Origin of the sequence: Cupriavidus plantarum (genome assembly GCF_905397285.1) — a bacterium.
Classification (GTDB): Bacteria; Pseudomonadota; Gammaproteobacteria; order Burkholderiales; family Burkholderiaceae; genus Cupriavidus; species Cupriavidus plantarum.
In genome coordinates this window covers 115,344-172,779 of sequence record NZ_CAJPUX010000002.1, presented here as the reverse complement: position 1 = coordinate 172,779, position 57,436 = coordinate 115,344, and the positions used below count along the sequence as shown (strand labels likewise).

Genomic DNA, 57,436 nt, shown 5'->3' with positions numbered 1-57,436 from the left:
AGCGCAGCCATGCGGCCGTTGAGGCCCGACGTCCCGTCATCGCCGACGAAGAACTGCTTCACGCCCTTCGGATTGCTGGCAATCGCGTCGTCGAGCTTCGTCTCGTCTAGCTGGAGCGCGCCGTCCTTGTCGAACGACAGGCCCATATCCGCGAGGGAGCCGCCCGGCAGATTGTCGAAGGCCTTTCGCAGTTGCGACTGCACGTCGCTCAGCGCCTTGTCGCCGAACAGCGCCGCACCCGTCTTCGCATCCTTGTCGTAGGTACCGAGGCCCGTCACGACTTTCTGGGTCGCGTTGTACGAATCGATGAACGACTTCACCGCCGCCTTGATCCCGGCCGCGTCCGGCTTGGCCGTCGCCGGATCGTCGCCGACCGGATCGAACAGGCCGGCCTTGGCGAGGCCCGCAGACGCCGACTTGAGGCCAGTCAGCGCGTTGACCACCTTCCCGTAGCCGGACAGCTTGGCCGTGTATGACTTCTCCTGCTGCGCGAGGTTGTCGAGGCGACCGCTCTGCTGACGCTGAATGTTGGACATCAGCGTGTCGAGATTGAGGCCTGCCAGCGATCCGAGCGAAGAGGAAGTAGCCATGTGCGGACGAGAGGAAGCGTGATTGACACCCGGATAACGGTTACAGGGCCGAACAACTTTAACGCCACTTCACCTGTTTTTGTCATTTCGCCCGGAGTGCTGCTGACGCTCCTCATTTTCGGCTCATTCTCGGTACGTAATCTTGTTCTCAACCAACGCTTGTTCTCAACCAACTTGCAGGGGAAACAAGATGAACACCACCAATGTCACCACCCGCACTGCTACCTCCACCACCCGCCGTGCGGTTCGTACTATGACGCTCATCGGCGCAGTCGTTGCGTCGACCTTCGCCGTCACGGGCTGCGCCAGTCTCAATCCGCAGGAGCCGATCTATTCGGCCTCGCAGGTGCAACGCGCCGACTATGTGCAAACCGCGCGCGTCGAATCCGTCCGCCCGGTGCTGATCGACAACAGCTCGCAGGCGTCGAGCCTGTTCGGCACGCTCGGCGGCGGCCTGCTCGGCGCGGTGGCTGGCAGCGCCATCGGCCATGGCCACGGCTCGCTGCTCGCCGGCGTGGCGGGCGGTCTCGGCGGCGCGCTGGCGGGCAACGCGATCCAGTCGCACGTCGAACGCACGCAGGGGCTGGAAATCACGGTGCGCACGCACGACGGCCGCATGCAGTCCATCACGCAGCCGGCATCGGCGGGCCAGTTCTATCCCGGTCAGCCGGTCCGCCTGATCTCGGGCTACGACGGTACGACGCGCGTTGCGGCGTAAGCTCGTGGCGGGGTCTCGGGTTAGTGGTCTCGGGTTGGGGCTGCCGCTCGAGCCTGACGGGCCGCTAGCGTTCGTCGCGTGTTTCGGCGTCGCTTGCCGTTTCGCCCCGCAGCCATTCGCGGGGCGATAGACCGACCCTGGCCTGAAACGCGCGCGACAACGCCGAGGGGTTCGCGTAGCCGAGCTCGTCGGCCAGGAGCTTGACCGGCGTGCCCTCGCGCAGCCGCGCCTGCGCGAGGCTCACGCGCCAGGCCGCGAGATAGTCGGCCGGCGTCTGGCCGACTATCTCGCGGAACGCCGCGGCAAACGCGCTGCGCGACATCCCCGCGCATTGCGCCATCCGCTCAAGATTCCACGTGTCGCCCGGCGCCTCGTGCATCGCGATCAGCGCGCGCGCCAGGCGCGGGTCGGACAGGCCCGTGATCAGGCCCGGTTTGAGTCCGGCCTTCACGCTGGCTTCCTCGGGATGATCGAGCAGCCAGCGCAACAGTTGAATCAGCACGACTTCGAACAGCCGGTCCGCCAGCAGCCGCTGGCCGCACCGCACCTGCTCGGTCTCCGCGAACAGCAGACTCAGCGCGGGCGATAGGCCCTGCACGCGGGCCAGCGGCAATGCGATCAGCGGCGGCAACGCGCGCGCGATCGGATTCATCGCGCCGCCGGCGAATTCGAGCGTCGCGCAGGTGAACTGGGAACCTTCGGCCGGCGGATTGTGGAAGCGATGCACCGCATGGCGCGGATAGAACAGCAGCGTCGGCTCGGTGACACGCAGGCGGCGCGGCAGGCCCGGCGTGCTGTGCGTGATCTCCATCTCCCCTTCTCGCATCACGTGCAGAAAGCCGCGGCCCTTCTCGTCGAACGTCGTCACGCCGCAAAGGGCGCCGTTGAAGAACAGGTGCGCGCGCACGCGAAATCTCTCGAGCACGGCGGACAGGCGGTCCTGAGCGGTAACGGCGGGCGGGGAGGCGGCCATGTGAATGGGAAATTGGAAATGGGAAGCGGGAGGGCTGGACGAAATGGTACGTTGGTTAGACGGATTGTATCCTAACGTACAATCCGGACACGCATACTGGTTTCCAGGGACGGCGCCGCTGTCCCCCACACCGAATGAGAGGAAACCATCATGACCGCACGCACCCCCTTGCTCGACGCACAGACCGCTCCCGCCGGCAGCATCGAGACCCTCGGCCAGATTCACGGCGCCTTTGGCACCACGCCCAACATGTTCCGCGCCGTGGCCAACTCGCCCGCCGCGCTCAAGTCGATGTGGGGCGCGTTCGGCGCGCTCGGCGGCGGCGTCATCCCGGCGCAGCTCGGCGAGAAGATCGCCGTGGCGATCGCCGATCGCAACCGTTGCGAATACTGCCTGGCCGCGCACACGGCGCTGGGCCGCAAGGCCGGCGCCACGTCCGCCGACATGGCCGCCGCGCAGGGCGGACGCTCGGAGGACCCGAAGACGGCCGCGGCACTGACCTTCGCGCTCAAGATCGTCGAACAGCGTGGACAGATCGGAGAGGCCGACGTCGCGGCAGTCCGCGCCGCGGGCTTCAGCGATGAGGAAGTGGTCGAGATCGTCGCCCACGTCGCACTGAACCTCTTCACCAACTACATCAACGTCGCCTTCGACGTGCCGGTGGATTTCCCCGGCGTCAAGCTGAGCGCGCGCTGACCTGCGGCTTACGATGACCTTCCCGCGCACCGTATGGCAACATGCGGGGCGCCTTCCGTTTTGCATACCGTTCGCATGAAGCCTTCCGACACCGCCCCGCTTGCCGCCACCGACAACCCTCGCCCCGCCGGCGCCGCGATCGCGCCGCGCTTCTCGATGCGGCTCGGTATCGCGGCCATCCTGACGGGCGTTGGCGCAGGGCTGGGTGGCATGGTGCTGGCATTGCTGCTGCACAAGATCCAGCACGTGGCGTATGGCTACAGTCTCGATTTCACGATTGGCACCGAGAGCTTTCTGGTCGGCGTGACGCAGGCATCGGCGCAGCGGCGGCTGGCCGTGCTGATGCTGTGCGGCCTCGTGGCGGGGTTCGGCTGGTGGGCCGTCTATCGGTTCGGCCGCGCGCTCGTGAGCGTCAAGCAGACCGTGGACTCCGATGCCAGGCCGATGCCGCCAGGCACGACCATCGCGCATGCGCTGTTGCAGATCGTCACCGTAGCCATGGGCTCGCCGCTCGGCCGCGAGGTCGCGCCGCGCGAGATCGGCGCGCTGTTCGCGAGCTGGCTGTCCGCCCGCACGGGTCTCACATCAGAGCAGCGGCGGATGATCGTGGCATGCGGCGCGGGCGCAGGTCTCGCGGCCGTCTACAACGTGCCGCTGGGTGGCGCCGTGTTCACGATGGAAGTGCTGCTGGTCACGTTCAACTGGCAGGCCGCATGCCTGGCGATGGCGACCTCCGCGATCGCCGCGGGCGTGGCCTGGCTCGGCCTCGGCGCGGAAATCCAGTACGCCGTGCCGACGTTCCTGCCCACCGCGAGCCTCATCGTCTGGGCGCTCGTCTGCGGACCGCTGTTCGGACTCGCCGGCCATGCGTTCATCCAGTTGACCAACGCGGCCCGCAATCGCGCGGCGCGAGGCTGGCAGTTGCCCGTCTACGCATTCATCAATTTCACGATCCTTGGGGCGCTGGCGATGTATTACCCGCAACTGCTCGGCAACGGCAAGGGCGCCGCACAGCTTGCGTTCGACAGTTCCGTCGCCATCGGCCTGGCCGCGACGCTGCTCGTGCTCAAGGTACTGGTCACGGCCGGCAGCCTTCGCGCGGGCGCCAGCGGCGGCCTGCTGACCCCGGCGCTGGCGAACGGTGCGCTGATGGCAATCATACTGGGCGGACTGTGGTCCATGGCATGGCCCGGCGTGCCGCTCGGCGCGTTCGCGCTCGTCGGTGCCGCGGCCTTCCTCGCCACGTCCCAGCGCATGCCGCTCACCGCTGTGGTCCTCGTGGCGGAGTTCACGCAGGTCAATCACAACTTCCTGCTGCCGATGATCCTTGCCGTGGCCGGGTCCGTGACGGCCAGCCGGCTGTGGGAACAGCGCCTGTCCCCGCGATCGTCATAGCTGCAGGCGCCAGTGGCCCTGCCGCATCGACAGCACGGTCTTCGATGCCGGCGCGATATCGAGATGCCGGAACGCCGTTGACGGGGCGTCCAGCACGTGGAGCACGCAGGCCTTGACCACGTTGGCGGGTACGACCGCCAAGGTCTGGACCTTCCGGCCGCCGCCCTCCCGCCAGTCGCTTTCCATGAGCCATTGCGCGACGCGCGCGCGCAACGCGCTCAGCGACTCGCCGCCGTGTCCGTCGAAGTCCGGATCGGCAAGCCAGCTTGCGAAGGCATCGGGTTCGGTATCGGCGACCGCCTTCAGCGACCGTCCTGCCCAGCGGCCGTAATCCACGTCCCGCAGCGCGGGCTCGTCGCGCCCATCGACCTGTGCATCGATGGCGGAAGGGAAGACGCCCGCGCGCAACGATGCGGCGGCAGGCTGGCATAGCAGGGTCAGTTGAACGGTCATGCTCTACAATGGCATCCGATTTCGATGCGAGGAAGCCGGTGAGATCCCGGCACGGTCGCGCCACTGTATCCCATGCCGGCGGTCATGCCACGGCGCGGGGAGTCAGACCTTCCATCGGAGCCCTGCCATCCATCACGGAACGCGTCATTCCACAAGGAGCCTCCATGCCCGCCAGCGCCACGCTTGCATCGCACACCCTTGCATCGCCCACCCTCGCCCCCGCGTTCGAGCCCGTCTCGATTCCCGTCCGCGAACTGCTGCCCTGGGCGATTTTTGGCAGCATCCTGCTGCTGCTCGCGATCTATTTCGTCGGTGTGGAAGAAGGCGCCGCGGCGATCTTCAACACGATGTACGTACACGAGTTCGTCCACGACGGTCGCCATCTGCTCGGCTTTCCCTGCCACTGAACGGGGCGCCCATATGGTCCGGAGTCTGTTGATACGCGGCATGGCCGCGGGATTTCTGTCGTGCCTGCTGGTCTTCGCGTTCGCGAAGGTCTTCGGCGAACCGCAGGTGGAAGGCGCCATCGCCTATGAAGAGAGCAAAGCGCGGACGGAGTTCGCCATGGGCGTTAGCCACCAGCACGAGATGCCGGAGCTCGTCAGCCGCCAGGTGCAGGCGGGGCTCGGGCTCTTTGTCGGGCTGGCCGTATTCGGTACCGCCGTCGGCGGCCTGTTCTCGCTCGTGTTCGCCTATGCGTACGGACGCCTCGGCGTGAGCGTGCGGATGGGGCCACGCGCGCTGTCGGCGACCATGGCGATGCTCGCCTTCATCGCCATCGTGCTGGTGCCCTTTCTCAAGTACCCGCCAAACCCACCGTCGATCGGCGACCCCTCGACGATCGGCAGCCGTACCGCGCTGTTCTTCACGATGATCGCGCTGTCGCTGGCCGCGCTGGTCGCCGCCGTTCTGCTGGCCCGCCGTCTGGTGCATCGCATGGGGCCATGGAACGCCACGCTGGCCGCCGGAGCGCTATATCTTGTGCTCATCGGTGCGGCCTGCGCGCTGCTGCCGGCGGTCAACGAGGTGCCCGACGCGTTCTCCGCTTCGCTGCTCTGGCACTTCCGGGTTGCGGCGTTCGGCATGCAGGCGGTCTTGTGGGCAGCGCTCGGTCTGCTGTTCGGCGCACTCGTCCAGCCGTTGTTGCTGCCGTTGTTGCAGCCGCGCGCATAACGCGGATCCTTCCTCGAAAATTTTCTGTCGGGCGCTCGACATCGCTGCTACTATATGCAACTTTGTTGCAATAGACAGACAACATGCCCGTGCCTCGAATGTCTTCTTCCCGCTTCAAGCCTCGCTCACTCGCGCTCGCGGCGACGCTGCTCGCCACCCAGGCCGGCGCCGAAGACGCGCGCTTGCCGGAGGTCGTGGTGACCGGCACGGCCGAGGATAGCTACGCCTCCCGCTACGCCACAGGCGCCACGCGGACCGAAACGCCGTTGCGCGAGATTCCGCAGTCCGTGCGCGTGCTGCCGCGCACGCTGGTCGACGATATTGGCGCGACGCGGCTCGACCAGACGTTCGACTATGCCAGCGGCGTATCGCGGCAGAACGGCTTTGGCGGGCTCTGGGACAACTACGCGATTCGGGGCTTCAGCGGTAACGAGAACACGGGTGCGGGCTATCTCGTCAACGGCTTCGCCGCGAATCGCGGCTACACCGCACCGCGCGACACGGCGACGATCGAACGCATCGAAGTCCTGAAGGGCCCGGCGTCGTCGCTATACGGCAGCAGCGATCCCGGCGGCATCCTGAACATCGTCACGCGGCAACCGCAGTTCAAGCCCGCGCAGACGTACGAGCTCGAGACCGGTAACTACGATCACTATCGCGGCGTGGCCGATATCACGGGTCCCCTCGGCGAGAATGTCGCGGGACGCCTGATCGCCGTGGCGAACCATGACGGCAGTTCTCGCGACTTCGTGAACACGCAGCGCTATCTGCTCGCGCCGTCGCTGACATGGGCCGTCGGTCCGAACACCATCATCGAGTACACGGGCGAGATCCAGCGCTATACGGTGCCGCTGGACCGCGGCGTGGTGGCCGTCAACGGCCATCTTGGCGCGGTGCCGCGCTCGCGTTTCCTAGGCGAGCCGAACGATGGCGACATCCGTCTCGACAGCCAGTCCCATCAGCTCTCCGTCGAGCATCAGTTCTCGGACGACTGGAAGGGCCGCGTGGCGATGGCCTATCGCGGCGGCAGTCTGGAAGGGTTCTCGACCGAGGCCACCGCGCTGCAGGCCGATGGCCGCACGCTGACGCGGCAGCGGCGCTATCGCGATTTCCAGTCGGACGATGTCTCGCTGCAGGCCGACGTCACGGGCAAGTTCGCGACCGGCCCGGTGCGGCATGAATTGCTGCTTGGCGTCGACACCTATCGCTTCAGCAACAGCCAGGTGCTGCTGCGGCGCAATCCGAGCGCGGCCGCGCCTTACGCGATCGACATCTATTCGCCGGTCTACGGCCAGACGCCGCCGTCGCTGCTGCCGAACACGAACACGTACGAGCGGCAGACCAACGTCGGGTTCTACACGCAGGATCAGATGCAGTTCGGCGAGCGCTGGCGCGTGCTGGCCGGAGCGCGCTTCGACATCTACAACCAGTCGCTCGACAACCGTCTGCGCGGAACGAACACCAGCCAGCATCAGACGGCGGTATCGCCGCGGATCGGCGTGACGTACCTCGCGAGCCAGAACATCTCGCTGTTTGCCAACGCGAGCCGCTCGTTCCGCCCGAACGCGGGCAGCGACGCCAGCGGCAATGCGTTCTCTCCCGAGCATGGCCGTGCAGTCGAGGCCGGCGTGAAATTCGACAGCACCGATCGCCGGACAAGCGCGACGCTCGCCGTGTTCGATATCCGCAAGCGCAATGTGCTGACGACCGACCCGCTCGATGCGTCGTATCAGATCGCCGCCGGCGAGGCGCGTAGCCGTGGCGTGGAGCTTGACGTGGCCGGGCAGATCACCACGAACTGGCGCGTGACGGGTAACTTCGCCTTCACCGATGCCGAGGTCACCCAGGACGCGCGGCTCGCGTCGGGGACGCCGCTGGCCAATATCCCGCGCACGAGCGCGAGCGTGATGGCCATCTACGAAGATCAGGCGCCTATCGGCCAGCGGTATGGCGTGGGTGGCGGTGTGCGCTACGTCGGCACGCGCGCGGGCGATTCGCAGAACTCGTTCTCGCTGCCCACGTACACGCTGGCCGATGTGCTGGCGTACTGGCAGTACAGCAAGACCGTGCGCGTGTCGATGAACATCGACAACCTGTTCGATCGCACCTACTACACCAGCTCGTACAGCAGCGTCTGGGTGGCGCCGGGGTTGGGACGCACCGTGCGGGTGGGCTTGCGGCTCAGCTATTGATCGACGATCTCCATTCCCATACCGGTCCGATACCGATCCTCGAAACATTCGATACCCGATGCCTGCGCCGCGACTGCCCGCCTTCGCCGAGCCCGCCTCTCTCCCGCGCCGACGTGTGCTGCGCGCGGCCGCGTTGTCGCCGCTCGGCGGCCTGCTGGCGACAGCGAGTCCAGCGGAAGCGCATTCGACCTCGCCGCCCCCCGCCATGCCGCGCAACGCGGTGCGTGTGATCGGCCCATGGGAAATGTCGAGTCTCGACCCGCTGCGCAACGGCTATCTGTTCTCCCGCATGCAGGTCACGGAGACGCTCGTCGACTTCGACCCGGATGGCACACCCGTCCCCGGGCTGGCGGCACGCTGGAACGTGTCCGCGGATCGCCTGACATGGCGCTTTCTGCCCCGCGCCGATGCGCGCTTCCACGACGGCACCCCCGTTCGCGCGGGCGATATCGTCGCGGCACTGAACCGTGCACGGCATCCGGCCGGTGCGCTGGCGCGCGCGCCGATCGCGGAGATGCTCGTAGACGGCGACGCGGCGCGCATCCGCCTGACGCGGCCGTTTTCTCCGTTGCTTGCGTTGCTGTCGCACAGCAGCACGCAAGTGCTTGCCCCGGCATCGTTCGCCCACGATGGCAACGTACGGACCATCGTGGGGTCCGGCCCCTATCGCATCGTCGATCTCGAACCGCCGCAACGATTTTCGATTGCCGCGTTCGACGGCTGGCGCGGCGCACCTCCCGCCATTCGGGAGGCGTCGTATCTGTCGGTGGGCCGTGCGGAGATGCGCGCGCTGATGATCGAAGGCGGTCAGGCGGATCTCGCGTATGGCCTCGATCCCGGCACACTCGCGCGGTTGCGTCGCGCGCCAAACGTGCGCGTGCATGCGGTGACCGTTCCGCGGACCACGTTGCTGAAGGTCAACGCCGGTCATCCCTTCTTTGCCGATACGCGCGTGCGGCAGGCCATGTCGCTGGCGCTCGACCGCCGCGGCATCGCCACCGCGATCCTGCGCGATCCACAGCTGGCCGCGACGCAACTGTTTCCGCCGTCGCTGCCGGGATGGCACGATGCAGCGCTCCCCGCGCTGGCGTTTGACCCCGCGGCATCACAGCGGTTGCTGCGCGAAGCCGGCTGGGCCGCCGGGAGCGATGGCATCCTGCGGCGCGGGGGCGATCGCTTCGCCGTGACGTTGCGCACGTTTCCCGACCGTCCGGAGCTGCCCGTCATCGCCACGGCGATTCAGGAGCAGATGCGGCGCGTCGGCATCGAGGTCCGGGTGGCGGTCGGCAACTCGAGCGACATTCCGTTCTCGCATCGCGACGGATCGCTCGCGCTGGGGCTCTTCGCGCGCAACTATGGTGTGGTGCCGGACGCGTTCGGCGCGGTGGCGCAGGACTTCAACGGCGACGGTGGCGACTGGGGGCCGATGGGCTGGCATTCGTCCACCGTCTCGGCCGCGCTTGCGGAACTGCCTGCAATCGGCGATACGTCCGATACCCAGCAGGCAAGAGCCTTGCGTAGCCAGATCGCCGCGGTGTTGCAGCGCGAGCTGCCGCTGATTCCCGTCGTCTGGTATCGGCAGACGCTTGCGGCCAATCCGCGCCTTGCGCACGTGTCGATCGACCCGTACGAGCGCACCTATCGTCTGACGCAATTGCAGTGGCAATCATGAACGACCGTTCCGCTCCCGGCGCGCTGCCGGCAACCTTGCCCGACGCCGCAACGACGGCACGCCTCCCGCTCGCGAGCGGGCTCGCCCGTACCGCGTCGCGCATCGTGCTGCAGCGCGGGCTCCAGGCCCTGATCGTCGCCACCCTTGTCGGCACGCTGAGCTTCGTCATGATGCGCCTGCTGCCCGGCGATATGGCCTTTCGTATCGCGGCGGGCCGCTATGGCTACGACATGGTGACCGCGCAGGCCGCCGAGGCCGTGCGCGCGGAACTCGGTCTTGGGCTGCCATGGTCGCAGGCACTCATCCAGTGGTGGCACCGGCTGCTGCAAGGCGATCTTGGCCTGTCCGCCGTAACCGGCGCACCGGTGATTGCGGAGATTGGTCATCAGCTCGGGCACACATTGACGCTCGCCATCGCCGCGCTGGCCGTGTCGTGCGCGATCGCCGTGCCGCTGGGCCTTGTCGCCGGCCTGCATGCCGGCGGCACGATGGATCGGGCCACGCTCATGGCCTCGGTACTGCTACGGGCGATGCCGCCCTTTGTACTGGGCATCGTGCTCGTGTCGGTCCTGTCCATCGACTTCGCGCTCATTCCCGCAGCGGGGCCGCACGAGCATGGCGGCCTGATTGCCCCCGCCATTACGCTGGGCCTCGGCCTCGCCGCGACTTCCATGCGCGTAGCACGCGATGCGATGGCGGCGGTGGCGTCGTCGCCGTATTTCCGATTTGCCCAGACCAAGGGGCTTACCGATCGCGACGCGTTGCTGCGCCATGGCATCCGCAACGCGGCGATTCCGCTCGTCGCCTATCTCGGGGTCCAGCTGGTCTTTCTCGTCGAAGGCGTCGTCGTCATCGAGACGCTGTTCGCGTGGCCGGGCATCGGTCATGCGCTCGTGCATGCGATCTTCGGGCGCGATGTGCCGATGATTCAGGGCACGGCCATCGTCATGGGATTGATGTTCGTCGCGCTCAATACGCTCGTCGATCTCGCGTGCGCGGGCATCGATCCCCGGCTGCGCTTGCGACCGTGGTCACGCGGCGCGCGTCATGGAGGTGGCCAATGACGATGTGGCGTTCTCCGCGTCACCGCTGCGGATTCGCGCTACTGCTGATGCTCGCGGCCTTCGCGCTCGTGGGCCCCTGGATCGCTGGCCGCGCGCCGTTCGAGCAGGACCTGTACGGCATCCTGCAACCGCCGAGCCTCCACGAGCCATTCGGCACCGACCATCTCGGCCGCAGCATGCTGGCCCGCCTCTCGAGCGCCAGTCGCCTGTCGCTCGGCCTTGCCGTCCTCAGCGTGATCACGGCGGCGGTTCCCGGCACGTTGCTCGGACTGCTGGCCGCATGGCGCGGCGGCTGGACCGCGCGGGGTATCGGCGCCATCGCCGATGCGGTGCTGGCATTGCCGGGGCTGCTGCTCGTGCTGCTGCTCAGCGCTTTTGCGCCGGGGGCGTTCTGGCCGCTGTATGTCGGACTCTCGCTGGTGCTTTGGGTGGAATATTTCCGCGTCACGCGCGCGTCGGCGGCGGTGGTGCTGGCGAGCGAGCATGTGGAGGCGGCGCGGTTGCTGGGTTTTGGGCCGATGCATGTGCTGCGCCATCACGTGTTGCCGGAATTGCTGCCACTGCTCGGCACGCTCATGAGCTTCGGCGCGAGCGCGGCGGTGCTCGCGCTGGCCGCAATGGGCTTCATCGGGCTCGGCGCGCAACCGCCATCGGCCGAGCTCGGGCTCATGATGACCGAGCTATTACCCTACGCCGCCGAGGCGCCATGGATCATCGCCTGCCCGATCGTCGTGCTGACGCTTGCGACGTTGACGCTGGTGCTGCTTGGCGGCGCCGGACGGAGGCAAGCCGCATGACGCCGATGCAACCGCTGCTCGAAGTCGACACGCTTCGTGTGGAAGGTCCCGAGGGCCATCTGCTCGGCCCCGTCTCGTTCGCGCTGCACGCCGGTCGCGCGCTTACGCTGCTTGGCGAAAGCGGCTCGGGCAAGAGCCTGCTGGCCCACGCCATCATGGGCACGCTGCCGCGCGGACTGCGCGCGCGCGGCCGCATCGTACTGGGCGGCCGCGCGTTCGAAGCCAACGACGTCCGGTCGCGCCGCGCGAGCTGGGGCCGAGACATCGCGCTCCTCCCACAGGAGCCATGGATCGCCCTCGACCCGACGATGCGCGTCGGCGCGCAACTTGCGGAAACGCACGCGCTGGTCGGCGCCAAGTCGCGTACGGAAGCATGGACGCGCACGCTCGACGATCTGAGGACGCTGGGTCTTGGCGGGGCGGCGATGGCATGGCCCATCACCCTCTCGGGCGGCATGGCCCAGCGCGCCGCGTTCGCGATCACGCGCGCGGGCGGCGCGCCCGTGCTGATCGTCGACGAGCCGACGAAAGGGCTGGACCACACCGCCCGCGACGAGATCATGACGCGTCTGCGGCAGGCACTCGAGTCCGGCTGCACGGTGCTGACCATCACTCACGATATCGCCGTCGCCCGCGCGCTTGGCGGCGACGTCGCCGTGATGCTGTCCGGCGACGTCGTCGAACGGGGCGAGCCGCAAACGGTGCTGGCGCAGCCTGCACACACCTACACCCGCGCCCTGCTCGCCGCCGACCCTGCTTCGTGGAAGGCTCACGCGGCAGCCCACACGGCGGCCGCGGGGGAGGAGGTGCTCACCGCCACAGGTCTGCGTAAGGATGTTGGCCACCACAGCGGCCACCGCAGCGGCCACCGCAGCGCGCACCGCACACTGTTCCGCGACCTGACCCTCACGCTGCGCGCGGGCGACCGCGTCGCGGTCACGGGCCCAAGCGGCAGCGGCAAATCCACCCTCGGCAACGTGCTGCTAGGCCTCGTCTCCGCCGACAAAGGCACAGTCCACCGCCACGCGTCCATCGAACGCGTACGCTACCAAAAGCTCTATCAGGAACCGACCTCCGCCTTCGCCCCGCGCCGAGCCATCGGCCACGCGCTGGCGGACCTGTGCAACCGCCACCGTCTGGACAACGCCCGCATCGCCCCGCTGATGCAGCAGATGCGCCTGCCGGAACCCTTGCTCGCGCGCCTGCCCAACGAAATCTCCGGCGGGGAACTGCAACGCTTCGCCCTCCTCCGCACCCTGCTGCTCGACCCCGTCTTCCTCTTCGCCGACGAACCGACGTCCCGCCTGGACCCCATCACGCAACAGGAGGTCTTCGACACCCTGGTCAACATGACCCTCGAGCGCGGTTGCGCGCTGATGGTCGTGACGCACGATCCGTTTATCGCCGGGAGCCTGGGTCCGCGGCGGGTAGCAATTGGTGAGCAGACGTAGCGGGGTAAAATCTGCTCGCGCTGGATCGAAAGATAATTATAGAGCACTTATGAATGCATATATCTGCTCAATTGAGCAGATATTCGGTAAATCGGCTCAAATTGGTTTAATCTGCTCACCCCATTGAGCAGATCCGACCGAGCCTCGTGCACCGACTATCTTCCACGCAAGTCCTCGAGGCCATCGAACGTCTGGCAAAAGCGGGCACAGGCGAGGTGTCGTCGAGCGACATCACTCGCGAAGTGCAAGGGAGTTCCGCGACGGTTCGCCGGCATATCGACGCGCTTCTTGCCGAAGGCAAGCTGACCCGTTCCGGGAAAGCGAGAACCACGCGTTATCGTCTGACACCATCAGGGCAACCGACGAACACCGCGCCAGTTCCCCTGCCCGGCGCCGACAATGCAACCGCAGCCGACCCGTTCGCTCATCCCGACTGGTCAGAGGCATCGCTGGCATTACGCGATCGATTGAGCTTGCCCCTCGGCGCAAGAGACCCGGTCACCTATCACCGTGACTTCGTTGACGCCTACCGTCCAAACGAAAGCTACCTGCTTCCGCAACGCCTCGCGGATGAGCTCTATCAGGCGGGAAGGCTGGCTGGACAGCAGCCGGCGGGTACGTACGCGCGCAAGGTGTTCGAGCAACTGCTCATCGACCTGTCCTGGTCCTCGTCGCGCCTCGAGGGCAACCGATACACGCTGCTGGCAACGAAGGAATTGTTCGAACGCGGCGTCGATGGGGATGACACCGACGCGGTCATGCTGCTCAACCACAAGCGGGCGATCGAGTATCTGGTGGAAGGGGTTCCCACCGAGGGACTGACGACGGCCGTACTTCGCAACTTGCATGCGACGCTGATGGAGGCATTGCTGGCGAACGATAACGCCCTCGGTACGATCCGCGGCACGGTCGTCAATATCAGCGACACGGTGTATGTGCCCGCGCAGGTACCCGCGGTATTGCACGAGATGCTGCAGGCCATCGTTGACAAGGCACGCCTCATCAAGAACCCCGTCGAAGGCGCGTTCTTTCTATGGGTCAACGTTGCCTACCTGCAGCCGTTCGAGGACGGCAACAAGCGCACGAGCCGGCTCGCGGCAAATATACCGTTGATGCTGTATAACTGCGCGCCACTGGCATTCCTCGACGTGGACCCGTCGGACTACGCTCAAGCCATGCTGGGCATCTACGCGTTGCAGAATGCGGCGGCGGCAGTAGATCTCTTCGCATGGACCTACCGTCGGTCCATCAAAAAATACGCCGTCGTAAAGAGTTCCTTCGCCTCCCCGGACCCGCGGCGCCTTCGCTATCGGCCAGCGCTGGAAGAAGCCGTCAGGATGATCGTGCTGGAGCGCCAGTCAGCCGCCGCAGCGGTCGAAGGCGTCGCACACACGGAAGACAAGGCGCCCGGATTCGCCGCACTGCTCGCCGAAACGCTACAGTCATTGGGCGAGTACAACTGCGCCCGGTTCCGCCTCACGTCAACGGCTACAAGAGAATGGGTCGAGGCAGGCCGGCCGATGTAACGGTCGCATCGATCAATGCGCGTACACCGCCTCCCAGCTCTTGAACCCCTTCACTTCGATCGGATTACCGAACGGGTCCGTGAAGAACATGGTCCATTGCTCGCCCGGTTCGCCTTCGAAGCGGACCTGCGGTGCGAGGACGAAGTCGGTGTTGGCGGCGGTCAGGCGGTCGGCCAGAGCGCGCCAGTCGGGGAGCAGCAGGATGATGCCGAAATGCGGCATTGGGACCATGGCGTTGCCGACGCGGCCCGTGCGGGCCGTCTCGAACGGTTTGCCGAGATGGAGCGAGATCTGGTGGCCGAAGAAGTCGAAGTCGACCCACGTGTCGGTGCTGCGGCCTTCCTTGCAGCCGAGTACGTCGCCGTAGAAGCGGCGCGCTTCGTCGAGGTTCGTGATGTTGAAGGCGAAATGAAAAACGGACTGCGGCGATTGCGTCATGGAGCGTTGAAGATCGAAAGTCGGAAGGTTATGCGGAATGGCCGCGCCGGAGCACAGTGCCTGCCCGCGCGCCCGTGGGAGCGCCGTCGCGCCATGCCACCTCGCCGTTGACGAGCACGCAGACGATGCCCGCGGCCTGCGCGACGGGTTGCTCGAACGTCGCGGTGTCGATGATACGCGCCGCGTCGAACACGGTGATATCCGCGTAGTTGCCTTCGGCCAACACGCCACGGCCGGTCAGGCCGAAATGCCGCGCGGTCAGGCCGCTCATCTTGTGGACCGCGGTTTCGAGCGGGAACAGGCCGACATCGCGGCTATAGTGTCCCAGCACGCGCGGGAACGTGCCCCACAGTCGCGGATGAGGAACGGGGTCGTGCGGCAGGCCGTCCGAGCCGATCATCGTCTGCGGGAAGGCGAGGATGCGGCGCACGTCGGCCTCATCCATCAGGAAGTAGATGGCGCCCGCCGGTTGCAGCGCGTCGACCGTATCCTCCGGCGACAGGCCCATTTGCGCGGCGATGGCGTCGAGGTCCTGCCCCGCGAATTCGGGATGTGGCTGCGAGCGCGTCACGATCACGCGGCTCGATACGGCCAGACGATCCTTGCGCAGGATCGTCGAACCCGCCTGATAGGGATAGCAGTCCAGGCCCAAGCAGTGGTGCTGCATCGCCCGCGACAGGTGCCCGAGCGTTTCCACCGATCGCCCGTGATTCTTCGGGCCGATCAGCTTGTGATGCGACACCACCGTCCCCGCCTTGGCAGCCGCGCCGACGATCACGGCCTCGTCGATCGCCTCGCACACGCGGTCGCCCTCGTCGCGGATATGGCTCGCGTGCACGCCGCCGAAGCCCCGCATGGCCGACGCCACGCGCGACATCTCGTCGGTGGTCGCCGGCATGGCTGCCGGATATGCCGCGCCCGTGGACATGCCACACGCGCCCGCCACCATCGCATCGCGCAGCAACGCCTGCATGGCGGCGATCTCCGTCTCGGTCGCCGCGCGGTCAAGCCGGTTCATGACGGCGACACGCAGCGTGGTATGGCCCACGAGACAGGCGGCATTGACGGCGGGCGCCGCGCGCTCGAGCGCATCGAGATAATCCCCGAACACGGTGTAGCGGAACGTGGACGGATCCTCACCGAGCAGGTCGAGCGGCGGCGGCACCGGCTGCCCCGCCGTCGCGCACCACGGCGCGAGGCTGATGCCGCAATTGCCGGTGACGACGGTGGTCACGCCCTGGCTCAGCTTGGCCGGCATCAACGGATGCTGCATCAGATAGCGGTCATCGTGCGTATGCGCATCGATGAATCCCGGCGCAACGATATGCCCGCGCGCATCGAGCTCGACCCCACCGCGCGCTGCCGACAAATCGCCGATGGCCGCGATGCGCTGGCCGTCGATGGCCACGTCCGCATCGAATCGCGGCGCGCTCGTTCCGTCGATGACGGTGCCTCCACGCAGCACTACGTCGAAGTCGGCCATGATCGTCAATCCAGCGTCGCGCCCGACGTGCGGATCACGCCCGCCCAGATCGGACGTTCCTTGTGCGCAAGGTCGAACAACGCGCTGCGCGGACCCGTGGTGACTTCATACGCCATATCCGCGAGGCGCGCCTTGATGGCATCTGAATTGGCCGCCTTGTTGAACGCGCGGTTCAGCATGTCGAGGATCTGCGGATCGGTGCCGGCCGGTGCGACATAACCGGTCCATGCCACGGCCTGGTAGTCCTTGAGGCCGCTCTCGGCCATCGTCGGCAGTTGCGGCAGGCGACTGTCGCGCTGCTTGCCCGTGACGGCCAGCGGCACCACGCTACCGTTCTTCAGATACGGCGAGATCGACGTAATGTTCTCGAAGACGAGATCCACTTCTCCGCGCAGCAGCGCAAGATCCGCCTCCGGACCGCCCTTGTACGGCACGTGCGTGATCTGCACGCCGGCCATCGACTTGAACATCTCGGCGCTCAGATGGCCCGTGGTGCCATTGCCGCCCGAAGCCACGGCTAGTTTGCCGGGCGCGGCCTTCGCCTTCGCCACGAGTTCCGCCACGCTCTTCACGCCGAGGTCCTTGCGCACCGCCAGCACGTTCTGCACATAGCCCGTCAATGCCACCGGCGCGAGCTGCTTGTCCGCGTCGTACGGAAGCTTCTTGTACAGCGACTGGTTGATGGCGAGCGTCGCCACGTTGGCGAACCCGATCGTGTAGCCATCGGCCGGCGCACTGATGACGGCCTGCGTGCCGATGATGCCGGACGCACCCACGCGATTCATGACGACGACGGTCTGGCCGAGGTCGCGGCTCACCGCGTCCGCGAGCAGGCGCGACACGATGTCGGGCGTGGTGCCTGCGTTGAACGGTACGATCAGCGTGATCGGGCGGTCGGGATAGGCGGCGAACGCCTGCGCCGACAGGAGCAGCGATGCGGCGGCAATCGCCATGCGCGCGATGCGGGTCACGGCACGGAGGGGAGTGAAGGTGAGAGACATATGCAGCGATTCCTGGTTCAGCGGGGGTTGGCGGTAATCCGGCGCGCGCGCCGGCATGGGCAAGGGGTTGTCTCAGGCCCCGTGCTGGGCGGCCGCAGTGGACTGCAGCATCATTTGTAGAAGGGGCAGATCGATGTTTCCGCCGGACAGGACGACCACCGCATCGCGGCCCTCCAGATCGATGTAACCGGCGAGCAGCGCCGCCAGCGCGACGGCGCCACCCGGTTCCACGAGCAGCCGCAGTTCCTCGAGCGCAAAGCGAATCGCGGTCGCAACTTCCGCGTCGGTGACCGCATGCGCGGCATCGAGATAGCGGCCATTGATCGCAAAGGGCAACTCGGCCGGCGTGACGGCCTGCAAGGCATCGCAGATTGACGCGGCGCCGGCAGGGTTGGTCTCACGCTGACCGCTCCGCAACGAACGCACGGTGTCGTCGAACGCCGCGGGCTCCGCGGCGACGATGCGTGTGCCGGGGCTGATCGCTTCGATCGCCAGACCGCATCCCGCAAGCATCCCGCCACCGCCACACGGCGCGGCAAAGGTCCCAAGGTTTCGGCGCGCGGCCGATGGCAGATCCTGAAGCGCTTCCAGCGCGAGCGTGCCTTGCGCGGCAAGCACGTCGGGATGATCGCCGGGTGGCACCAGCGTGCCACCGGTCTCCGCGAGCAGGCGCATGCCGATGGTCTCGCGGCTCTCGTGGCGGCGGTCGTAATGCACGACGCGTGCGCCCTGTGCCAGCGCGCGGTCCACCTTGTTGCGCGGCGCATCCACGGGCATCACGATCGTCGCCTCGACGCCAAGCCGCTTTGCCGCCCATGCGATGGCCTGCCCATGATTGCCCGTGGAATACGCGACGACGCCACGCGCGCGCGCGGCCGCGTCCATCGCGAGCAATGCGTTGAGGGCGCCCCGCGCCTTGAACGAACCGGTCACCTGCAGGCATTCGGGCTTGATCCACACCGGTGCGCCGGCCAGCGCATCGAGCCGCGCGCTGCGCAGCAGCGGCGTCCGCACAACATGCGGGGCGAGCGCGCCGGCCGCGCGTTCGACATCGGCGAACACGGGCACGCGCATCTCGCCGAGCATCTCGTGATGAATGGTGGCGGGTAATGAAGGACGTGCGGTGGTGTGCAATGTCGCCTCCATCATTCGGAAGCCGGCGTCCGGGCCGGTGTCCAGGCTGGCGGCGCTTCGCTGCCCGTCTGCGCGGTGATGCGGCCATATGCTTCCACGCGGCGATGCTTCTCGAAGTTGAACACCGTCGAACGGCCCAGCTCGCAGAGGTCCAGATTGCAATCGGCCACGATGAGTTCGTCGTCCCACGTCGTGGCCTGCGCCATGATCTCGCCCTGCGGGTTGACGATGATCGAGTGGCCGAACATTTCGCAGCCATCCTCCGTGCCGGCCTTGGCCACGGCCACGGCGAACGTCGCGTTCTGGTAGGCCCCGGCCTGGATCGACAGCTGCGAGTGGAACACGCGCAGGTGATGGGCCTCGAAACCGCGGTTCTCCTGATTCATGCTCGGTGTGTTGTAGCCGAGCATGACCAGTTCCACCTGCTGCAGACCGAGCACACGCCACGACTCGGGCCAGCGGCGGTCATTGCAGATCATCATGCCGACGTTTACATCGACGTCGCCGATCGGCGCGCGCGTCACGGGGAAACCGAGGTTGCCCGGTTCGAAGTAGCGCTTTTCCAGATGCTGGACCTTGCGATGCGTCGCGAACTCGGCGTGGCCCGGCAGATGGACCTTGCGATATTTCAGGACGATCTCGCCGGACGGCGCGATGACGACCGACGTGTTGAAACGGCGCTTGCGCGCGATGCCCGTCTCGTCGGGCTCGAACGCGATCTCCGCATAACCGAGGTACACGGTCAGGCCATAGCGGCGGATGGCGTCGAACAACGGCTGCGTGGCGGGCGACGGCAACTGCGTCTCGTACCAGCCGTCCGCTTCGTCGAGGTCTTCGTGATACCAGCGTGGGAAGAACGTCGTCAGGGCCAGTTCGGGGAAAACGACCACTTGCGCACCACGCCGGTGCGCGCGCTCGAGCAACCGCACCATGCGGCCGACCGCGACGTCGCGGCCTTCGTGTTTCTGAATCGGGCCGAGTTGGGCGGCCGCTACGGTGATGAGTCGTGTCATGAATCTGGCGTGCGTGGAGCATCGGGCGTTGATGGCAGGGCCAGTGTAGGGACGGGGCCATCGGGCCGGAAGCGCGCGGGCCGCGCGCCGAGTCGGCTTGCCCTATGCGGCTGCGGGAGCCGCCAGGCCCGATGCGGCAAGGGTTCGCGCGCGGCGAAGCGGGGCTTTCCCGCTCCCGCCCCATAACCGGGCGTTATGGCCTGCCGACAAACATTGATGCCGCCGCGCGCGCTGTCGTCGCGACGCCGCCACACTCACTGCGTCCGCTGCGCGAGCAGATGCGTGAGGGTTGCGACGAAACCCTTCGCCAGCGTCGACATGGCCTGCTGTCGCGAGTGGATGAGGTAGATCTTGTGGGCCAGGGCAGGACGAATCGGCTTGAGGACGATATCCCCCGCGCCTTCGGGCGTGTAGCCGAAGGACTCCATCAGCGCGACGCCGACGCCTTCGCGCACGAGCGCCATCGCTTCCGGCGTCGAGCGGATCTCGATATCGGGCACAAGCGTGCCGCGTTCGGAGGTCAGGAACTGGGCGGAGAGCCGGCCGAACGGTGTATCGCCGCCGTAGCCGATGAACGTCGAGCCACGCAGATCATCGACGGTGAGTTCCTCGTACTCCGCCAGGGGGTGCCCACGCGGGACGGCGCACATGATGTTGCCCTCGCCGATCTCGCGCGCCCGCAGTTGCGAGCCGTCGGGGGGCGCCATCGATGCAATGCAGAGGTCCGCCTGGCCCTGGGCGACGAAGGGCAACAGCGCGTCGAACGGCAGCGGGCGGTAGTGCACGCGCACCGACGGATGCCGATGCCGGAAACGCTGGATCGCGCGCGGCATCAGCCATTCGCTATAGCTCGGGCTCGACACGATCGATAGCCTGCCATCGCCATGCTCGGCGAGACTGGCCGCCACCTCGTTGAAGCGGCGCACGCCATCGAGAATCGGCCGCACTTCCGCAAAGAGCCGGTGCGCTTCGGGCGTGGGATGCAACCGCCCGCGCTCACGATCGAACAGCGCGAAGCGAATGCGCGATTCGATGGTGGCCAGCACGCGGCTGATCGCGGGTTGCGACACGCACAGCATGCGGCCCGCCTCGCTCAGCGAGCCCGCGACCATGATGGCGTGGAACACTTCGATCTGGCGCAGGTTGAGCGGCGTGCTCGCGGGCGTGCCCCGGGAAGTTCGGGGCGTATGTGGATCGGGAGGCATACCCGAGTGGGACGCAAGATCCAGGCCAAAGCGGTGGCCTGAATGCCGCTACAACTTCCTGCCCGATATGCCGGATATTCCCGATACGAAGACGTCGTCGTAATGGATCAAAACGGAATCACAGCGCGGTATCAGAGGAGAATCACAGCGGCACCATCGCAAAGTCTTCCTTGCCGACATCGCACAGCGGACAACGCCAGTCGTCGGGGACATCCGCCCACTTGGTGCCGGGCGGAATCCCCTCTTCGGGCAACCCCTCGGCCTCGTCATACACCCAGCCGCAAAGCAGACACACCCACTGCTGAAATTCAGCCTCAGCCACGCGCGGCGTTTCCGCCTTGGTCTGAACCGGCGCCTCGGCAATGACATCCAGCGCCACCACCAACGGCGCCGCGGTGTCTGCCAGATCCGCCTCCAACCGCCGCTGCAACGCCTCATACAACTGCCGCGCTTCCTCGCGCGAAAGATCGATCCAATAAGGCTCCCCGGCAGTGTCGTTGAGGCGTTGCGCGGAAAACTGAAGTTCGAGGAATGTGCCTTTGGTGTACATGCGGTTAAAGCGTTGGGGACGACCCCAGACGATAAGCGAGTACGCACCGCAGCGTCGTACGCTCAGCCGTACGAGTCATACAAAAACGTTGAAGGCAGGGTCACGCCAATGGCAACCCCACCCCCATCTCTTCGAACACCTCCTTCACCACCGCCAACCCATTCAACGCCGCCGGAAACCCAGCGTAGACCGCCATCTGCATCACCACCTCCACCACCTCTCCCGGCGTGCATCCCACATGCAAGGCTGCATGAACGTGTACACGCAGTTGCGGACGGGCATTGCCCAGTGCGCACAGGGCTGCGACGGTTGCCAGTTCTCGTTCGCGCAGGCCCAGTCCCGATCTCGCATAGATATCGCCGAATGGAAACTCGACGATATAGCGGGCGAAATCCGGAAACGACTTCCTCAGCGACTCGATGACCTCGATGCCAGCCGTGCCATCCACTGCGGACAGCATGCGCAAACCTTGTTCGTAACGATCGACGCTCATGTTCCACCTCCTTGTTGAATGCAGCCACTGTACGAGCCACCGATCGATGTGCGAATGACCAATGTTGTGATACCTTTTTGATATGGTCCAACGCCTCGATTCCCGATCCCTTTCGCTGTTCCTGGCCGTCGCCGAGACGCTGAGTTTTCGGCAAGCGGCCGAGCGGCTGCATCTCTCCCAGCCGCCGCTCAGCAGAGCGGTGCGGGAGCTCGAGGAGCGGTTAGGGGTGCGGTTGTTCGAGCGGAACACCAAAGGCGTAACGCTCACCGCCGCGGGGGAGAAGCTGCTGCCCTATGCCCGCGGCGTAGCGAAATTGCTTCGCGAGGCCGAGGCGGCCGTCGTAACGCAGGCCTTACCACCGAATCTGCGGCTTGGGCTCACCAGCGCCGTCGAGCCGGCGTGGTTCCGAGGATTGGCGCAGCGGGTGCAGGCCGCGCACCCCGGCACCGTCGTCACGACGTTCTCGGATACCTCGCCGCGGCTCGTGCGGCAGATGCGGGCGGGCAAGCTGGATGCCGCCTTCATCGCCTTGCCGACGGACGCTGACGGGCTCCATCTGCGCGAGCTCGATCGGTTGCCCATGGTCGTGGCGATACCGTCGGTGCATCGGCTGGCAAAGCGCAGGGCAGTGCGTCTCGCGGACCTGCAAGGCGAGCGCGTCTTCTGGTTCGAGCGCGCACGCCAGCCCGCCTTCTACGACCACTGCCAGACGGTTTTCTCCCGCCATGGGTTCGCACCGCCAAAGCTCAGGGAGCCCACGGACCACCATGTCCTGCTCAGCGAGGTCGCCAACGGCCGCGGTATCGCGCTGCTGCCGAAGTCGTTCACTGCCCTGCGGCGCGCGGGTATCGTCTACCGGCGGTTGGTCGAGGGCGAGGAACTATCGGTGGGCATCGGCCTCGCTTCGCCGTCGGATCGTGCGGACGTGGCCCACATCCTCACAGCCGCAGCCGGATTCCCGCAAGACATCGGATAGACCAAACGGGACTTACAACGAACGGGTGTTGCGCGCCGGAATGTGTACTCAGCCCGGCAGCTTTGCCGCCAGCACGTCTACCTTCTCGATCGACGGAGGCTTCGCGAATAGCGTATCGGCCTTCTCCATGAGCGCGGCCGCAACTTTGCCAGAAAGGTGAGCCTCCCGCCCGGCCTCGTCCGGAAACGCATCGAAGATGCCAAAGGTAGACGGTCCAAGGCGGATGCCGAACCACGCTGTGGTCGCGGGCTCCGCCTCCACTAGCGGTAGACCGCTCAAAAGAAAGTTCTCAACCTCCTTCTCCTTGCCCGGCTTGGCTTCCAGACGAACGAACAATGCGAGCTTTACCATGACATATCTCCCGATGATGAACGAATACTGCCTCGCCCTCATCCCACTCTAGTGCATGCGCCCGTGCGTTTCGCTCGAACCGCAGAATTCAGACAAAGCGAAACAGAATCGCAGAAGACGCACGCGGTATCGCGCACCTATGGTGTTGACTGTCGCCGGCCACCGGCGCGGACGACGCATCTGGAGCCACTGTCATGGTCAAGATCTATGGAAGACGTCGCTCCGCCAACGGCTATGCGATTCGCGACTTCCTTCATCGCAGCGACATTCCTTACGAGTGGATAGAGCTCACAGGCGATGCGGACGCGGCATCGCTTGCTGGCGTGCGGAACCTGACCGATGCCCGCTTGCCCCTGTGCGTCTTCCATGACGGCACATGGCTCGAATGTCCGACCATCCGCCAGATCACGGAGAAGCTCGGATGGTTCGCCAACCCTTCACGTTCGGAGTACGACCTGGCCATTTACGGCGCCGGTCCCGCCGGACTCAGCGCGGCGGTGTACGGGGCATCGGAAGGGCTGCGCACCGTACTGGTGGAACGATGGGCAGTGGGCGGGCAGGCCGGTAGCAGTTCGAAGATCGAGAATTACCTCGGCTTTCCAGATGGCATCGGCGGCTGGGAACTCGCCGAACGCGCTCGCACCCAGGCAATGAAGTTCGGTGCCGAAATACTGCTTGCACGCGCCGGCGTACGCGCGGAGTTTCCGCCCGGAAAGGGCATCGTCTATCTGGAGGATGGAACCCGCATCACCGCTAGAACGTCCATCTGCGCGACTGGGGTGGCGTATCGCAAGCTAGGCCTGGCCGACGAGGATCGCTTCTTCGGTTCCGGCCTCTACTATGGCGCGGGCGCGAGTGAAGCGGCACTGACGCACGGTGAAGACGTCTATATCGTTGGAGGCGGAAACTCGGCGGGTCAGGCGGCCATGTACTTCGCGCTGTCGGCCAATCGCGTCTGCATGATCGTGCGCGACGCCTCGCTGAAGAGCTCGCTCTCGCAATACCTGGTGGACCGTGTGACCTCCGCACCGAATGTCGAGGTCGTAACCTGCACGCAGGTCACGGCGCTCCGCGGCGACGAGACGCTGCGTGGCGTCACGCTGACCGATGTGCGCACTGGCCAGCGCCGCGACGTCGACGCGCACTGGCTCTTCGTCTGCATCGGTGGCGTGCCGCAAACCGAATGGGCGACGGAGGTGGGTATAGTGCGTGACGAGTCCGGCTACCTCGTCACGGGTCCGGACCTCCGAGAGTTCGCGCCCGATCTGCAATGGCCGCTCGAGCGCGCTCCGCTTTATCTGGAGACCAGCACACCGGGCGTGTTTGCCGCGGGCGACGTACGCCATGCGTCTATCAAGCGCGTGGCATCGGCCGTGGGGGAAGGCGCTATGTGCGTGGCGCTGGTGCATCGCTATCTAAACGACGGCTGACCCGCCGCGCGTGGCGAACAGCGCGGGGCCGTCTTGCGATATCGGGGCCGGATGTCAGCTCTTGGCGTACTCGAACTGCGGCAGCTTCTTCAGCGCGTCCTTGCTTGCACCGGGGAGGATCGCTTTCAGCGCGATCTGCCTGGAATGCTGGACGGGGATCGCGACACGATGCGACGCCACCCCAAGGAAACCGCCCACATCGACGATCGCGGCGGAGAGCGTACCGTCCGGCGCCCGCAAGGCGCGCGGCGTCACAGACATTGTCGGGGCACTACCCAGCCACCCGGCGCCAGCCCGGCGACGCGTTGCTTCAGGCCGGGACCGCAAACCAGACGCGCCTTGCGGGGGCACCGGTCAGAGGACCGCTGTTCGACTTCGCTCCGGCCATCGCCATCCAGTTGACGTTTTTTCCGTCCAGCATGCGGGTCACGGCAAGATGCGTCATCGCGCTATCGGGTGCGGCGCCGTGCCAGTGCTTGACACCCGGCGGGCACCAGACAACATCGCCTGGGTGAAGGATCTGGACCGGCTTGCCCCATTCCTGAGTCAGCCCCGTACCGGACAGCACAACGAGACGCTGCCCTGCGGGATGGGTATGCCACGCCGAACGCGCGCCGGGCTCGAAGGTCACGTTGCTCCCGGAGGCGGGGATGTCCTTGCTGGCTGGCCAGACCGGCTCCACGCGCACACGCCCGGTGAAGAACTCGGCCGGACCAGCGCTTGCCGCCTGCGTGCCGGCACGCGCGATCTGCTGGACGTCATTGGCAGTGCCGGCCGCGGAAGGCGAGGCCTGCACGGTCCCCATCGGCAAGATGCCAGCGGCACAGCAAAGTCCGCAGAAGAGTTTCATGACATGCGTCCTTGAATAGCGTTGTGGGTTCACACTGTACGACCGCTATCATTGGGTGAGAAGATTGTCTAATCCGCATACACTGGTGCATATCATTCACCAATGGCTATCGACAACCTGAACGATCTGCAGCTGTTCGTCATTGTGGCGAGGGAGCGCAGCTTTACGCGGGCAGCCGCGCAGGCCGGCTTGTCGCGCTCCGCGCTAAGTCATGCGATATCGGCACTGGAAGCGCGACTCGGCGTTCGGCTGCTGACGCGCACCACGCGTAGCGTGTCGCTCACCGATGCTGGCGCGCGCCTGTTGAACGTGCTTGCGCCGCGGCTCGGCGAGATCGAAACCGAACTCGCGTCGCTCGCGTCCCTCCGCGATGCGCCTGCCGGCACCGTCCGCATCACGGCCCACGACCACGCCATTGCCAAGGTCCTATGGCCGAAGCTTTTGCCTCTCCTGCGGCAGTACCCCGACATCCACATCGAATTCAGCGTGGACTATGCGATGACCGATATCGTGGCGCAGCGTTTCGACGCAGGCGTACGCAGCGGTGACCGTGTGGACAAGGACATGATCGCGGTTCGCATCGCGCCCGACCTCCGCATGGCCGTGACCGCATCCCCCTCCTATCTTGAAGGTAAGCGGCCCCCCTCCGCGCCGCAGGATCTGACGGCACACCGTTGCATCAACCTGAGGCTGCCCACGCATGGCGGGCTTTATGCGTGGGAACTGGAGAAGGGTCGCAAGTCGGTCAGCGTGCGCGTGGACGGTCAAACGACCTTCAACAATACGTTGCTGATGCTACAGGCGGCACTCGATGGCATGGGGCTCGCCTACCTCCCTTTCGACCTCGTGCAGCCCTACGTGGCGCAAGGCCTGCTATCGCCCGTGCTCGAAGACTGGTGGCCGACGTTTCCCGGCTACCACATCTACTATGCCACGCGGCGCCAGATGTCCCCTGCCCTGAAGCTGGTCATCGACGCGCTCCGCATCTGAGCCGATGCGTTCGGCGGGCGCAGGAACGAGACATAGCTGAGCAGAAATCGATAAGAAGCGCGGAGAGGTCGTGGGTAGACTGCACTTGCAGCTCGCTACAGAGCGAAAGCCGGAGCCAGGAAGAACCCATGAGAATCGCACAGATCGCGCCCCTGGCGGAACGCTGCCCGCCTATCCTCTATGGCGGAACCGAACGCATCGTGTCATATCTCACGGAGGAACTCGTATCGCAAGGTCACGACGTCACGTTGTTTGCGAGCGGCGACTCCGTAACCAGGGCCGCGCTCGTATCCAGTTGTAGCGGAGCAATGCGCCTCGATACAGAGATACGCGACCCCTCGCCGTATTACCTGATGATGCTGGATGAAGTCGTCGCGCGAGCACACGAGTTCGACGTCATCCACTTCCATATCGACATGCTGCACTACCCGTTGCTGCGGCAAATGGCTTCGCCTGTCGTGACGACGCTCCACGGACGGCTCGATCTGGCGGACCTTCAACCGTTCTACCGACGATTTCCCCAGTACCCCGTCGTGTCCGTATCCGCCGCACAGCGCCTTCCCATGCCCGCGGTCAACTGGGCGGGCACAGTACTGCATGGCCTGCCGCCCGACCTGTTGCGCTACCGGGCGGAGCCGTCGGGCGGCTATCTCGCGTTTCTTGGACGCATCTCGCCGGAAAAACGCCCCGACCATGCCATCGAGATTGCCGCACGGGCGGGGTTTCCCCTCAAGATCGCGGCAAAGATCGACGAAGTCGACCGGGCCTACTGGGAAGGAACGATCGAGCCAATGCTGAAGGCAAACCCCCTTTGCGAATACATCGGGGAGATCGACGAACAGGAGAAGGCCAGGTTCCTGGGTAACGCTGCCGCCTTGCTATTTCCCATCGCATGGCCCGAACCATTCGGCGTCGTCATGATCGAGGCAATGGCCTGCGGCACGCCGGTCATTGCGTTTCGCTGCGGGTCCGTCTGCGAAGTCATCGAAACGGGCGTCAGCGGCTTTATCGTCGAAACGGTCGATGACGCGGTGGCGTCAGTGCATCGCCTCGGGGAGTTGTCACGCGCCGGGGTGCGCGCCGCGTTCGAGGAACGCTTCACTGTGAAGCGCATGGCAAACGATTACCTGCGCATCTACCGCGGCCTGCAATCGTCGCCAAGCGTCGTGCGGCGGGACGAGCCCGATGAACTCGAGCTCGCTTGAAAGGAGACGCCATGCAATCCGATTCGCCAGTCCATGACGGGGATACGACAACGGTGGCTGGGGCGCTGCGTGTGGCGCAGTTTTACATTCCTACCACGGCGTCGCTTCAGGAGCGCAGGCCACGGACGCTCAAGCACGGCGATGCCTTTGCGCTGTTCGACCACAACGGCGACGCAGTGGGAGGAATCGGCAGTCCGGAGGGTCTATACCATCTCGATACCCGGCATCTCTCGTTCCTGCGGCTGTCCATCGATGGCGCCCGCCCCATGTTGCTGTCTTCCACGCTGAATGACGACAATTCCGCATTGACCTGCGACTTGACGAATCCCGACCTCCCCGATGAGAACGGGAACCTGAGGCTGGAGCGAGATCTGATCCACCTGCGCCGCACGCGGTTTCTTTGGAACGGCACCTGCTACGAGCGGCTCGCCGTGAGCAACTTTGACGAATGCGCGCGCCGCGTTCGCATCGAGATCGATTTCGCCGCCGACTTCGCGGATGTTTTCGAGGTTCGCGGCACGGCGCGCGCCCGGCGGGGATCCCTTCACGAAGCCACGCTGACGCCGGAGTCCGTCACGCTGAGTTATACGGGCCTGGATAACGTCGTGCGTAAAACGGTACTCGGCTTCCATCCGACACCGGATAGCCTGACGGCAACCCGTGCCAGCTTCGCGTTGACGCTCGATCCGTTGTCGTCGAAGCAATTGAGCATGGAGGTCCGCTGCGCTTCGTTTTCCGAGGCGCCTGCCGGACCCCTGACCTTTCTATCCGCGCTGCGCAAGTCTCGTAGAGAGTTGCTGCGGATGTCGGAGCGGGAAACCTCGATTGAAACGTCGAATGAATCGTTCAACGAGCTATCCCGCCGCAGTGTCTCGGACCTGCACATGCTGAGAACAGACACACCGCACGGCCCCTACCCCTACGCTGGCATTCCATGGTTCAGCACGCCGTTCGGCCGAGACGCCATCATCACAGCCCTGGAGGTGCTATGGCTCGATCCACAACTCGCGCACGGGGTTCTGCAGTATCTCGCGGCTCGGCAGGCGAACGCGATCGATGCAAAGGCCGACGCCGAGCCCGGCAAGATCCTTCATGAAACCCGCCACGGCGAGATGGCGCAGCTGGGAGAGGTGCCGTTCGGACTGTATTACGGAAGCGTCGATGCCACACCGCTGTATGTCGTGCTCGCCGGCGCCTACCTTCAGCGCACCGGTGACATCCACGCCATCCGCGCGCTCTGGCCGAACATCCGCGCGGCCCTGAACTGGATCAGTGATTTTGGAGACCGTGATGGCGATTTGTTCGTCGAGTACGGACGGCAGTCGCCAGAGGGGCTGATCAACCAGGGATGGAAGGACAGCCGCGATTCCGTTTTTCACGCGGATGGACAACTTGCACCGGGGCCCATCGCGTTGGCCGAGGTGCAGGCGTACACCTACGGTGCATGGAATGCAGCCGCACTCATCTGTTCGGCGCTTCATGATGTGGCCGGCGCGGCGACCTACGCCGCCAAGGCGGCCGCGATACGCGATGCATTTGACGCCCGCTTTTATGATGCGGCCCTCGGAACCTATGTGCTGGCCCTCGACGGCGACAAGAGACCTTGCAGAGTCCGCGCTTCGAATGCCGGGCACACATTGTTCACCGGCATTGCAAGACCGGAACGCGCGCGCTCGGTCATCGCGGCGTTAATGGATAGCCGTACATTTTGCGGGTGGGGCATTCGCACGGTGTCGTCCGATGCCGCACGCTTCAATCCGATGAGTTATCACAATGGCTCCGTCTGGCCTCACGACAATGCGCTGATCGCGCGGGGCATGGCGCGCTATGGTCATCGCGCGGAGGTGCTTCGCATATTCGAGGGTCTATTCGCTGCGTCGAACTACATCGATCAACGCCGGCTGCCCGAATTATTCTGTGGCTTCCGTCGCCGACGCAGCCAGGGCCCTACCTTCTATCCCGTTGCCTGTTCCCCGCAGGCGTGGGCGGCCGCTGCCCCACTGCTGCTCCTGCAAGCTTGTCTCGGCCTCGACTTTCATCCTGACGAGCCGGCCATCACTTTCCACACACCGGCATTGCCGTCGTTCCTTGACGAGGTTCGGCTGCTCAATCTCACCGTGGGCGCGCATAGCGTGAGCGTGGCGCTCCGACGCCTCGCGGGCGGTGTGGTCGTGGACGTGCTGGAGCGACAGGGCGGTATCCAGGTGCGGACGCTGGCATAGGGTTATCCCGTATTTGCAGTCGCGGCGCCGCGTCGTCACAATCGATTCATATATTCGAATGAAGTTCACATATATGAACGACTCTGTACGGTCCGCTGCACGGGTACTGGACCTGCTTGAATTCTTTGCGGCAACGGGAGAAGGGGTACCGTTGACTTCGGTGTCCACCACTTTCGGCATGCCCAAGAGCAGTACCCTGGGGCTGCTTCGCACGTTGCTGTCGCGTGGATACATCGAACGCGACGATCACAGCCTCTACCGATTGAACCCGGTTTTCCGCCGCGCCGGCTTTGGGTGGAATGGCGATGTCGAAGCACGACTGATTGCGCTGACCAAGCCCCTGATGGATGACCTGTGCGAGGAAGTCGGTGAGACGGTGATCCTCAGCGTCCTGACCGATGACGGCCAGGTGAAGACGGTTTCCAAATGCCTGGCGAAGGCGGTGGTGCGCTACGACCTCGAGCTCGGCAAGCCGTATCCCGGTTACTGCTCGGCGATGGGTCGAACGATGCTCGCATGCCTGCCGCGCGCGCGCCGCGATGCGATCCTCGCGGCCAACCCACTGACGCCGCGCACGCCCTTTACGGTCTATGACCTGGACGGCGTCAACGCGAAAATCGATCAGGCGGCGGAAGACGGCTATGCCATTTCCGACGAGGAATTCGTGCTGGATGGCGTGGGTATCGCCATGGCCATTTGCGACGCCACGGGCGCGCCGGTGGCCGCGCTGGACGTCGGCTGCGTCGCCAGCCGCTTTCCCGCCAAACGGGAATCCATCGTGAATGCGCTTGGCGCGGCTATCGCGCAATTGCCTCCGCCCTTCCGCTCCCGCTTGCTGCGCTAACTTCAGCGCTAACTTCAGCGCTAACTTCCGCGCCCCCTCGGCACGGTAAGTCGCTGTCATCAGGAATCGGGCCATTCATGAAGCCCGATCCATATCTCCGCCCTCAGCAGGTTTTTTACCAACCGGAGTGAAGCATGAAGGCGAGAAAGCTGCGCATTGCCGCAGTGATTGCAGGGTTGTTTACGGGCGCTGTACACGCCCAGTCGTCCGTGACGTTGTACGGGGTCGTCGATGCCGGGGTGGAGTTCGTCAATCACCTTGGCGCCGGCGATAACACGTCGGTCCGCATGCAGTCGGGCAACCTGTCCGGTTCGCGCTGGGGCCTGCGTGGGTCGGAGGATCTGGGCGGCGGTCTGAGCGCGGTGTTCGCGCTGGAAAGCGGCTTCAACATCGATGACGGGAGGAGCGGCCAGAACCGCCTCTTCGGCCGTCAGGCATGGGTCGGTCTGCGCAGCGCGTATGGCCTGGTGACATTGGGCCGCCACAACACGCCGATGTATGAGTACGGCGTGCAATACGACCCGATGGCGATCTCGACGCGCTATTCGATCGGCGTGCAGGACCCGACGTTCCAGTCGCGCGCGGACAATGCGATTCGATACGAGGGCAAGTTCGGTCCGATCACCGGCAAGCTGTTCTACAGCACCGGCGTGGACGGCACCTCGGGGGTCAACGGGGAAGTCCCGGGCAACTACAAGGTGGGCCGGGAATACAGCGGCAGCCTGGCGTATGAAAGTGGACCGCTGGCGATCGCCGCCATCTACGACGAGGTAAACGGGAGCACCGTCGCCACCGCCGACAACAAGACGCGCAAGGCGGCCATCGCGGCCAACTACAAGATCGGCCCGGTGCGGCCATACCTCGGATATCGTTACGGCCGCATCATGACGCCGCCCACGTCGCAAACGACCAATCTGTATTGGGCCGGTGCCCTTTGGGAAGTCACGCCGGCACTGTCGCTCACCGGCGCGGCCTATTATCAGGACTTCCGCAAGACCGGCGCCGACCCCTGGCTATTCATCCTCTCGGCGGATTACGCCTTCTCCAAGCGCACCGATGCTTATCTGACCGTGGCCTACACGCGCAACAAGGATGGCTCGGACCTGGGCACCGGCGGCTTCGGCACGACCCTGGCCGGCAAGAACCAGACGGGCGTCCTCGCGGGCATTCGTCACAAGTTCTGATTCGTATAGACGCGCAACTGCATGGATAAAGTGGGAATCGGGACAACCGGTTCCCTTTTTTTCAACCGTTTCCGCCCGGGCCGGGTCGCCCGCTGCCCCGGGTGACAAACCGCCGCACCCCTGTACAAACCCTATGTCTTCGTTCTAAACTTTCAGAAATTACTAAAAATTGAAAACGAACCGCCCCCACGCCATGTCCCCTGCCACCCCGATGCAACTATCCCCGCTGGTCCAACGATTCGTGCTGCATTTCGGCGAAATGGGCAGCCGGTGGGGCATCAACCGGACGGTTGGGCAGATTTATGCGCTGCTGTTCACCGCGCCGCGTCCGCTCAATGCGGACGAGATTGCCGAGGCGCTGTCGTTTTCGCGGTCCAACGTGAGTATCGGGCTCAAGGAGCTCGAGTCGTGGAATCTCGTGCGGCTGTCGCATCAGCCTGGAGACCGGCGGGAGTACTACTCCGCGCCCGATGACGTCTGGGCGATTTTCCGGACGCTGGCCGAAGAGCGGCGCCGGCGGGAGATCGATCCCACGCTGTCGATGCTGCGCGAAGTCCAGCTGGAATCGCCCTCCTCGCCCGACGATCGCCATGCGCAGGCGCGCATGAAGGAAATGTACGGCCTCATCGTGCTCGTCACCGGATGGATGGGTGACATGCAGAAGCTCGATGTCGCCACGCTGGAAAAACTGATGCGGCTGGGTTCGCGCGTGACCAAGCTGCTGGAGGTGAAGGACCGGATTGCGTCCGTCACCAAGTCCACGCGCGCCAAGAAGGAATAGAGGCCATGTTTGCCGACGTAGATCCGGTGATACTGGCGCGAATCCAGTTCGCCGCCAATATCACCTTCCATATCCTGTTTCCCACGATCAGTATTTCCCTCGCGTGGGTACTGCTGTTCTTCAAGCTCCGCTACGGCAAAACCGGCGACGAGAGCTGGATGGACGCCTACCGCCTCTGGGTCAAGGTGTTCGCGCTGACGTTCGCGCTCGGGGTCGTCAGCGGCATCACGATGAGTTTCCAGTTCGGTACCAACTGGCCTGGCTATATGGAAACCGTCGGCAACATCGCGGGGCCGCTGCTCGCCTACGAGGTGCTGACCGCGTTCTTCCTGGAAGCCACGTTCCTCGGCATCATGCTGTTCGGCATGCGTCGCGTGAGCAACCGCATGCATACCATCGCCACGCTGCTCGTCGCGGGCGGCACCACGCTCTCCGCGTTCTGGATTCTCGCGCTGAACTCGTGGATGCAAACTCCCGCCGGCTTCGAGATGATCGATGGCCGCGCGCATGCCACGAGCTGGTTCGAGATCATCTTCAACCCCTCGTTCCCGTATCGTCTGGTGCATATGCTGCTCGCTTCCGGGCTGACGGTGGCGTTCCTGCTGGCCGGTCTCTCGGCCTATCGCTGGCTTCGCGGCGATCGCGGCCGCGATACGCTCGCCGCGATGCGTACCGGCGTGGTGCTCGGCGCGATCCTGATTCCGCTGCAGATCGTGGCGGGCGACCTTCACGGCCTGAACACGCTGCATCATCAGCCGGCCAAGATCGCCGCGATGGAAGGCATCTGGAAAACCGAGAAGGGAGCGCCGGCCGTGCTGTTCGGCATTCCCAACGCGACCACGCGCAGCAATGACTACGAGATCTCGATCCCCAAGCTGGCGTCGATCTACCTCGCGCACGATCCCGAAGGCGAGATCAAGGGCATCGATGCATTCGGCGACAAGCATCCACCCGTGGCGCCAATGTTCTACGCGTTCCGCATCATGGTCGGCATCGGCCTGCTGATGCTCGCCGTGTCCTGGGTGGCCGCCTGGCAGTTCCGCAAGCGCGGCGCGCCCGCGCCCTGGATGGCCCGCGCGCTCGTGGCGATGACGTTCTCCGGCTGGATCGGCCTGATCGCGGGCTGGTACGTGACCGAGATCGGCCGCCAGCCGTACCTCGTCTACGGCGTGCTCACCACCGCGCAGGCGGCATCGAAGGTGCCCGCGACGATGATCGGCTCGACGCTTGCCATGTACCTCGCGCTCTATGTGGCGCTGCTGATCGCCTATATCAGCGTGGTGTTCCACCTTGCACGCAAAGCCGGCAAGACCGATCAGCACGCGGATCCCGACTCGCTCATCATGACGCCGCAGCCCGTAATCCTGACGCCCGCAAGGAGCGCTCAATGAGTTATGCCATGACCCCAGCCACCCCTGATCTCTCGCAACCCGCGGGCTGGCTCCCGCTCGTGTTCCTTGGCCTGATGGCCCTGTCGATGCTGATCTACGTGATCCTCGACGGCTACGACCTCGGCGTCGGCGTGTTGCTGCGCCGTGCCGACGATGCGGACAAGGACACGATGATCGCGTCGATCGGCCCATTCTGGGATGCCAACGAAACCTGGCTCGTCCTCGGCGTGGGCCTGTTGCTGACCGCGTTCCCGATCGCGCACGGCGCCATCCTCACGCATTTGTACCTGCCCGTGGCACTGATGCTCGCCGGACTGATCCTGCGCGGCGTGGCCTTCGACTTCCGCGTCAAGGCACGCGACCCCCACAAGCCGTGGTGGAACCGCGCGTTCTACGCGGGCTCCCTGCTCGCCAGCTTCTCGCAGGGCCTGATGCTCGGGCTCTACATCACCGGCTTCCGCTACGACTGGCCCAACCTGCTGTTCGCGATCGCCGTGGGGCTCTGCCTCGTGGCCGGCTACTGCGCACTCGGCGCGGGCTGGCTCGTCATGAAGACCACGGGCAGCCTGCAGAAGCGCGCCACCTACTGGGCCCGCCGTAGCCTGTGGCTGACCGGCGTGGGCGTGACCGCGATCTCGGTCGTGACACCGCTCGTGAGCACGCGCATCTTCGAAAAGTGGTTCTCGCTGCCGAACATCATCCTGCTGGCGCCGATTCCGCTGGCGACGGTCGCAATCTTCGTGGTACTCGACCGATTGCTGCGGAAGCTGCCGGCGATGCAGGCAGCCGGCAATGACCGCTGGTGCTGGGTGCCGTTCGCGGGCACCGCGGCGATCTTCCTGATGGCGTTCAATGGCCTGGCCTACAGCCTCTTTCCGTACCTCGTCGTCGATCAGATCGATATCTGGCAGGCGGCGAGCGCACCGGAATCGCTGGCGGTGATCCTGATTGGCGCGGTGATCGTGCTACCGACGATCCTTGGCTACACCGCGTATGCCTATCGCGTGTTCTGGGGCAAGGCCACGGATTTGCGGTACTACTGATCCACCTCCCCATCGCATTAGTTTTTGCCTATCTTCGCGATAGGCAAAATTTTATTGTAGTATCTGATGCATCAGCTATTGTTGCATCAACCAAGTCGGGAGTGCTGCGAGATGGACCATTACACGAAGGACAACTTCCAGATGACGAAGAGCGTAGGCTTCCAGCTGAACCGGGCCCGCAATTCGTTGGTGATGGAGCTGGATGGCGCGTTGCAAAGCCTGGACATCACGGCCCAGCAAATCGGCATCTTGCTGTCGCTCACTCACGGTGTGGCGAGTACGCCCTACGAGCTTTGCAAAATCCTGGCCATCGACACCGGCCTGATGACCCGCATGCTGGACAAGCTCGAAAAGCGCGGCCTGCTATGCCGGAGCCGCAGTCTGGAAGATCGGCGCGTAGTCAATCTCGCTATCACCGAGAAGGGCCTCGAAGTGGCCGCTCGCATTCCTGACATCGTTTTACCGGTGCTGAACCACCGCTTGCGCGACTTCACGCCGTCGGAGTTTGACGAGTTTCTTCGTCTGCTCAACAAGTTCAACAACGCCTGAGGGCGATTCCAGAGATCCGCCCCCATTTTTTTTGCTCATATACCTGATAGGTCAGAAAATGATGAATCAGCATACGCCGCAGCGACTGCGCGCCACGCGCCTGCTGGCACCGGTCCTGACGATGGTCGCCGCGGCCGTGCTGGCCGGCTGCGCCAACTACGCCGGCATTCACAGCGACAAGCAGATGGTCGAGCCCGCCCAGCTCACCGCCACCGAGAGCCTGCCAGCCCAGCAGGGCCGCTGGCCCGCCGCCGACTGGGCCGACCAGTTCGGCGACACGCAGCTCAAGTCGCTGATCGACGAAGCGCTGCAAGGCAGCCCGACGCTCGATATCGCACGTGCCCGCGTGGATGCGGCGCGCGCCATGAGCGAAAGCGCGAACGCCAACACGCTGCCGCGCGTCGGCGCCGGTTATTCCTGGACACGCCAGCGGCTCAGCGAGAACGCACTGGTGCCGCAGGGTTTCGGCGGATCGTGGATCTCCGAGAACAAGGCGGTGCTCGATGCCTCCTACGAACTCGACCTCTGGGGCAAGAACCGGGAGGCGCTGAAGGCCGCGGTCTCGTCCGTCCGGGCCAGCGAAGCCGATGCGGAGCAGGTACGCCTGACGCTGACCAACGCGATCGCGCGTGCCTATAACGAACTCGCCCGGCTCTATACGTTGCGCGATATCGCCAACGATGAAGTCGTGCAACGCCGCGACGTGCTGCGGGTGACCAACGGCCGCGTAACGATGGGCCTCGATACCGAAGTCGAGAAGCGCACCGCCGAGGCGGACCTTGCCACGGCCGAAGCCGCGCTGTCCGCGCTCGACGGGTCGATCCGCCGCACGCGCTATCAGCTCGGCGCGCTGCTGGGCAAGGGTCCCGATCGCGGCCTTGCAATCGAAAAGCCCGCGCTCGGCGCCGGCGCCGAAGTTCGTCTGCCCGACAACCTGCCCGCCGACCTGCTGTCGCGCCGCCCGGACATCGTTGCGGCGCGCTGGCGTGTCGATGCCACGTTGCACGACATCAAGGTGGCCAAGGCCGAGTTCTATCCGGACATCAACCTGTCGGCGGCGATCGGTCTCGACGCGATCGGCTGGGGCCGCTTCCTGCGCGCGGCCAGCCGTACGGCCTCCGCGGGTCCGGCCATCCATCTGCCGATCTTCGATGGCGGCGCCCTGCGCGCGCAGCTCAAGGGCCGCTACGCGGACTTCGACTACGCGGTGGCGAACTACAACGAGACGCTGATCAACGCGCTCACGGATGTGGCCACGCAACTGTCGGACATCCAGTCCATCGACGCGCAGATCGTCAACGCCGAGCGTAGCGACACCGCGGCGCAGCGCGCGCAGAAGCTGGCCATGGCGCAGTACAAGGCCGGCCTGACGACGCAGCTCACGGTGCTCAATGCCACGACCAACGCGCTCGCGAGCAGCCAGAACGTCGCGAACCTGCGGATGACGCGCCGCGATCGGCAGATCGCGCTGGCCTCCGCGCTTGGTGGCGGATTTACCGATGCGTCCGATTCCATCCGGCAGGCGGCCGTGATGTCGAACGTCACGTCGAACGTCACGCACTGACTGCCGCACGCCATAAGCCATAAGCCATACGCGACACGCCATACGCCATACGCAGAAAACTTCCGAATACAGGTGCCACCATGAACGCAGAGAACAAATCCGAAACCGCCGCGATCCAATCCCCCGACACGAGGACCGCCACCGTCAATCCTTCCTCCGGCAAGCGCAAGAAACTGCTCGCCGCGCTGGGCCTCGTCAGCGCGCTGGCCGCGATCGGCTACGGGACGTATTACTACACCGTCGCCCGGTTCCATGAGGAAACCGACGATGCCTACGTCAACGGCAACCTCGTGCAAATCACGCCGCAGGTCACGGGAACCGTGGTGACCGTGAACGCGGACGACACGCAGATCGTGAAAGCCGGCGAGCCGCTCGTCACGCTCGATCCTGCCGATGCGCGCATCGCGCTCGCCAATGCGGAAGCCGCGCTCGGCCAGACCGTGCGCCAGGTCAGCGCGCTCTACGTCAACAACAACGTGCTCGCCGCCACCGTCCGCCAGCGCGAAGCGGACCTGTCGCGCGCGCAATCCGATCTGCGCCGCCGCACGGAAGTCACCGAGACCGGCGCCGTGTCGGCGGAAGACGTCGCGCATGCACGGGATGCGGTGAAGATTGCCGCGGCCGCGCTTGATACCGCGCGCCAGCAGCTTACGGCCAACCACGCGCTGACGGACCGCAGCAATGTCGCCGACCATCCGAATGTGCAGGCCGCGGCCGCCAAGGTACGCGATGCCTGGCTCGCCAACGCGCGCAACACGCTGCCGGCGCCCGTCACGGGGTACGTCGCGCGCCGATCGGTACAGGTGGGCCAGCGCGTGGCACCGGGGAATCCCATGATGGCCGTCGTGCCGCTCGATGGCGTGTGGGTCGACGCCAACTTCAAGGAAGTGCAGCTGCGCCGGCTGCGCATCGGCCAGCCCGTGGAATTGCGGGCCGATGTCTATGGAGGCACCGTGACCTATCACGGCAAGGTGGTGGGCTTTGCCGCCGGCACCGGCAGCGCGTTCTCGGCGCTGCCCGCGCAGAACGCGACCGGCAACTGGATCAAGGTCGTGCAACGCCTGCCCGTGCGCATCGAGCTCGATCCCGCCGAACTGCGCGCGCATCCGCTGCAGATCGGCCTGTCGATGCTCGTCGACGTGAACACCAAGGGGACCGGGGCGGAGCTCGGCACGGCCGACGCGTCCAACGCAACATATCGCACCCGCTACGCCACCGACGTGTTCCAGCGCCAGGGCGACGAAGCGGATCGCGAGATCGCGCGGATCATCGCGCAGAACGGTCCGCAAGCCTGAGGCCGCAGACATCCATCGGAGCGCATCATGTCTACGCAGACACCGGCAAACCCGCCACCGCTGACTGGCACGAAACTGCTGCTCGGCAGCTTCGCGGTCGCGCTGGCCACCTTCATGAACGTGCTGGATTCGTCGATCGCGAACGTCGCGATTCCGACGATCTCCGGCAACCTCGGCGTGTCGGTCGACGAGGGGACATGGGTCATCACGCTGTTCGCCGCGGCCAATGCCGTGTCGATTCCTCTTACCGGTTGGCTCACGCAACGCATCGGGCAGGTACGGCTGTTCGTCGGCGCGCTGCTGATGTTCGTGCTGTCTTCGTGGCTGTGCGGCATCGCGCCTAACCTCACGATTCTGCTCGCCGCGCGTATTCTCCAGGGCGCAGTCGCGGGGCCGCTGATTCCCTTGTCGCAGGCGCTGCTGCTCGGCTCGTTCCCGAAGGACAAGAGTTCGTCCGCGCTTGCGCTCTGGGCCATGACCGCGACGGTGGGTCCGATTGCCGGCCCGGCGCTCGGCGGCTGGATCACCGACAGCTACTCGTGGTCGTGGATCTTCTATATCAACGTGCCGGTCGGTATCTTTGCGGCGGCTGTCACGTGGGCGGTCTATCGCGAACGGGAGTCGAAGACGCGCAAGCTGCCGATTGACCTCGTCGGCCTCGCATCGCTGGTCACTTGGGTCGGCGCGCTCCAGATCATGCTCGACAAGGGCAAGGACCTCGACTGGTTCAACTCGCCCGTTATCGTCACGCTCGGCGTGGTGGCGCTGCTCGGCTTCGTGTTCTTTGTGATCTGGGAGCTGACCGAGCCCAATCCGATCGTCGATCTGCGCCTGTTCAAAGGGCGCAACTTCCTCGCGGGGACGGTGGCGATCTCCGTCGGCTACGCGGTGTTTTTTGCGAACCTCGTGGTGTTGCCGCAATGGATGCAGCAGTATCTGGCCTATCCGGCCGTCAATGCGGGGCTGGTGACCGCACCGCTTGGCATTTTCGCGGTGATCCTCGCGCCCGTGGTCGGCAAGTTCCTGCCGAAGGCGGAACTGCGCGTGCTGGCCACGCTGTCTTTCCTTGGTTTCGCGGCGGTGTTCTTCATGCGCTCCAACTACACGACCGGCGTGGATACGTACACGCTGGTGCTGCCGACCCTGCTGCAGGGGATTCCGATGGCGCTGTTCTTCGTACCGCTCACGGCGATCCTCCTGTCGGGACTGTCGCCCGACAAGATCCCCGCGGCGGCGGGCTTGTCAAACTTCGCGCGCGTGTTCTGCGGCGCGGTGGGGACGTCGCTGGCCACCACGGGATGGAACAACCGCTCGATCCTGCATCACGCGCAGCTCGCCGAGCAGGCAAACCCGAACAATCCGACCTATGTAGCCGCCATCGAGGGCATCCAGCGCACGCTGAACTTCTCGCCGGATCAGGCCGTGGCGTTTTTCGAGCGCAACCTCAACACGCAGGCCGTCATGCTTGGGCTCAACGATATCTTCTGGATCTCGAGCGTGACGTTCGTGGTGATCATTCCGCTGATCTGGTTCACGCGGCCCGCGCGGAATGGCGGGGCGGCGGCGGCCGCTTCGGGCGCGCACTGAGGACAAGCCGGCGGCTTGCGTAGTAAGCTGCCGGCATGGATGTCAACACGCGGCCCAATCGTTTGATCTCGCGCCTGCGCAACCACGCGGGCGCGCAGGTTCGCGCGATTACGCGCAGCAATTCCGGCCTCACGCTCGACTACGACAATCCGCCTGGCGACCCCGGGCTCTTCGGTCCCGATGCGGTTTGCTGGCGCGTGCATGCGGACTTTCCCGCAATGCTTGCCGGTGGCGTCAGCGCGCTGCTGTTGCAGGCGCTGCATCCTCTGGCGCTCTCGGGCGTGTGGGACCACTCGACGTTTCGGGTCGATATGCAGGGGCGGCTCGGACGCACCGCGCAGTTCATCGCCGGCACCACGTACGGCAACCGCGCCGATGCGATGCAGTTGATCGAGCGCGTGCGGCGCATTCATGCGAGCGTTCGCGGCACGGCGCCCGATGGCCGGTCGTATGCCGCCGACGATCCCGCTTTGCTGACGTGGGTCCATGTGGCCGAGGTATCCAGCTTCATGGCGGGATATCTGCGCTATGTGGGGCCGTTATCGGCTGACGATCAGGATCGCTACTTCGCGGAGGAGGCGCGCATCGCGGCGTTGCTCGGCGCACCGGATGTGCCGGACTCACGCGCGGCCATCGATGCCTATCTTGCCGCCCAGCGTCCGCATCTCGTGGCGAGCGAGCGCACGCATGAGGTCGTGCGGCTCGTGATGTCGATGCCCGTGGCGCGGCGTCAGTTGCTGCCCGCGGTGCGGGTGATGACCGATGCGGGCGTGGCGTTGCTGCCCCCGTGGGCGCGGGAGATGCTGCGGCTCGACGGGGCGTCGCTGCGGCGGCCGTTTTCGCTGGCGGCCATGCAGCTGTTGGCGCCCGCGATGCGATGGACGCTGGGTCCGGGACTAGCGGCGCGGGCGCGCCGGCGCGCGCTACGGCACGATACCCCGTCAGACACTGCTTGATTGCGATATGGCGCTCACCTAGTCTCTACAGCGTAATCCACGCGTGGAGTCGTCTTGACCGCATGCCTTCGCCTGCGATTGAGCGCACTGCTAGCCGTTGCCGGTCCGTTCGCGCATCCTGCCGCCAGCGACGCGGCGTGCGACGATCCAGCGCCGGGTAGCGGCACCACCGTGACATGCACCGGCACGGTTTCCGTACCGGTGCTCGCCATCGCTGGCAGCGATCACGTGACGGTCAGTATCGGTGCCGACAGCCGCGCCGCATTCAGCAATCTCACGGCGCCCACCGCCTTTCGCGTCGATACGGGCAGCCGCATCGTGAATGACGGTCGGCTATCGCTCAGCGGCGGCGCGGCCACCGGCAGTAATCGCGGCGCCGTGCTCGTCGGTATTGGCGATGGCAACAACCTCATCGTCACCGCGCGCGGCGTCATCGATACGACGGGCGCCTTCAACGACGCCATCGCCGCCAATGGCAGCGGCAATATGCTCGTCAATCATGGAACCATCCGCACCGCGGGGCCCAACGCCTATGGCATGACTGCGGCATGGGGCCAGACAAATTCGGGGCAGACCGGCAACACGCTGCTCAACACAGGCACGGTCACTACCACCGGCAGCAACGCGCGCGCGATGTCGATCCTCGGCGGAAGCGGAACGGTCACCAATCGCGGCATGCTGCTGACGTACGGTAACGCGAGCTTTGCCGCCTATATGCAAGGCAACCACAACAGCTTCGTCAATACCGGTAGCATCGAGACGCGCGGAAGCGGCGCGGACGCCGTGTTCTCCAACACGGCAAGCGCGGCCTTCACAGCCACCATCGAGAACCAGACGGGCGGGCAAATCGTCGCGCGGCAGGCCGCCGCGGTACGTACGCTCAACGGCGCGACCACCGTCATCAATGCTGGCCTGTTGCAGGGCGACGCCGGCCTTGCGGTCTCGATGGGCTCGGGGGCCAATACACTGGTGCTGCAATCGGGCTCCGTCATCCGCGGAACGGCCGATGGCGGCGGCAACGCGGCAACGGCACTCGTGTTGCAAGGCAGCGGCACTGCCGACAACGGCTTCACGCGCTTTGCCACGCTGCGCATGCAGGGCGACGACTGGCGATGGCGCGGCAACGGCGCCTTCCGAAACATCGAACTGCAGACGGGGACATTCCATCTGGATAGCGCGATCGGCGGCAACACGGCAGTGCGCGCGGGCGCTGTCCTCGCGGGCGGCGGCACACTCACGGGCGGTGTGGTCAACAGCGGAGTGGTACGCCCGGGGGATGGAACCGCCGGCGGGCAGTTGACCATCGCCGGGGACTATACGGGCAACCACGGGACGCTGCGCGCCACCGGCGTGCTGGGCAACGATGACTCACCGGTCTCGCGGCTCGTGGTTTCGGGCGGTGCCATCCGCGGCGTCACCACGATCATGCTGACCAATGCAGGCGGGACGGGCGGGCTGACGGCGAGCGACGGCATAGCGATGGTACGGGCCATCGGCGGCGCGACATCCGCCCCCGATGCGTTTGTGCTGTCGGGCGGGTCCGTCAGCGCGGGCGCCTACACCTATTACCTGTATCGAGGCGGCGTCACCGCCGGCACGGCGGACAGTTGGTATCTACGTTCCACGGTGCCGCCTGCGCCGCCGGGGCCACCCTCGACGACCACACCCAACACACCCAACACACCCAACACACCGAATACGCCCGACACGCCCAACGCACCGCCCCCACCGGACGCGCCGGGCGCGCCAATCGCGGCGCCCGGCACGCCGCCGTTGCCGGTCGTCCCGGCCGGAAGCGGCCCCGTGCCCCTGTATCGCGCGGAGGTGCCCGTCTATGCGGAGGTGCCCGCCGTCGCGCGCGAACTGGGCATACAGCAGATCGGCACGTTCCATGATCGGCAAGGACAGCAGTCACTGCTCGACGTCCGCGCATCCGGAATGCCGGATGCACCGTCCCCGTCCGTATCGCGAAACTTGCCCGCCAGTTGGGCGCGCATCTGGGGTGGCCGCGCACAACAGGGCCAGCGCGGCGATGTCACGCCCGCCTTCGACGGCACGATGACGGGCTTTCAGCTAGGCCAGGATGTCTATGCCGATGCCGACTCGTCGGGACACCGCAACCACTATGGCGCGATGGCCGCCTTCGCTCATGCCACCGGCGACGTCAGCGGCTTCGCGCTAGGGTTTCCGGGGTCGACGGTCGGTACGCTGGACATCGATGCCTACACGCTCGGCCTGTACTGGACCCACATCGGGCCGTCTGGCTGGTACACCGATACGGTCGTGCAAGGCAGCGCGCTGACCGTATCGCCGCGTTCTATACCAGGGGTCGGTGGGGGCGGCGGGCTCGGCGCGCGCACCGACGGTACCTCGATAGCGACTTCGGTCGAGGCCGGCGTACCGCTGACGGCCGGCTCTGGCATGACGATCGAGCCTCAGGTACAGGTCATCTGGCAGCGCGTGAATGTGGACGATATCGCGGACGACGGCGTGTCCCGCGTAGCGTTTCGTACGGCCGACGGCTGGCTCGTCCGCGCGGGCGTCAGGGTGGAGAACCGCGTCATGTATCGCGGAATCGTCTGGATGCCCTATCTGCGCGCGAACGTCGTCCGGCGCTTCGGCGGAACCGACCAGACGGTGTTTGCGGGGATCGATGCGATTGGCACCAGCGTCAACGCGAGTTCCGCCCAGTTCGGCGCGGGCGTCGTCGCCCAACTGAGCGCGCACGGCAGCGCATACGCGACGGTGAGCTACGCGACAAACATCGACGGGTCGCGGGAGAACAGTCTGTTCGGCCGCCTCGGCGTGCGCTGGTGCTGGTAATGAGTTGGCCGCCAATTACTCGGCTGCCGCCGCGGCTGCCTTCGCCGCTTCCGCCGGGCTTCCCCGCAGCGCCACTTCCTTGAGCCGCATCACCAAGAACGGCGAAATCAGCGACACCGCGGCGCTCAGCAGGAACAGCGTGCGAAACGCATGTTCGGCCGCGGCGCGTACCGCCATCGCATCCGCCTGATCCGCCCCGCTCAGTGCCCGACGGAACATGCTCATCAGCACGTCCTCCCCCGCGTGTCCCGCCGACATCGCCACGCCGCTATGGCGCAGCAGGGCAATCAACACCGTGGTCAGGACGGCCACGCCGACTGCGCCGCCGAGCAAACGCGAGAAGGCCGTGAGCGCCGTGGCAATGCCCATTTGCTGTTGCGGCACCGCGTTCTGCGTGGCCACGAGACCGCTGGGGAATTGCAGACCGAGCGACACACCGAGCACCACCATCACCAGCAGGCTCGGCAGTACGTCATGGACCGGCACAAACGCCAGCCCCACGATAGCGATGGGCGCGATGACCGATCCCGTCATCTGCAGCGGCTTGTAGCGCCCCGTCCACGACATCATGCGTCCGGAGATAAACGCGCCTAACGGAATCGCCAGCGTCAGCGGCACGAGGCGCAGCGCCGCGATATCGGCGGGCGCGCCGCCCACTACCTGAAACCGGAGGGGTAGCAGCACCGACATTGCGATCAGCTGGAAGAAACACAGGAATAGCGTCGTGCAGCAGATCGCCACGGTGGGTACCGTAAGCAGATCGAGCGGGATCACCGGATCGGTCGCGCGGCGCTCCTGCCAGACGAAGATCGCCAGCCCCAGCAACCCCGCGAGCAGCAGGCCAATGGATGCGGCCTCCAGCGGCGAATGTCCCTGCCCAAGCCGTGTGAGGAACACGAGCACGCCCGTCAGACCGCCGCCGAAGAGCAGTGCGCCCGGATAATCGATACGATGACGCCGCCCGCTGACGGGCAAATGCCGCAGCGCGCGCCGCACGACGATCAGCGCAATCAGCGCGAGCGGCAGATTGATCCAGAAGATCCAGCGCCACGACAGCCAGTGCGCGAGATACCCGCCAATAACGGGGCCCGCCATACTGGCCACCGCCCACACGCCACTGACGTAGCCCTGATAACGGCCGCGTTCGCGCAGCGGCACGACATCGCCGATGGTCGCCTGCGACACCGAGATCAGACCGCCACCGCCGAGACCCTGGAGGATACGTGCAAGGATCAGCATGGGCATCGACGTGGCCATCGCGCAGAACACCGATGCGAGCGTGAACAGCACGATCGAAAAGCTGAGCACCGCGCGGCGGCCAAGCACGTCGGAGAGCTTGCCGTAGATCGGCGTCACGACGGTGGACGCCACGAGGTAGGCGGAGATCACCCACGCCATGTCGTCGAAGCCGTTGAGCTGCAACGCGATGTCGGGCAGCACGACCGCGACGATCGATTGCTCCAGCGCGCCAAGCAGGATCGCGAGCATGAGGCCGAACAGCACCTGCGTGACGGGGACCTGCGGCAATGGCGCCTGCGTGGAAGCCGAAGGGGTGGGGGCGGCAGCGGAGACCATCGGGTCTCGGGCGGGGGGAGAGGAAGGCATGGAGCGCGGCAGACGGCGGCGCTCGGGGCTCATCGTTGTGCCTGAAGACGGCACGGGCCCGCGTTGGCCTTGTCTGCTCTTGTGATCAAGGAGAACCGCCATTGTAGGCGGTTTCTCCTCTGACGCGCATGTCCGCTTTCTTTCAGAAAGTTTCCCACTCGCTGGCGCCAGCCGTCGCGAGCGCGGGGCTTGCGGCGGGACGGGCATGGCCCGGACGGCGCGCCGGCTGCAGCACCGGCTCGCGACGCTGACGCTCCACCGGACCACGCGCTTTGGCCGGTGTCGCGGGCGTGCGCGTGGGCAGCACGGACGACTGCGGCTTGCGAACGACCGGCGGACGCACCGCCGCGGGCACGGCGGGTTCGCGCTCCGCGCGGGGGGCCGGGGCGGCGGTTGGGACCGTGCGCGGGGCCGACTTTGCCGCGGCCGATGCGGTAGCCGATGCGTTCGCCGATACGCTGGCCGATACGCTCACGCGTGCGCCAGCCGGCGCGGCGGCGGATGCGATGACCGGGCGGGAGATCGCCCGCACGCGCGCGGTGTGTGCCGCGGTGTGTGCCGCGGTGTGTGCCGCGGTGTGTGCCGCGATGGGCGCCGCGAGGGCCGTTGGCCTGCGCGATGGCAACGCTGGCGCGGACGGCGCCGCGAGTGCGGGGACCGCGGCATGGGCAATCGCATGGGCACCGCTTGAATGGGCCGGCGCCGCGGCCTGCATGCCGCCGAGGTCGAACTTGGCCACTTCCGTCACCAGGCCCTGCGCCTGCTGCAACAGGCTTTCGGCAGCGGCTGCCGCTTCTTCGACGAGCGCCGCATTCTGCTGGGTCACGCCTTCCATCTGCGTGATGGCAAGGCTGACCTGCTCGATGCCCGCCGATTGCTCCTGGCTCGCGGCCGTGATCTCGCCCATGATGTCCGTCACGCGTCGCACCGCGCCCACGATGTCGTCCATGGTCCGGCCCGCTTGCTCGACCTGCTTCGCGCCGTCCTGCACCTGCCGGACCGACCCGTTGATCAGTTCGCCGATTTCCTTCGCCGCCGCGGAAGACCGCTGCGCCAGCGTGCGCACTTCCGCCGCCACCACCGAGAATCCACGTCCCTGCTCGCCCGCGCGCGCCGCTTCCACGGCGGCGTTGAGCGCGAGAATATTGGTCTGGAACGCAATGCCCTCGATCACGCCGATGATCTCGCTCACGCGTTGCGAAGACTTGGAAATGCCCTCCATGGTCTCCACTACGCCGCGCACGGCGCGGCCACCTTCGCTGGCGACATCCGACGCGTTGACCGCCAGCTGATTGGCCTGACGCGCGTTCTCGGCGTTCTGGCGCACCGTGGAGGTCAACTGTTCCATCGACGCGGCGGTCTGTTCGAGCGAAGCGGCCTGCTCCTCCGTGCGCTGGGACAGATCCGTGTTGCCGGTGCTGATCTCGCGCGCGGCGGTGTCGATCGAGCCGGCGGCCTGCTGGATCCCGAACACGAGGCCACGCAACTGACCGAAAGCGCCCTCGAGCGCGCCGAGCATGCGGCCCATTTCGTCCTGGCTACGCACTTCGATCGCATGGCCGAGACGGCCCGCCGACAGGGCCTCGGCCGCATCCAGCGCATGTCGCGCAGGCCGCGTGATAGAACGCGTCATCGCGATACCCAGCAGGACGGCCACTACAGCGGCCACCACGGCCAGCCCGATCAGCACGTCCCGCGTGAGTTCGTAACGCTCGCTCGCGGCACCGACGGCGGTGATCGCCATCTTGCGGCCGGAAGCCGACAGTTCGTCGAGCTTGCTGAAATATGGCACCTGCGCCTGGGCCACGCCATTGGCGAGCGCGCTACGCGCACCGTCGAAGTCGCCGGCGCGGAGCTGCTGGACCACCGCATCGAGCTGCTTGTTATAGCCGTCTCGCGCCTCGGTCAGGGACTCCAGCATCGCCTTGCGGTCGGGATGTCCAGATTGTTCGAGCAGCCTTCCAAACTCGCTGAGCGTACGTGCCACGTCCTCGCGTACCGCGACGATGCGCTCGGCGTTCCGCGTGACGAGCGCGGGATCCTGTGACAACGCCGCGTCGCGGACCAGCATGCCGATCTGCTGCGCGTCGCCCTTGACGCGGTTGAGGTCTAGCACGCGCAGCAGCCGCTGCTCGACCGCCGTATGCATGGCGTCGTTCATGCCGTGCAGCGACGACACGCCCACGGCCGCGACAGCAGCCAGCAGGACGACCACCAGCAGAAATGCCAGGGACAGCCTCGTCCCGATGCCTGTATTTCGCAAGCCCATCACCGTTCCCCTTCTCTCTTGTTCGCTTTGGTTTGGCAGGAGCGGCGTTTCACCCCCGGGGCATGTCAGGCCATTGCAGGCCGGGCCATCCGGGGGGGACGCACGGGGGCCCTAACGGCGGGGCGCAAGCCGACTTGAGGCAGAAATTGAAATGACGGGAAAAACACTGGCAGTTCGGCAAATTGACCCGCCGCCAGGTGGCGTTTAATAGCTTCCGTGCACTCTGATGGACGCCGGAAAACGGTCCCGCGACGAAGGTCGCGGTGCAGAGCGACGCGGGCTCGCCAAAAAAAGAAGCCCACGCGCGGGGTGCTCGTAGGCTTTCAGGACTGCTGTAGAAGAACCGGAAATTTGGCTCAGGCCACGAATATAAACCCGCTTACATGAGGTGTAAATCGACCTTCTATCAGGGAAACCCCTGATGGTAGGTGTAAGCGGGAAGCAAATTTCTTCACGAAAAAACGTTCGGAAGAATCACTTTTGCTGCCACCGAAGTCTATCGGCAGCCTCTTTGCAAACCTTGAGTTGATGATTTGTGACGAGGGCGATTCTTTCCGCAGCGTCATAACTTCCACTCGGGGGAGTTATCTCAACTTCACAATTTTCTCAACGACAATCTTAGAGCAAAGGCTCTAGTGGCGGTTAGCACTCGCTCTCGTCAAGGTTTGTAAAACTTTGTTACTCTTTGGCCTGAAGTATTCCCCTTCTCTTCTGGCAGCGCCGCAAATCCAGGGCGGCTGCGGGATATCCCGCACCGGTGCCGAGAGCGAATGTTTCATCCCTCGTACCGTCGTCAGCCGCCAGAACCCTCGCGGGCTCTTCCGGAGAAGTTGTGAAGCAGGAAAAAAAGGCCTCCCGACCCAGTCGCAAATTACAGCACCTGCAATTTGCGGCCCACAGCGCCAGCCGCGTTCCGGTCATCGTTCATCTGTCGAATGGCACACGCCTCACGGGCGTGGTCATTGCGTCGGACAATTACATGCTGCTGCTCGGGCAGGATCTCGACGATCCGACGCCCGTGCTGGTGTACAAACGCGCCGTCACGGTGGTGACGCCGGCCGGCCCCGAGGGCGAGGCCGTCGTGCCGGTCGCCGAGACGTCGCCGGACTTCGTGCGGCTGTTCGTGCCGCGCACGCGCAAGCGCCGCTAATAAGAAGCACGCCGCCCATGGTTCGGCGCGGGTCGGCAACACTAGCAAAAGTCACTCTAAAGCTTCCCCACCGCTGGTCGATAACCCTTGCAACGGAGGCACTCTACCCCTGCTCCAGCAGGCAGCCAACGTTACGGCACCCGCCGGAATGCCTAAAACATTGCAAATAGGAGTCGTACCATGGCGCAAGTCATTAACACCAACATCCTGTCGCTCTCGACCCAGAGCAACCTGAACACGTCGCAAGCGTCGCTGAACACCGCAATCCAACGTCTGTCGTCGGGTCTGCGTATCAACAGCGCAAAGGACGACGCCGCTGGCCAGGCCATCGCCAACCGCTTCACCGCCAACATCCGCGGCCTGACGCAAGCTTCGCGTAACGCCAACGACGGTATCTCGATCGCTCAGACGACCGAAGGCGCGCTGACCGAAGTCAACAACAACCTGCAACGTGTCCGTGAACTGTCGGTGCAAGCCGCCAACGGCACGAACTCGGGTTCGGACCTGAAGTCGATCCAGGACGAAATCAAGCAACGTCTGTCGGAAATCGACCGCGTGTCGGCCCAGACCCAGTTCAACGGCGTGAAGGTTCTGGCCAAGACCCAGAACATGTCGATCCAGGTTGGCGCCAACGACGCAGAAACGATCACGATCGGCCTGCAACAAATCACCTCGAAGACCCTGGGTATCTCGGGCTTCAGCGTTGCCGGCCCGCAAGGCACCACCGGCACGATCGCCAACGGTTCCGCCACGACGGCAGTGTTCGGCAACGGCGCCACCGGCACCAGCGCCACGGGCGTGTCGGCTGCTGACATCCAGCGCGCTCTGGGCCTGAACGCTTCGGCTGCAGTCGCTTCGCAAGATCTGGTGCAAGACTCGAAGGGCAACCTGTTCGTGCGCGTGAGCATGACGGGCCTGACCGCCGCCGACGACGCAGCGCTGTCGTCGAAGGGCTTCGCTGGCAACGGCACGAGCACCTCGACCACGATGTACATCGCTGTCAAGGCAAGCGACGCCGTGAACAACGGTACGACCGCTGGCTTCACGATCACCGGTGGCTCGCTGACCTCGTCGGACTTCCAACAGACCGCCACGACCAACCCGCTGGCAACGATGGACGCCGCGCTGGCTACGGTGGACAACCTGCGTTCGGCTCTGGGTGCTGTGCAGAACCGCTTCGAATCGACGATCAACAACCTGAGCACGACGGTGAACAACCTGTCCGCTTCGCGTTCGCGTATCGAAGATGCTGACTACGCAACGGAAGTGTCGAACATGACCCGCGCGCAGATCCTGCAACAAGCTGGTACGTCGGTGCTGTCGCAAGCGAACCAGACCACGCAAGGCGTGCTGTCGCTGCTGCGTTAATCGCCGTAGAAAAGGCCGGGCCGCAAGGCCCGGCTTTTTTGCCGGAATGTTTTGCAGGCAGACCGCTGCCTGCAAAGCGTTTCAACAGGACCCTGACCCGAGCCTCGCCGGACGGAGAAAGACCATGGCACTTCCTACTACCGTTTCGATCGCCGCTGCGCAACATGTGGCGCAGTCCTCTGCCGCCGGCATTGTGCCGGCAACAGCCGGCGCGATCAAGGCACCTGGCGAGGCCATCCCCGCCGCGGATTCCGCGAACGGGTCGTCCACCCGCGATTCGCACGCCGACCCCGATACCGCGGGCGCCGTGCAGGAGCTCGTCGATGTGCTCAAGACCACGTCGATCGGCCTGCGGTTCGAGATCGACGACAAGACCCATCGCGTCATCACCAAGGTGATCGACAAGGACACGGGCGAACTCATCCGGCAGATGCCCACCGAAGAAGTCCTGCGCGTCGCGCGCGCGATCGACAAGCTGCAAGGCTTGTTCGTCAGCCACGCCGTGTAACAACAGCGTCGGCACAAGCACAGCATTCAGTTGAAGAGAAAAATACGAGGTCAATAACATGGCAGGAATCTCCAACATCGGCGTAGGTTCGGGTCTCAACCTCTCGGATCTGCTCACTTCGCTGCAAACCAACGAGAACCTGGCGCTGCAGCCAATCTCTGACCAGGCGACCGCCTATCAGGCGAAGCTGTCGGCCTTCGGCAAGATCAAGAACGCGCTGGATGCCTATCAGGCCGCCGCCAAGAATCTCTCGAACCCGAAGACCTTTAGCGTGGTGAAGGCCGCTGTCAGCAACGGCATCCTGACCGCCACGACGAGCGCCGATTCGATTCCGGGCAGCTTCGCCATCAAGGTCAACAAGCTGGCGCAAGCCCAGACGCTGGCCTCTGCCGGCCAAGCCAGCCAGACCACCGCGATCGGCGGCGGCACCATCACGTTCGACTTCGGCAAGGACCTCGCCACGGGCGGCGCGCCGACCAGCACCAAGACGGTCACCATCGGCAGCGACACGTCGCTGCAAGGCATCCGCGACTCGATCAACAAGGCCGATATCGGCGTGAAGGCGAGCATCGTCAACGACGGCTCGGGCACGCCCTATCGCCTGGTGCTGACCTCGACCACGACCGGCGAAGACATGTCGATGCGCGTCACCGCCAGCGACGGCGCCGTCGGCAACGTCATCAACTTCGATCCGACGCAGGCTACCCAGCCGAACGGCGTGCAGGAGAAGGTCAAGGCAGCCAACGCCTCGCTGTCGGTGAACGGCATCGACATCATCAGCCAGACCAACACCGTCAAGGACGCCGTTCCGGGCACCACGCTGACGCTGACCGCGACCGGCGATACGACGCTGACGGCGACGCAGGACAACGACGCCATCAAGAAGGCCGTGACCGACTTCGTCAGCGCGTACAACGCCGTGCTGACCGAGGCCGCGACGCAGACCGCGTTCGACACCAGCGCCAACAAGCCAGGGGATCCGTCCACGTCGTCGCCGCTGACGGGCGACGGCACGCTGCGCAACATCACGACGCGCCTGCGGTCGATGCTCAACGCGGGCCTGCCCGACGGCAAGGGCGGTACGCTCACGCTGTCGCAGATGGGCATCTCTTTCGACATGGATACGTCGAACAAGGGCCAAAACTACGGCAAGCTCAAGGTCAACGACGACAAGCTCGACGCTACCATTCGGGATAACGCGCAAGGCATGGCGGCGTTCTTCGGTGGCGTGAGTGGCAGCAAGGGCCTGGGCAACACGATCGACGACTACGTGACCGGCCTGAATGCCGATGGCGGCGCGCTGGAGTCGGTCACGAGCGGCCTGACGGAATCGCTCAAGGACCTGAACGACAAATACACGGCGACGCAGGACCGCATCCAGACGACGATGGACCGCTACAAGGCGCAATTCACGCAGCTCGATACGCTGATTTCCCAGCTGAATCAGACCAAGTCGTACCTGACGCAGCAGTTCGCTTCGCTGACCAACAGCAGCAGCAAGTAAGACATACGGAGATCGCCATGTTCGCGCGCCAAGGTATCAATGCTTACGCCCAGGTCGGCGTCCAGACCGGAGTCATGAGCGCCAGTCCGCACAAGCTGATCGTCATGCTGTACGACGGCGCGCGTTCCGCCATCGCCCGGGCGAAGTTCCACCTGGAGAATGGCGAACTGGAAGCGCGCGGCAACGCGATCTCCAAGGCGATCAACATCATCGACAACGGCCTCCGCGCCGTGCTGGATCATGAGGCGGGCGGGGAAATCTCCGCCAACCTCGAGTCTCTCTACGAATACATGACCCGCCGGCTGCTGCTGGCAAACCTGCGCAACGACGCCTCCCTGCTGGATGAAGTCGATGCACTGCTCGAGAATCTGGCCTCGGCATGGGCCGCCATCGGCGACCCCGCGGCATCCGAATCCCAGCAGCCTTCCCTGGCAACCGAGGCTCAGGTCGCGCTGCAAGAATCCTGAAATGCTTTCTATGTCCCCTATCGTTCGTAGCTACGAAGAGCTGCTGGTGCTCTCGGAGCAGATGCTCGACGCCGCGCGTGCCGGAAACTGGGACGCGATGAGCGAACTGCAGCAGGTCTATCTGGCCGAAGTGGAGCGCCTGCGCCTGCTCGACCATACCGCACCGTTCTCCGACAACGAGCGCCTGCGCCGTTTCCAGTTGATCGAGCGTATTCTCGCGTTCGACGCACGCATTCGGGATCTGACGATGCCGCGTCTGGCGCAGCTGGGCACGCTCCTCAACAGCTCTCGCACGCAAATGAGCCTTCACCGGGCTTACGGCGCCGCCGTCTGACCCGTCTGCCTCCGCCTGACAGTTAAGGAGGCGCGGCGGGGGCGATGGTCACGCCACCGTTCCCTCTGACATGTGCCTATGACCGGCGTCCACCTGCCTCCCGCCCTGTTACCGGGGCACGCTCCCGATCCGCAACTCGCGCGGCCGTCGCTGACGATCGATCGGCTTGCCGCGCTGATGCCGGCACCGGAAGTGACGCAGGGCGACGTGCAATCGTCGACCGGCGGCGCGATTCCCGCGCGGCAGCCAAACGGTGTCGGCGCCGATGCCGCCAACGCGGCGAACGCCGCGCAGACGACCTCCACGCGCGAGACCCTCAGCTTTGCCGCGCGCGCGATTCTCGATGTCATGGGCAATGCGGAGTCCGCGCCGATGCGCGCGGCCGCGCCGTTGTTGCCCGCGGCGCCGGCCGGTGCCCCGAACGCGCAGGCGACCACCGCATTGGCGAACGGACTCGCGACGCTGGTGGGCCAGAGCGGTCTGTTTTATGAGTCGCACCTCGAGCAATGGGTCAGCGGCATGCGGCCGCTGGCGTCCCTGCTCGCGGAGCCTCAGGGCCCATTGCGCCCGCCCGCCGCACCCGGTGCGCAGCCGCCGGCGGCGGGCGCTCAGCCGCAGGGTCAGGGCCAGGGCCCGGTCGCGATGCTGCCGTTCAGTGGCCCGCAGTCCCCGGTGCCGCCCCAGACAAATCCTGCCGCCACGCTGGCCGAACTGACCCGCCCGGTGGTGTTCCCGCCGGCCGGCACGTCCGGCGCGCCTATTCCCGTCAACGCAGCGCGTCATGACGCCGTGGCCGCCGAAGTGCTGCGCGCCAGCAACCGCATCGGACAGCCCACGCAAGCGGGCGGCAACCCGGCGTCGCCGGTGGCCGAAGAACGCCGCGCCGCGCATGCCAGCGCGGCGGCGCAGGCCTATCAGACCACGGCCGAAGTTTCGCAAGACGGTTATCACATCGCCCGCGCGCAGCGCGAAGCCGCGATCGCCAACTGGAACACGCCGGAACCGACGCCACGTACGCCCGACGCGGGTCCGCCCGTGCATCCCGCCACCGAGGGCGTCGTGCGCCAGCAGCTCGAACTGCTCGCCACGCAGCAATTCCGCTTTGCGGTGGATGCGTGGCCGGGCATGCCCGTCGACTGGGAAGTGACACGGCACGAAGGCAGCCACCATCAGGATGGCGCCGCCGAGGGCGCGGGCCAGTGGAGCACGCGCCTGCGGTTGTCTCTGCCGCAACTCGGTAATGTCGAGGCCGTGCTGACACTGGGCGCGCGCGGACTGGAAGCGCGTCTGGTCACGCATGACAAGCAGTCCGCCGCTCGCCTGACGGAAACGCGAGATGCGTTTCGTCAGCAGCTCGATGCGCGCGGTATCGCGTTGCTCAACCTGCAGGTCAACACCGCCGATGCCGTGGCGGCCGAGGTGACCCCATGAGCGAGAACAAGAGCGCCGATCCGCCCGATCGCAACGTCGCCGTGGCGCTGGCGTATGAGGCCAAAGACAACGCCCCCCGCGTCGTCGCCAAGGGGTATGGCCTGTCCGCCGAGGCGATCATCGCCCGCGCGCGGGACGCCGGGGTCTATGTGCATGGCTCGCCGGCCCTCGTGAACCTGCTGATGCAGGTGGATATGGACAGCCAGATCCCGCCGCAGCTCTACGTGGCCGTCGCCGAATTGCTGGCGTGGCTGCATCAGGTCGAAACGGCCCAGAGCCTTCCCGCCACGCCAAAGCTCGCCTAGGCGAAAACCCGCAGAGCGTTGCCTGGCGCGCGCTGCGCGGCAGGCGGCGCTCACGGCACCTGCCGCGAATTAGCGCCAATTTTGTCTCGTGTTCCGGCCAATGGCGCGCATTCCCCTTTGTTAAGGTTTTAAGGTCGGCCAGCCCATGAATTCTGGGGTGGCACCGTGCCTATACAAAGCAGAATGCCATGAAAAAAAACGTCTCGATGGGTCCCGGGCAACGCTTGATCCAGCAAGCTTGGACCGCCCATCATGCAGGCCGTTTCGCCGAAGCGATCAAGCTGGTGGCCACCGCCAAGCGCAGCGGCGCCAGCATGGCGGACGCATGCTATATCGAAGCGCTCGCCACGTCCGGCCTGGGCCGCAATGCGGAAGCCAAGGCCTTGGCGGAAGCGAGCCTCCGGCGCTTTCCGAACCATGCCGGGTTCATGGGCATCGTCGGTACCCTGGAGGCCCAGCTCGAGAACTTCGAGGTCGCCGCCCGGCTGCTGAAGCAAAGCGTGGCGTTGCAGCCCGAGGCGGGCAATCTCTGGCAAGCCTATGGCGCCGCGATGTTCGCCCTCGGCGATTACAACGAGGCGAAGATGGCCGGCGAGAAAGCCATGGCACTGCTGCCGAACGACCCCGCGGTCGTGGGCAACTACGCGAGCGCCTTGCGTGAGTCCGGCAACACGATGGAAGCGATTCCGGTGATGCGTCGTGCCTGCGCGCTGAATCCGCTGCAGCGAATCAATCGCGCCAACCTGCTGTTCACGATCCTCTACGACGAGACCATCGGTGCGGAGCAGTTGCGTCGCGAAGCCACCGACTGGGCGGAAACGCTGGCGCGCATGCCCGTCGACGCCAAGATTCCGGCGCCGCAGCCTAGCGAAGGGGACAAGCTTCGCATCGGCATCCTGTCAAACGACCTGCGCCGCCACGCCGTTGCCTACTTCCTGATTCCGCTGATCGCGAATATCGACCGTACGCGCTTCGAGGTGCATCTGTTCTCGCTGACGAGCGTCACGGACAACGTCACGCAGAAGATCCGTCAGTATGCGGAGAGTTTCCAGGACGTATCCAAGCTGCCCGAGGCCGAGGTGGTGCGGCGCATTCGAGAAACCCGTTGCGACGTCATGGTCGACCTCGGCGGCTACACCGGCGCTTCCCCGCTGCAATACATGGTGCATCGACTTGCGCCGAAGCAGCTGACGTGGCTCGGCTATCCCGGTACCACGGGCATGAAGGAGATCGAATACCGCGTCACCGACTGGACCGCGGATCCGGCCGGCTACGAACACAACTATTCGGAGAAGCTGCTGCGCGCGCCGATCTTCAGCGCATTTCATCCGATGGTCACGAATCCGCTGTTCATCTACGAGCCGAAATATCGGGTGCACCCCACGCCGGCTCTGGAGAACGGCTACATCACGTTCGGCTCGTGCAACCACATTGCCAAGCTCGGTCCCAAGACCATGCGCCTGTGGAGCAAGGTGCTGGCACGCTGCCCCAATGCGCGCCTGCTGGTGGAAGCCGCGGGCTGCGACCGCGAAAGCGTGCGCGAGATGCTGCGAACCCGCATGGAACAGCACGGCATCGACACCAGCCGTGTGGACATGATTCCGCGTGACGGCGCCAACCAGTACCTGACTTACCACCGCATCGACATCGTCCTGGACACGGCCCCCGTCACGGGCGGCACCACGACCTGCGATGCCATCTGGATGGGCGTGCCGATCGTCACGTTTGCCGGCGACACGTTCCATCAACGCGTGTCCGCGCCCTTCCTGCACGCAGCCGGTCTGGACGAGCTCATCTGCGAAACCGAAGACCGCTACGTCGAAATGGCCTGCGCGCTGGCCTCCGACGTGACCCAACTGAACGAGATCCGTCAATCGATCCGTCCGCGCGCGGAGCAGAGCGAGATGTTCGATGCGCCGCGCTTCGCCAGCTGGTTCGAGGATCAGGTGACGGAGATGGTCAAGGACATCAAGCCGGAAACCCGCGATCGCGGGGAACGCCAGGAGGGCGTGTTCTTCGGCGGCACGTGGTATCCGGCGCAGGACCTCGTGCTGTCCGTCGCCGCACATCTGCATATGCGCGAATACACGCCGCTGCGCAACGTGCTGGAAAACCTCACTTCGACCTGGTATCGCCACTGGATGGTGGCTTACGGTCTCGCCGAGATCAAGTACGCCGGCGGCATGCACGAAGAGGCGATCGACCTGCTGGTGGAAGCTATCGGGATGCGGCCCTATGCGCTGCCGCTGTACCGCAAGCTGGGTATCTGGATGGACGAACGGGGCTTCGACAAGTCCGCCCTCGCGCAACTGCTCGACGACCAGTTCGGTCTGGCGCTGGAGACCCTGGAAGCATCGCCGGCGCCAACCGTGTTCGAGATTCTCGGCATCACGGTGGAGTACACGGACAACAACGTGGCGGAGGAGGTCACCGCATG

The 57,436-nt window shown here is 65.4% G+C and carries 53 protein-coding genes (3 of these 53 cut by a window edge); 37 read left to right on the top strand and 16 right to left on the bottom strand.

All coding sequences use genetic code 11. The features are described from left to right. Positions 1 to 590, bottom strand: the 5' portion of a protein-coding gene (gene fliD, locus KHP16_RS09555) for a flagellar filament capping protein FliD (RefSeq protein ID WP_109583557.1). The gene continues 223 nt to the left of window position 1, outside the view; only the first 590 of its 813 coding nucleotides appear in the window; it begins with the start codon at positions 588 to 590; the stop codon falls past the left edge of the window. A 190-nt stretch (positions 591 to 780) separates the two neighbouring features. Here fliD (KHP16_RS09555) and KHP16_RS09550 point away from each other — a divergent pair, with 190 nt between their 5' ends. Further along, entirely contained in the window at positions 781 to 1,308 is a 528-nt protein-coding gene (locus tag KHP16_RS09550; RefSeq protein WP_244835737.1) for an outer membrane lipoprotein, read from the top strand. 64 nt (positions 1,309 to 1,372) lie between these two features. On the opposite strand, the gene KHP16_RS09545 is transcribed toward KHP16_RS09550, so the two are convergent. Beyond that, positions 1,373 to 2,281 carry an AraC family transcriptional regulator gene (locus KHP16_RS09545; protein WP_211960070.1) on the bottom strand — a complete coding sequence of 303 codons (909 nt, stop codon included), beginning with the start codon at positions 2,279 to 2,281 and terminating at the stop codon, positions 1,373 to 1,375. 150 nt (positions 2,282 to 2,431) lie between these two features. Here KHP16_RS09545 and KHP16_RS09540 point away from each other — a divergent pair, with 150 nt between their 5' ends. Both KHP16_RS09540 and KHP16_RS09535 read left to right on the top strand, forming a co-directional pair. Next, positions 2,432 to 2,977: a carboxymuconolactone decarboxylase family protein gene (locus KHP16_RS09540; protein ID WP_211960069.1), complete on the top strand. Its 546-nt coding sequence runs from the start codon at positions 2,432 to 2,434 to the stop codon at positions 2,975 to 2,977. Between the two features lie 75 nt (positions 2,978 to 3,052). After that, on the top strand, positions 3,053 to 4,372 hold the full coding sequence (locus KHP16_RS09535; protein ID WP_415831135.1) for a chloride channel protein: 1,320 nt from the start codon (positions 3,053 to 3,055) through the stop codon (positions 4,370 to 4,372). Here KHP16_RS09535 and KHP16_RS09530 read toward each other — a convergent pair. Further along, on the bottom strand, positions 4,367 to 4,825 hold the full coding sequence (locus tag KHP16_RS09530) for a histidine phosphatase family protein (protein WP_121491699.1): 459 nt from the start codon (positions 4,823 to 4,825) through the stop codon (positions 4,367 to 4,369). The two genes, KHP16_RS09535 and KHP16_RS09530, sit on opposite strands and share 6 nt — an antisense overlap. Positions 4,826 to 4,989: 164 nt before the next feature. On the opposite strand from KHP16_RS09530, the gene KHP16_RS09525 reads away from it, so the two are divergent. The 8 genes from KHP16_RS09525 to KHP16_RS09490 all read left to right on the top strand — a co-directional run bounded on the left by KHP16_RS09525 (position 4,990) and on the right by KHP16_RS09490 (position 14,700). Beyond that, the gene (locus KHP16_RS09525; protein WP_109583562.1) at positions 4,990 to 5,232 is read left to right on the top strand and encodes a CbtB domain-containing protein; all 243 of its coding nucleotides are present in this window, start codon (positions 4,990 to 4,992) and stop codon (positions 5,230 to 5,232) included. Positions 5,233 to 5,245: 13 nt separating this feature from the next. Beyond that, positions 5,246 to 5,998 (top strand): CbtA family protein, encoded by a 753-nt coding sequence (locus KHP16_RS09520; protein ID WP_121491700.1) that lies wholly within the window; start codon positions 5,246 to 5,248, stop codon positions 5,996 to 5,998. 98 nt (positions 5,999 to 6,096) lie between these two features. Further along, positions 6,097 to 8,190 carry a TonB-dependent siderophore receptor gene (locus KHP16_RS09515; protein ID WP_244835736.1) on the top strand — a complete coding sequence of 698 codons (2,094 nt, stop codon included), beginning with the start codon at positions 6,097 to 6,099 and terminating at the stop codon, positions 8,188 to 8,190. Between the two features lie 58 nt (positions 8,191 to 8,248). Beyond that, positions 8,249 to 9,862: an ABC transporter substrate-binding protein gene (locus KHP16_RS09510; protein WP_211960068.1), complete on the top strand. Its 1,614-nt coding sequence runs from the start codon at positions 8,249 to 8,251 to the stop codon at positions 9,860 to 9,862. After that, complete coding sequence (locus KHP16_RS09505; RefSeq protein ID WP_415831134.1) at positions 9,859 to 10,926, top strand: ABC transporter permease; 1,068 nt, start codon at positions 9,859 to 9,861, stop codon at positions 10,924 to 10,926. The genes KHP16_RS09510 and KHP16_RS09505 overlap by 4 nt, the downstream gene beginning before the upstream one ends. After that, positions 10,923 to 11,723, top strand: coding sequence for an ABC transporter permease (locus tag KHP16_RS09500; protein ID WP_211960067.1), 801 nt, complete (start codon positions 10,923 to 10,925; stop codon positions 11,721 to 11,723). Before KHP16_RS09505 ends, KHP16_RS09500 begins: the two co-directional genes overlap by 4 nt. After that, on the top strand, positions 11,720 to 13,174 hold the full coding sequence (locus KHP16_RS09495; RefSeq protein ID WP_244835735.1) for an ABC transporter ATP-binding protein: 1,455 nt from the start codon (positions 11,720 to 11,722) through the stop codon (positions 13,172 to 13,174). Before KHP16_RS09500 ends, KHP16_RS09495 begins: the two co-directional genes overlap by 4 nt. Positions 13,175 to 13,320: 146 nt before the next feature. Further along, positions 13,321 to 14,700: a Fic family protein gene (locus KHP16_RS09490; protein WP_244835734.1), complete on the top strand. Its 1,380-nt coding sequence runs from the start codon at positions 13,321 to 13,323 to the stop codon at positions 14,698 to 14,700. A 12-nt stretch (positions 14,701 to 14,712) separates the two neighbouring features. On the opposite strand, the gene KHP16_RS09485 is transcribed toward KHP16_RS09490, so the two are convergent. From KHP16_RS09485 to KHP16_RS09450, 8 genes are all read right to left on the bottom strand, one after another. After that, positions 14,713 to 15,138, bottom strand: a complete 426-nt coding sequence (locus KHP16_RS09485) for a VOC family protein (protein WP_121491704.1) — start codon at positions 15,136 to 15,138, stop codon at positions 14,713 to 14,715. 28 nt (positions 15,139 to 15,166) lie between these two features. Further along, on the bottom strand, positions 15,167 to 16,621 hold the full coding sequence (locus tag KHP16_RS09480; protein WP_211960066.1) for an N-acyl-D-amino-acid deacylase family protein: 1,455 nt from the start codon (positions 16,619 to 16,621) through the stop codon (positions 15,167 to 15,169). Between the two features lie 5 nt (positions 16,622 to 16,626). Beyond that, complete coding sequence (locus KHP16_RS09475; protein ID WP_244214611.1) at positions 16,627 to 17,622, bottom strand: Bug family tripartite tricarboxylate transporter substrate binding protein; 996 nt, start codon at positions 17,620 to 17,622, stop codon at positions 16,627 to 16,629. A gap of 72 nt (positions 17,623 to 17,694) precedes the next feature. After that, positions 17,695 to 18,756 carry a threonine ammonia-lyase gene (locus KHP16_RS09470; protein WP_244835733.1) on the bottom strand — a complete coding sequence of 354 codons (1,062 nt, stop codon included), beginning with the start codon at positions 18,754 to 18,756 and terminating at the stop codon, positions 17,695 to 17,697. A gap of 11 nt (positions 18,757 to 18,767) precedes the next feature. After that, positions 18,768 to 19,769 (bottom strand): N-carbamoyl-D-amino-acid hydrolase, encoded by a 1,002-nt coding sequence (locus KHP16_RS09465; protein ID WP_211960065.1) that lies wholly within the window; start codon positions 19,767 to 19,769, stop codon positions 18,768 to 18,770. A gap of 254 nt (positions 19,770 to 20,023) precedes the next feature. Then, entirely contained in the window at positions 20,024 to 20,974 is a 951-nt protein-coding gene (locus KHP16_RS09460) for a LysR substrate-binding domain-containing protein (RefSeq protein WP_211960064.1), read from the bottom strand. Between the two features lie 142 nt (positions 20,975 to 21,116). Beyond that, the gene (locus KHP16_RS09455) at positions 21,117 to 21,524 is read right to left on the bottom strand and encodes a rubredoxin (RefSeq protein WP_109583570.1); all 408 of its coding nucleotides are present in this window, start codon (positions 21,522 to 21,524) and stop codon (positions 21,117 to 21,119) included. Between the two features lie 100 nt (positions 21,525 to 21,624). Beyond that, a complete protein-coding gene (locus KHP16_RS09450) occupies positions 21,625 to 22,017 on the bottom strand; it encodes a carboxymuconolactone decarboxylase family protein (RefSeq protein ID WP_211960063.1) in 393 nt (130 codons plus the stop codon). An 82-nt stretch (positions 22,018 to 22,099) separates the two neighbouring features. On the opposite strand from KHP16_RS09450, the gene KHP16_RS09445 reads away from it, so the two are divergent. After that, a complete protein-coding gene (locus KHP16_RS09445; RefSeq protein WP_211960062.1) occupies positions 22,100 to 22,993 on the top strand; it encodes a LysR family transcriptional regulator in 894 nt (297 codons plus the stop codon). A 48-nt stretch (positions 22,994 to 23,041) separates the two neighbouring features. Here the strand turns inward: KHP16_RS09445 and KHP16_RS09440 are convergent, their stop codons facing one another. Continuing rightward, positions 23,042 to 23,344, bottom strand: coding sequence for a putative quinol monooxygenase (locus KHP16_RS09440; RefSeq protein ID WP_211960061.1), 303 nt, complete (start codon positions 23,342 to 23,344; stop codon positions 23,042 to 23,044). Positions 23,345 to 23,538: 194 nt separating this feature from the next. On the opposite strand from KHP16_RS09440, the gene KHP16_RS09435 reads away from it, so the two are divergent. Next, positions 23,539 to 24,774: an NAD(P)/FAD-dependent oxidoreductase gene (locus KHP16_RS09435; protein WP_211960060.1), complete on the top strand. Its 1,236-nt coding sequence runs from the start codon at positions 23,539 to 23,541 to the stop codon at positions 24,772 to 24,774. A gap of 54 nt (positions 24,775 to 24,828) precedes the next feature. Here KHP16_RS09435 and KHP16_RS09430 read toward each other — a convergent pair whose 3' ends face one another. Continuing rightward, positions 24,829 to 25,029, bottom strand: a complete 201-nt coding sequence (locus KHP16_RS09430; RefSeq protein ID WP_244835732.1) for a hypothetical protein — start codon at positions 25,027 to 25,029, stop codon at positions 24,829 to 24,831. Positions 25,030 to 25,084: 55 nt separating this feature from the next. Next, positions 25,085 to 25,624 (bottom strand): (R)-mandelonitrile lyase, encoded by a 540-nt coding sequence (locus tag KHP16_RS09425; protein ID WP_211960059.1) that lies wholly within the window; start codon positions 25,622 to 25,624, stop codon positions 25,085 to 25,087. A gap of 102 nt (positions 25,625 to 25,726) precedes the next feature. Between KHP16_RS09425 and KHP16_RS09420 the strand changes: the two genes are divergently transcribed. From KHP16_RS09420 to KHP16_RS09355, 14 genes are all read left to right on the top strand, one after another. Next, complete coding sequence (locus KHP16_RS09420; RefSeq protein ID WP_211960058.1) at positions 25,727 to 26,614, top strand: LysR family transcriptional regulator; 888 nt, start codon at positions 25,727 to 25,729, stop codon at positions 26,612 to 26,614. Between the two features lie 128 nt (positions 26,615 to 26,742). Beyond that, positions 26,743 to 27,819 (top strand): glycosyltransferase family 4 protein, encoded by a 1,077-nt coding sequence (locus KHP16_RS09415; protein WP_211960057.1) that lies wholly within the window; start codon positions 26,743 to 26,745, stop codon positions 27,817 to 27,819. An 11-nt stretch (positions 27,820 to 27,830) separates the two neighbouring features. Beyond that, positions 27,831 to 30,041, top strand: coding sequence for an amylo-alpha-1,6-glucosidase (locus KHP16_RS09410; protein ID WP_211960056.1), 2,211 nt, complete (start codon positions 27,831 to 27,833; stop codon positions 30,039 to 30,041). A gap of 13 nt (positions 30,042 to 30,054) precedes the next feature. Next, positions 30,055 to 30,885 carry an IclR family transcriptional regulator gene (locus KHP16_RS09405; RefSeq protein WP_211960055.1) on the top strand — a complete coding sequence of 277 codons (831 nt, stop codon included), beginning with the start codon at positions 30,055 to 30,057 and terminating at the stop codon, positions 30,883 to 30,885. Between the two features lie 134 nt (positions 30,886 to 31,019). Beyond that, positions 31,020 to 32,069, top strand: a complete 1,050-nt coding sequence (locus KHP16_RS09400; RefSeq protein WP_211960054.1) for a porin — start codon at positions 31,020 to 31,022, stop codon at positions 32,067 to 32,069. Between the two features lie 211 nt (positions 32,070 to 32,280). Continuing rightward, positions 32,281 to 32,850 carry a GbsR/MarR family transcriptional regulator gene (locus tag KHP16_RS09395; RefSeq protein ID WP_109583581.1) on the top strand — a complete coding sequence of 190 codons (570 nt, stop codon included), beginning with the start codon at positions 32,281 to 32,283 and terminating at the stop codon, positions 32,848 to 32,850. Positions 32,851 to 32,855: 5 nt separating this feature from the next. Then, positions 32,856 to 34,241 (top strand): cytochrome ubiquinol oxidase subunit I, encoded by a 1,386-nt coding sequence (locus KHP16_RS09390; RefSeq protein ID WP_211960053.1) that lies wholly within the window; start codon positions 32,856 to 32,858, stop codon positions 34,239 to 34,241. Between the two features lie 8 nt (positions 34,242 to 34,249). Beyond that, entirely contained in the window at positions 34,250 to 35,284 is a 1,035-nt protein-coding gene (locus tag KHP16_RS09385; RefSeq protein WP_109583781.1) for a cytochrome d ubiquinol oxidase subunit II, read from the top strand. A gap of 111 nt (positions 35,285 to 35,395) precedes the next feature. Continuing rightward, complete coding sequence (locus KHP16_RS09380; RefSeq protein WP_211960052.1) at positions 35,396 to 35,833, top strand: MarR family winged helix-turn-helix transcriptional regulator; 438 nt, start codon at positions 35,396 to 35,398, stop codon at positions 35,831 to 35,833. Between the two features lie 58 nt (positions 35,834 to 35,891). Next, on the top strand, positions 35,892 to 37,397 hold the full coding sequence (locus tag KHP16_RS09375; protein WP_121491719.1) for an efflux transporter outer membrane subunit: 1,506 nt from the start codon (positions 35,892 to 35,894) through the stop codon (positions 37,395 to 37,397). Positions 37,398 to 37,477: 80 nt separating this feature from the next. After that, on the top strand, positions 37,478 to 38,692 hold the full coding sequence (locus KHP16_RS09370; RefSeq protein WP_109583585.1) for an HlyD family secretion protein: 1,215 nt from the start codon (positions 37,478 to 37,480) through the stop codon (positions 38,690 to 38,692). A 27-nt stretch (positions 38,693 to 38,719) separates the two neighbouring features. Then, complete coding sequence (locus tag KHP16_RS09365) at positions 38,720 to 40,279, top strand: DHA2 family efflux MFS transporter permease subunit (protein ID WP_211960051.1); 1,560 nt, start codon at positions 38,720 to 38,722, stop codon at positions 40,277 to 40,279. 35 nt (positions 40,280 to 40,314) lie between these two features. After that, on the top strand, positions 40,315 to 41,235 hold the full coding sequence (locus tag KHP16_RS09360; protein ID WP_109583587.1) for an oxygenase MpaB family protein: 921 nt from the start codon (positions 40,315 to 40,317) through the stop codon (positions 41,233 to 41,235). 54 nt (positions 41,236 to 41,289) lie between these two features. Further along, positions 41,290 to 44,058: an autotransporter family protein gene (locus KHP16_RS09355; RefSeq protein WP_244835731.1), complete on the top strand. Its 2,769-nt coding sequence runs from the start codon at positions 41,290 to 41,292 to the stop codon at positions 44,056 to 44,058. Between the two features lie 15 nt (positions 44,059 to 44,073). Here the strand turns inward: KHP16_RS09355 and KHP16_RS09350 are convergent, their stop codons facing one another. Both KHP16_RS09350 and KHP16_RS09345 read right to left on the bottom strand, forming a co-directional pair. Next, a complete protein-coding gene (locus tag KHP16_RS09350; protein WP_244835730.1) occupies positions 44,074 to 45,633 on the bottom strand; it encodes an MDR family MFS transporter in 1,560 nt (519 codons plus the stop codon). Positions 45,634 to 45,805: 172 nt separating this feature from the next. Next, positions 45,806 to 47,932: a methyl-accepting chemotaxis protein gene (locus tag KHP16_RS09345; RefSeq protein WP_211960050.1), complete on the bottom strand. Its 2,127-nt coding sequence runs from the start codon at positions 47,930 to 47,932 to the stop codon at positions 45,806 to 45,808. A gap of 832 nt (positions 47,933 to 48,764) precedes the next feature. On the opposite strand from KHP16_RS09345, the gene KHP16_RS09340 reads away from it, so the two are divergent. Beyond that, the gene (locus tag KHP16_RS09340; RefSeq protein WP_109583589.1) at positions 48,765 to 49,082 is read left to right on the top strand and encodes an RNA chaperone Hfq; all 318 of its coding nucleotides are present in this window, start codon (positions 48,765 to 48,767) and stop codon (positions 49,080 to 49,082) included. 180 nt (positions 49,083 to 49,262) lie between these two features. Beyond that, complete coding sequence (locus KHP16_RS09335) at positions 49,263 to 50,450, top strand: FliC/FljB family flagellin (RefSeq protein WP_115953393.1); 1,188 nt, start codon at positions 49,263 to 49,265, stop codon at positions 50,448 to 50,450. A 124-nt stretch (positions 50,451 to 50,574) separates the two neighbouring features. Further along, positions 50,575 to 50,958, top strand: coding sequence for a flagellar protein FlaG (locus tag KHP16_RS09330; protein ID WP_211960049.1), 384 nt, complete (start codon positions 50,575 to 50,577; stop codon positions 50,956 to 50,958). 58 nt (positions 50,959 to 51,016) lie between these two features. Beyond that, positions 51,017 to 52,462, top strand: coding sequence for a flagellar filament capping protein FliD (fliD, locus tag KHP16_RS09325; protein WP_211960048.1), 1,446 nt, complete (start codon positions 51,017 to 51,019; stop codon positions 52,460 to 52,462). A gap of 17 nt (positions 52,463 to 52,479) precedes the next feature. Beyond that, on the top strand, positions 52,480 to 52,929 hold the full coding sequence (gene fliS, locus KHP16_RS09320; protein WP_109583593.1) for a flagellar export chaperone FliS: 450 nt from the start codon (positions 52,480 to 52,482) through the stop codon (positions 52,927 to 52,929). Positions 52,930 to 52,939: 10 nt separating this feature from the next. Further along, positions 52,940 to 53,263, top strand: coding sequence for a flagellar protein FliT (locus KHP16_RS09315; protein WP_375153801.1), 324 nt, complete (start codon positions 52,940 to 52,942; stop codon positions 53,261 to 53,263). A 78-nt stretch (positions 53,264 to 53,341) separates the two neighbouring features. Next, positions 53,342 to 54,694 carry a flagellar hook-length control protein FliK gene (gene fliK, locus KHP16_RS09310; RefSeq protein ID WP_115953397.1) on the top strand — a complete coding sequence of 451 codons (1,353 nt, stop codon included), beginning with the start codon at positions 53,342 to 53,344 and terminating at the stop codon, positions 54,692 to 54,694. Continuing rightward, on the top strand, positions 54,691 to 54,999 hold the full coding sequence (locus tag KHP16_RS09305; RefSeq protein ID WP_115953398.1) for an EscU/YscU/HrcU family type III secretion system export apparatus switch protein: 309 nt from the start codon (positions 54,691 to 54,693) through the stop codon (positions 54,997 to 54,999). The genes fliK and KHP16_RS09305 overlap by 4 nt, the downstream gene beginning before the upstream one ends. Before the next feature lie 188 nt (positions 55,000 to 55,187). Then, positions 55,188 to 57,436, top strand: the 5' portion of a protein-coding gene (locus tag KHP16_RS09300) for an O-linked N-acetylglucosamine transferase, SPINDLY family protein (protein WP_211960047.1). The gene runs 1 nt beyond the window's last position; only the first 2,249 of its 2,250 coding nucleotides appear in the window; the start codon lies at positions 55,188 to 55,190; only part of the stop codon is in view: it crosses the right edge, with 2 bases visible at positions 57,435 to 57,436. After that, positions 57,434 to 57,436 carry the 5' end (the start) of a glucose-1-phosphate cytidylyltransferase gene (gene rfbF / locus KHP16_RS09295; RefSeq protein WP_115953400.1) on the top strand. The gene runs 771 nt beyond the window's last position, so 3 of the gene's 774 nt are visible here — the first part of the coding sequence; it begins with the start codon at positions 57,434 to 57,436; its stop codon lies beyond the right edge, outside the window. The genes KHP16_RS09300 and rfbF overlap by 4 nt, the downstream gene beginning before the upstream one ends.

Coding starts and splice junctions, on each gene's coding strand:
- KHP16_RS09550 (WP_244835737.1), top strand. CDS start 781: ATGAACACCACCAATGTCACCACCCGCACTGCTACCTCCACCACCCGC.
- KHP16_RS09545 (WP_211960070.1), bottom strand. CDS start 2,281: ATGGCCGCCTCCCCGCCCGCCGTTACCGCTCAGGACCGCCTGTCCGCC.
- KHP16_RS09540 (WP_211960069.1), top strand. CDS start 2,432: ATGACCGCACGCACCCCCTTGCTCGACGCACAGACCGCTCCCGCCGGC.
- KHP16_RS09535 (WP_415831135.1), top strand. CDS start 3,053: ATGAAGCCTTCCGACACCGCCCCGCTTGCCGCCACCGACAACCCTCGC.
- KHP16_RS09530 (WP_121491699.1), bottom strand. CDS start 4,825: ATGACCGTTCAACTGACCCTGCTATGCCAGCCTGCCGCCGCATCGTTG.
- KHP16_RS09525 (WP_109583562.1), top strand. CDS start 4,990: ATGCCCGCCAGCGCCACGCTTGCATCGCACACCCTTGCATCGCCCACC.
- KHP16_RS09520 (WP_121491700.1), top strand. CDS start 5,246: ATGGTCCGGAGTCTGTTGATACGCGGCATGGCCGCGGGATTTCTGTCG.
- KHP16_RS09515 (WP_244835736.1), top strand. CDS start 6,097: ATGTCTTCTTCCCGCTTCAAGCCTCGCTCACTCGCGCTCGCGGCGACG.
- KHP16_RS09510 (WP_211960068.1), top strand. CDS start 8,249: ATGCCTGCGCCGCGACTGCCCGCCTTCGCCGAGCCCGCCTCTCTCCCG.
- KHP16_RS09505 (WP_415831134.1), top strand. CDS start 9,859: ATGAACGACCGTTCCGCTCCCGGCGCGCTGCCGGCAACCTTGCCCGAC.
- KHP16_RS09500 (WP_211960067.1), top strand. CDS start 10,923: ATGACGATGTGGCGTTCTCCGCGTCACCGCTGCGGATTCGCGCTACTG.
- KHP16_RS09495 (WP_244835735.1), top strand. CDS start 11,720: ATGACGCCGATGCAACCGCTGCTCGAAGTCGACACGCTTCGTGTGGAA.
- KHP16_RS09485 (WP_121491704.1), bottom strand. CDS start 15,138: ATGACGCAATCGCCGCAGTCCGTTTTTCATTTCGCCTTCAACATCACG.
- KHP16_RS09480 (WP_211960066.1), bottom strand. CDS start 16,621: ATGGCCGACTTCGACGTAGTGCTGCGTGGAGGCACCGTCATCGACGGA.
- KHP16_RS09475 (WP_244214611.1), bottom strand. CDS start 17,622: ATGTCTCTCACCTTCACTCCCCTCCGTGCCGTGACCCGCATCGCGCGC.
- KHP16_RS09465 (WP_211960065.1), bottom strand. CDS start 19,769: ATGACACGACTCATCACCGTAGCGGCCGCCCAACTCGGCCCGATTCAG.
- KHP16_RS09460 (WP_211960064.1), bottom strand. CDS start 20,974: ATGCCTCCCGATCCACATACGCCCCGAACTTCCCGGGGCACGCCCGCG.
- KHP16_RS09455 (WP_109583570.1), bottom strand. CDS start 21,524: ATGTACACCAAAGGCACATTCCTCGAACTTCAGTTTTCCGCGCAACGC.
- KHP16_RS09450 (WP_211960063.1), bottom strand. CDS start 22,017: ATGAGCGTCGATCGTTACGAACAAGGTTTGCGCATGCTGTCCGCAGTG.
- KHP16_RS09445 (WP_211960062.1), top strand. CDS start 22,100: ATGGTCCAACGCCTCGATTCCCGATCCCTTTCGCTGTTCCTGGCCGTC.
- KHP16_RS09440 (WP_211960061.1), bottom strand. CDS start 23,344: ATGGTAAAGCTCGCATTGTTCGTTCGTCTGGAAGCCAAGCCGGGCAAG.
- KHP16_RS09435 (WP_211960060.1), top strand. CDS start 23,539: ATGGTCAAGATCTATGGAAGACGTCGCTCCGCCAACGGCTATGCGATT.
- KHP16_RS09425 (WP_211960059.1), bottom strand. CDS start 25,624: ATGAAACTCTTCTGCGGACTTTGCTGTGCCGCTGGCATCTTGCCGATG.
- KHP16_RS09420 (WP_211960058.1), top strand. CDS start 25,727: ATGGCTATCGACAACCTGAACGATCTGCAGCTGTTCGTCATTGTGGCG.
- KHP16_RS09415 (WP_211960057.1), top strand. CDS start 26,743: ATGAGAATCGCACAGATCGCGCCCCTGGCGGAACGCTGCCCGCCTATC.
- KHP16_RS09410 (WP_211960056.1), top strand. CDS start 27,831: ATGCAATCCGATTCGCCAGTCCATGACGGGGATACGACAACGGTGGCT.
- KHP16_RS09400 (WP_211960054.1), top strand. CDS start 31,020: ATGAAGGCGAGAAAGCTGCGCATTGCCGCAGTGATTGCAGGGTTGTTT.
- KHP16_RS09395 (WP_109583581.1), top strand. CDS start 32,281: ATGCAACTATCCCCGCTGGTCCAACGATTCGTGCTGCATTTCGGCGAA.
- KHP16_RS09390 (WP_211960053.1), top strand. CDS start 32,856: ATGTTTGCCGACGTAGATCCGGTGATACTGGCGCGAATCCAGTTCGCC.
- KHP16_RS09385 (WP_109583781.1), top strand. CDS start 34,250: ATGACCCCAGCCACCCCTGATCTCTCGCAACCCGCGGGCTGGCTCCCG.
- KHP16_RS09380 (WP_211960052.1), top strand. CDS start 35,396: ATGGACCATTACACGAAGGACAACTTCCAGATGACGAAGAGCGTAGGC.
- KHP16_RS09375 (WP_121491719.1), top strand. CDS start 35,892: ATGATGAATCAGCATACGCCGCAGCGACTGCGCGCCACGCGCCTGCTG.
- KHP16_RS09370 (WP_109583585.1), top strand. CDS start 37,478: ATGAACGCAGAGAACAAATCCGAAACCGCCGCGATCCAATCCCCCGAC.
- KHP16_RS09365 (WP_211960051.1), top strand. CDS start 38,720: ATGTCTACGCAGACACCGGCAAACCCGCCACCGCTGACTGGCACGAAA.
- KHP16_RS09360 (WP_109583587.1), top strand. CDS start 40,315: ATGGATGTCAACACGCGGCCCAATCGTTTGATCTCGCGCCTGCGCAAC.
- KHP16_RS09350 (WP_244835730.1), bottom strand. CDS start 45,633: ATGGTCTCCGCTGCCGCCCCCACCCCTTCGGCTTCCACGCAGGCGCCA.
- KHP16_RS09345 (WP_211960050.1), bottom strand. CDS start 47,932: ATGGGCTTGCGAAATACAGGCATCGGGACGAGGCTGTCCCTGGCATTT.
- KHP16_RS09335 (WP_115953393.1), top strand. CDS start 49,263: ATGGCGCAAGTCATTAACACCAACATCCTGTCGCTCTCGACCCAGAGC.
- KHP16_RS09330 (WP_211960049.1), top strand. CDS start 50,575: ATGGCACTTCCTACTACCGTTTCGATCGCCGCTGCGCAACATGTGGCG.
- fliD (WP_211960048.1), top strand. CDS start 51,017: ATGGCAGGAATCTCCAACATCGGCGTAGGTTCGGGTCTCAACCTCTCG.
- fliS (WP_109583593.1), top strand. CDS start 52,480: ATGTTCGCGCGCCAAGGTATCAATGCTTACGCCCAGGTCGGCGTCCAG.
- KHP16_RS09315 (WP_375153801.1), top strand. CDS start 52,940: ATGTCCCCTATCGTTCGTAGCTACGAAGAGCTGCTGGTGCTCTCGGAG.
- fliK (WP_115953397.1), top strand. CDS start 53,342: ATGACCGGCGTCCACCTGCCTCCCGCCCTGTTACCGGGGCACGCTCCC.
- KHP16_RS09305 (WP_115953398.1), top strand. CDS start 54,691: ATGAGCGAGAACAAGAGCGCCGATCCGCCCGATCGCAACGTCGCCGTG.